This window comes from Photorhabdus sp. RM323S (assembly GCF_042879375.1).
GTDB classification, from domain to species: Bacteria; Pseudomonadota; Gammaproteobacteria; order Enterobacterales; family Enterobacteriaceae; genus Photorhabdus; species Photorhabdus tasmaniensis.
The window spans coordinates 1-46,523 of sequence record NZ_JBHFKZ010000041.1; the positions used below are offsets into that span (position 1 = coordinate 1).

At 43.4% G+C, this 46,523-nt stretch carries 38 protein-coding genes, 1 pseudogene and 1 other annotated feature; of the genes and pseudogenes, 12 read left to right on the top strand and 27 right to left on the bottom strand.

Annotated elements, in window-relative coordinates:
* On the bottom strand, positions 1–972 hold a 972-nt coding region (locus ACGF7G_RS15745; protein ID WP_387466716.1), incomplete at its 3' end, for a reverse transcriptase domain-containing protein.
* A gap of 614 nt (positions 973–1,586) precedes the next feature.
* On the bottom strand, positions 1,587–2,120 hold the full coding sequence (locus ACGF7G_RS15750; protein ID WP_387466718.1) for a single-stranded DNA-binding protein: 534 nt from the start codon (positions 2,118–2,120) through the stop codon (positions 1,587–1,589).
* Between the two features lie 233 nt (positions 2,121–2,353).
* Between ACGF7G_RS15750 and uvrA the strand changes: the two genes are divergently transcribed.
* The gene (gene uvrA, locus ACGF7G_RS15755; protein WP_387466720.1) at positions 2,354–5,188 is read left to right on the top strand and encodes an excinuclease ABC subunit UvrA; all 2,835 of its coding nucleotides are present in this window, start codon (positions 2,354–2,356) and stop codon (positions 5,186–5,188) included.
* Positions 5,189–5,250: 62 nt separating this feature from the next.
* Here uvrA and ACGF7G_RS15760 read toward each other — a convergent pair whose 3' ends face one another.
* Positions 5,251–6,189 (bottom strand): pseudouridine-5'-phosphate glycosidase, encoded by a 939-nt coding sequence (locus ACGF7G_RS15760; RefSeq protein WP_133816375.1) that lies wholly within the window; start codon positions 6,187–6,189, stop codon positions 5,251–5,253.
* A complete protein-coding gene (locus ACGF7G_RS15765) occupies positions 6,186–7,277 on the bottom strand; it encodes a PfkB family carbohydrate kinase (RefSeq protein WP_387466722.1) in 1,092 nt (363 codons plus the stop codon). The genes ACGF7G_RS15760 and ACGF7G_RS15765 overlap by 4 nt, the downstream gene beginning before the upstream one ends.
* 562 nt (positions 7,278–7,839) lie before the next feature.
* Here ACGF7G_RS15765 and ACGF7G_RS15770 point away from each other — a divergent pair.
* Positions 7,840–8,016 (top strand): type II toxin-antitoxin system HicA family toxin, encoded by a 177-nt coding sequence (locus ACGF7G_RS15770; RefSeq protein WP_387466724.1) that lies wholly within the window; start codon positions 7,840–7,842, stop codon positions 8,014–8,016.
* A gap of 51 nt (positions 8,017–8,067) precedes the next feature.
* A complete protein-coding gene (locus ACGF7G_RS15775; protein WP_046974212.1) occupies positions 8,068–8,475 on the top strand; it encodes a type II toxin-antitoxin system HicB family antitoxin in 408 nt (135 codons plus the stop codon).
* A gap of 75 nt (positions 8,476–8,550) precedes the next feature.
* Here ACGF7G_RS15775 and ACGF7G_RS15780 read toward each other — a convergent pair whose 3' ends face one another.
* The 5 genes from ACGF7G_RS15780 to dnaB all read right to left on the bottom strand — a co-directional run bounded on the left by ACGF7G_RS15780 (position 8,551) and on the right by dnaB (position 14,712).
* Positions 8,551–8,805, bottom strand: a complete 255-nt coding sequence (locus tag ACGF7G_RS15780) for a cloacin immunity family protein (protein ID WP_133816372.1) — start codon at positions 8,803–8,805, stop codon at positions 8,551–8,553.
* A gap of 8 nt (positions 8,806–8,813) precedes the next feature.
* Complete coding sequence (locus ACGF7G_RS15785; protein WP_387466727.1) at positions 8,814–10,595, bottom strand: colicin-like bacteriocin tRNase domain-containing protein; 1,782 nt, start codon at positions 10,593–10,595, stop codon at positions 8,814–8,816.
* A 338-nt stretch (positions 10,596–10,933) separates the two neighbouring features.
* Complete coding sequence (locus ACGF7G_RS15790; protein ID WP_387466728.1) at positions 10,934–12,130, bottom strand: aromatic amino acid transaminase; 1,197 nt, start codon at positions 12,128–12,130, stop codon at positions 10,934–10,936.
* A gap of 53 nt (positions 12,131–12,183) precedes the next feature.
* Complete coding sequence (alr, locus tag ACGF7G_RS15795) at positions 12,184–13,263, bottom strand: alanine racemase (protein ID WP_387466729.1); 1,080 nt, start codon at positions 13,261–13,263, stop codon at positions 12,184–12,186.
* Between the two features lie 39 nt (positions 13,264–13,302).
* Positions 13,303–14,712, bottom strand: coding sequence for a replicative DNA helicase (gene dnaB / locus ACGF7G_RS15800; protein ID WP_036838957.1), 1,410 nt, complete (start codon positions 14,710–14,712; stop codon positions 13,303–13,305).
* A 171-nt stretch (positions 14,713–14,883) separates the two neighbouring features.
* Between dnaB and ACGF7G_RS15805 the strand changes: the two genes are divergently transcribed.
* Positions 14,884–15,867 carry a quinone oxidoreductase gene (locus ACGF7G_RS15805; protein WP_133816367.1) on the top strand — a complete coding sequence of 328 codons (984 nt, stop codon included), beginning with the start codon at positions 14,884–14,886 and terminating at the stop codon, positions 15,865–15,867.
* Between the two features lie 18 nt (positions 15,868–15,885).
* Here the strand turns inward: ACGF7G_RS15805 and dusA are convergent, their stop codons facing one another.
* The 3 genes from dusA to ACGF7G_RS15820 all read right to left on the bottom strand — a co-directional run bounded on the left by dusA (position 15,886) and on the right by ACGF7G_RS15820 (position 18,416).
* Positions 15,886–16,923: a tRNA dihydrouridine(20/20a) synthase DusA gene (dusA, locus tag ACGF7G_RS15810; RefSeq protein ID WP_387466731.1), complete on the bottom strand. Its 1,038-nt coding sequence runs from the start codon at positions 16,921–16,923 to the stop codon at positions 15,886–15,888.
* Positions 16,924–17,375: 452 nt separating this feature from the next.
* On the bottom strand, positions 17,376–17,882 hold the full coding sequence (def, locus tag ACGF7G_RS15815; protein ID WP_387466732.1) for a peptide deformylase: 507 nt from the start codon (positions 17,880–17,882) through the stop codon (positions 17,376–17,378).
* 138 nt (positions 17,883–18,020) lie between these two features.
* Positions 18,021–18,416, bottom strand: a complete 396-nt coding sequence (locus ACGF7G_RS15820) for a hypothetical protein (RefSeq protein ID WP_387466733.1) — start codon at positions 18,414–18,416, stop codon at positions 18,021–18,023.
* Positions 18,417–18,737: 321 nt separating this feature from the next.
* Here ACGF7G_RS15820 and ACGF7G_RS15825 point away from each other — a divergent pair.
* Positions 18,738–19,400 (top strand): annotated as a pseudogene (locus ACGF7G_RS15825) (IS630 family transposase); the annotation flags it as partial.
* 373 nt (positions 19,401–19,773) lie between these two features.
* On the opposite strand, the gene ACGF7G_RS15830 reads toward ACGF7G_RS15825, so the two are convergent.
* The 3 genes from ACGF7G_RS15830 to tal all read right to left on the bottom strand — a co-directional run bounded on the left by ACGF7G_RS15830 (position 19,774) and on the right by tal (position 22,095).
* Positions 19,774–20,337: a chorismate mutase gene (locus ACGF7G_RS15830; protein ID WP_387466735.1), complete on the bottom strand. Its 564-nt coding sequence runs from the start codon at positions 20,335–20,337 to the stop codon at positions 19,774–19,776.
* 138 nt (positions 20,338–20,475) lie between these two features.
* Positions 20,476–21,051 carry a molybdopterin adenylyltransferase gene (gene mog / locus ACGF7G_RS15835; protein ID WP_387466737.1) on the bottom strand — a complete coding sequence of 192 codons (576 nt, stop codon included), beginning with the start codon at positions 21,049–21,051 and terminating at the stop codon, positions 20,476–20,478.
* A gap of 90 nt (positions 21,052–21,141) precedes the next feature.
* Positions 21,142–22,095, bottom strand: a complete 954-nt coding sequence (gene tal / locus ACGF7G_RS15840; protein WP_387466739.1) for a transaldolase — start codon at positions 22,093–22,095, stop codon at positions 21,142–21,144.
* A 390-nt stretch (positions 22,096–22,485) separates the two neighbouring features.
* Between tal and yaaA the strand changes: the two genes are divergently transcribed.
* Positions 22,486–23,262 carry a peroxide stress protein YaaA gene (yaaA, locus tag ACGF7G_RS15845; protein WP_387466741.1) on the top strand — a complete coding sequence of 259 codons (777 nt, stop codon included), beginning with the start codon at positions 22,486–22,488 and terminating at the stop codon, positions 23,260–23,262.
* 58 nt (positions 23,263–23,320) lie between these two features.
* On the opposite strand, the gene thrC is transcribed toward yaaA, so the two are convergent.
* The 4 genes from thrC to ACGF7G_RS15865 form a co-directional block, all read right to left on the bottom strand.
* Complete coding sequence (gene thrC / locus ACGF7G_RS15850; RefSeq protein WP_387466743.1) at positions 23,321–24,613, bottom strand: threonine synthase; 1,293 nt, start codon at positions 24,611–24,613, stop codon at positions 23,321–23,323.
* An 8-nt stretch (positions 24,614–24,621) separates the two neighbouring features.
* Positions 24,622–25,572 (bottom strand): homoserine kinase, encoded by a 951-nt coding sequence (thrB, locus tag ACGF7G_RS15855; protein ID WP_387466764.1) that lies wholly within the window; start codon positions 25,570–25,572, stop codon positions 24,622–24,624.
* The gene (gene thrA, locus ACGF7G_RS15860) at positions 25,554–28,013 is read right to left on the bottom strand and encodes a bifunctional aspartate kinase/homoserine dehydrogenase I (protein ID WP_387466745.1); all 2,460 of its coding nucleotides are present in this window, start codon (positions 28,011–28,013) and stop codon (positions 25,554–25,556) included. Before thrA ends, thrB begins: the two co-directional genes overlap by 19 nt.
* 25 nt (positions 28,014–28,038) lie before the next feature.
* Positions 28,039–28,160, bottom strand: a sequence feature (Thr leader region).
* Positions 28,099–28,167: a thr operon leader peptide gene (locus ACGF7G_RS15865; RefSeq protein WP_133816459.1), complete on the bottom strand. Its 69-nt coding sequence runs from the start codon at positions 28,165–28,167 to the stop codon at positions 28,099–28,101. Its footprint overlaps the feature before it by 62 nt.
* A 657-nt stretch (positions 28,168–28,824) precedes the next feature.
* Here ACGF7G_RS15865 and arcA point away from each other — a divergent pair.
* The gene (gene arcA / locus ACGF7G_RS15870) at positions 28,825–29,541 is read left to right on the top strand and encodes a two-component system response regulator ArcA (RefSeq protein WP_133816356.1); all 717 of its coding nucleotides are present in this window, start codon (positions 28,825–28,827) and stop codon (positions 29,539–29,541) included.
* A 68-nt stretch (positions 29,542–29,609) separates the two neighbouring features.
* Here the strand turns inward: arcA and creA are convergent, their stop codons facing one another.
* Positions 29,610–30,095, bottom strand: a complete 486-nt coding sequence (gene creA / locus ACGF7G_RS15875) for a protein CreA (protein ID WP_387466747.1) — start codon at positions 30,093–30,095, stop codon at positions 29,610–29,612.
* 381 nt (positions 30,096–30,476) lie between these two features.
* Between creA and robA the strand changes: the two genes are divergently transcribed.
* Positions 30,477–31,352, top strand: coding sequence for an MDR efflux pump AcrAB transcriptional activator RobA (gene robA, locus ACGF7G_RS15880; protein ID WP_133816354.1), 876 nt, complete (start codon positions 30,477–30,479; stop codon positions 31,350–31,352).
* Here robA and gpmB read toward each other — a convergent pair.
* Entirely contained in the window at positions 31,349–31,996 is a 648-nt protein-coding gene (gene gpmB / locus ACGF7G_RS15885) for a 2,3-diphosphoglycerate-dependent phosphoglycerate mutase GpmB (protein ID WP_387466749.1), read from the bottom strand. The genes robA and gpmB overlap by 4 nt on opposite strands.
* Positions 31,997–32,050: 54 nt before the next feature.
* Between gpmB and yjjX the strand changes: the two genes are divergently transcribed.
* Entirely contained in the window at positions 32,051–32,581 is a 531-nt protein-coding gene (gene yjjX, locus ACGF7G_RS15890; RefSeq protein WP_133816352.1) for an inosine/xanthosine triphosphatase, read from the top strand.
* A gap of 38 nt (positions 32,582–32,619) precedes the next feature.
* Here the strand turns inward: yjjX and trpR are convergent, their stop codons facing one another.
* Both trpR and sltY read right to left on the bottom strand, forming a co-directional pair.
* Positions 32,620–32,940, bottom strand: a complete 321-nt coding sequence (gene trpR, locus ACGF7G_RS15895) for a trp operon repressor (RefSeq protein ID WP_133816351.1) — start codon at positions 32,938–32,940, stop codon at positions 32,620–32,622.
* A 59-nt stretch (positions 32,941–32,999) separates the two neighbouring features.
* On the bottom strand, positions 33,000–34,916 hold the full coding sequence (sltY, locus tag ACGF7G_RS15900) for a murein transglycosylase (protein ID WP_387466751.1): 1,917 nt from the start codon (positions 34,914–34,916) through the stop codon (positions 33,000–33,002).
* Positions 34,917–35,295: 379 nt separating this feature from the next.
* Here sltY and ettA point away from each other — a divergent pair, with 379 nt between their 5' ends.
* Positions 35,296–36,963 (top strand): energy-dependent translational throttle protein EttA, encoded by a 1,668-nt coding sequence (gene ettA / locus ACGF7G_RS15905; RefSeq protein ID WP_387466752.1) that lies wholly within the window; start codon positions 35,296–35,298, stop codon positions 36,961–36,963.
* A gap of 38 nt (positions 36,964–37,001) precedes the next feature.
* Here ettA and ACGF7G_RS15910 read toward each other — a convergent pair whose 3' ends face one another.
* The 4 genes from ACGF7G_RS15910 to serB form a co-directional block, all read right to left on the bottom strand.
* Entirely contained in the window at positions 37,002–37,781 is a 780-nt protein-coding gene (locus ACGF7G_RS15910) for an ABC transporter ATP-binding protein (protein WP_387466754.1), read from the bottom strand.
* Between the two features lie 643 nt (positions 37,782–38,424).
* Positions 38,425–39,672, bottom strand: a complete 1,248-nt coding sequence (gene nadR / locus ACGF7G_RS15915) for a multifunctional transcriptional regulator/nicotinamide-nucleotide adenylyltransferase/ribosylnicotinamide kinase NadR (RefSeq protein ID WP_387466756.1) — start codon at positions 39,670–39,672, stop codon at positions 38,425–38,427.
* A 12-nt stretch (positions 39,673–39,684) separates the two neighbouring features.
* Positions 39,685–41,067, bottom strand: coding sequence for a DNA repair protein RadA (gene radA, locus ACGF7G_RS15920; protein ID WP_387466758.1), 1,383 nt, complete (start codon positions 41,065–41,067; stop codon positions 39,685–39,687).
* 24 nt (positions 41,068–41,091) lie between these two features.
* Complete coding sequence (serB, locus tag ACGF7G_RS15925; protein ID WP_133816346.1) at positions 41,092–42,069, bottom strand: phosphoserine phosphatase; 978 nt, start codon at positions 42,067–42,069, stop codon at positions 41,092–41,094.
* Positions 42,070–42,185: 116 nt separating this feature from the next.
* On the opposite strand from serB, the gene ACGF7G_RS15930 reads away from it, so the two are divergent.
* Both ACGF7G_RS15930 and ACGF7G_RS15935 read left to right on the top strand, forming a co-directional pair.
* Positions 42,186–42,830 carry a YtjB family periplasmic protein gene (locus ACGF7G_RS15930; RefSeq protein ID WP_387466760.1) on the top strand — a complete coding sequence of 215 codons (645 nt, stop codon included), beginning with the start codon at positions 42,186–42,188 and terminating at the stop codon, positions 42,828–42,830.
* A gap of 436 nt (positions 42,831–43,266) precedes the next feature.
* The coding region (locus tag ACGF7G_RS15935; RefSeq protein WP_387466762.1) for a filamentous hemagglutinin N-terminal domain-containing protein at positions 43,267–46,523 on the top strand (3,257 nt) is incomplete at its 3' end.

Sequence of the window (46,523 nt, forward strand, 5' to 3'; positions counted from 1 at the left end):
ATCATCAGCATATCGAACATACCGCATTCTTTTGAATTCAGTATCATCCATAATAACACTGGATAGCGTGCGCAATTTTTTCTCCAGTTCATCCGCTTCATGTTTCCATTTTTGGATTTTCTGCTCATCAGCAGGCATTCCTGAAGCGCCGAAACCTTGCCTGATCCATTTAATACGATTTGCTCGGTTCTGTAGTGCTCTTTTGTATATAGGATTGGGTTTCCTCCGTTCCCCTTTACCGAACTCGCTGATTTTATTTTTCATAAACTCATCAAGTTCATGGAGAAATACATTGGCAAGAATAGGGGAGATAATACCGCCTTGTGGTGTCCCGCTATGGGTGCCAAAGTAACGCCAGTTGTCCAGATAGCCAGCTTTCAGGAACTTCTTGAGAAGCGCCAGAAATTTGTTATCAGCGATCCGCTTACTCAGGAATTTCAGCAGCAGATCGTGGTCAATGTTGTCGAAGTAACCTTTGATATCAACATCACATACCCATTTTGTTCCTTTCCAACCGTTTCTGATTTCTTTTAATGCAAAATGACAGGAACGCTTAGGCCTGAATCCATAGCTCCAGTCGCTAAAAACCGGTTCATAGATTTCTTCCAGTAACATCCTCATTACTTCCTGTATTAATTTATCGTCTCCTGTTGGAATACCTAACGGACGTTTCTTTCCATTCGGCTTTCGCGCATCTTTAGGTATGTGCGTGCGCCTGCAAGGTTTGGGTTTATACGAATCTGAGTTTATAAGCTGAATGAGATTAATAATCCTGTCCACGCTCATTTCATCCATCGTATTATTATTTATTCCTCTCGTCATGGCTCCCTGATTAGAATAAATATTGGCATAGGCCTGCACCCAAAGATCTTTATTGCTACACATTATTTTGTGCAGCTTCTTGATCTTATAACCTTGTGTACTGGCTTTGTTTATACCACTTAGAGCATTGAGTGTTCTTTGTGATAGCACTGACTATCGAACCTCGCTTCTATTAGTATAGATCCAACTGACTCCCTTCCCCCTTACGAATATAGCTTCACCGATAATTGCTTATCGACTTATATATATTTTTCAGATTGGTTAGCCAATTGCAACTCCATTACAGAGCTACGTTGGGTACTACGGAGTCTCCGTTACCATATTGGTTAATTACTTAACCAACTTAGGTAATCCCGTATTTCTTTGTAGTCAAGGTGCGTCCCACTTAGGTTCCACTTACGTTCAATTACCACTCTCACCGAGCAGGTGCCAATATTGTTGGATATAGTAACCTTCTAGTCATAATTACTATAAATATTGGTATGACTCCTGAATAACCGTGAGTCATAGATATCCCGAAACCCACTATGAACTATGATTCAACCAATCAGGCTTAACCCTATGGGACTTGCAATGGCTGGCGCAAAGTAGGTTATTTCCCCGCAACCAGCCTTTTCCTGACATGCTACACTCCCCTCCCTCTTTCAAGGTTCAAACCCATTACTGGGTAAGGATAAGTCAGGCTTGCAATAGGCGCTCCAACAGCCTATGATTAACTCAAAATCATTAGTTAACCACTTGATTTACAAAGCAAAAAGGCGCACCTAAAACGGAATGTCATCATCAAAATCCATCGGTGGCTCATTGTTTTGTGGAGCAAAGGACTGAGCCGGACGGGAAGGAGCACTACCGCCGCTGAACTGCTGAGATTGTTGTGATTGTTGTGATTGTGGCTGCTGTGGTTGTCCCCAGCTACCGCCTTGCGATTGGTTATCTTGGGAGCCGCTCGCACGCCCACCCAGCATTTGCATGGTACCGCCTATGTTTACTACCACTTCAGTGGTGTAACGATCCTGGCCGTTCTGATCCTGCCATTTACGGGTTTGCAGTGCGCCTTCGATATAAACCTGTGAACCTTTACGCAGGTATTCACCCGCGACTTCCGCCAGTTTGCCGAATAAAACAACCCGATGCCATTCAGTCTTCTCTTTCATCTCACCGGTCTGTTTATCGCGCCAGCTTTCAGAAGTCGCCAGAGTAATATTAGTAACTGCGCCACCGTTTGGCATATAGCGGACTTCTGGGTCCTGCCCCAGGTTGCCGATTAAAATAACTTTGTTTATGCCTCTGCTGGCCATTGGGAATACTCCTGATGAAATGAATTTCTACAATTATAAGCAATGCAGTTTAACATGCGATGCTAAAAATGAAACAGAGCCACATTAGAACGGACTTTGCGAAGCTTACCGTACTTTATATGTACTTATTGCATTATTTCACTTAACTACTGTATATCTAATCAGTCAACTCTGTGTAATAATAACGCACTTATTATTAGTTATGCACGTACGAATAATCTGGGAAATGGTTCATGGATAACATCGAAGTTCGGGGCGCACGCACCCATAATCTCAAAAATATCAATCTGATAATTCCCCGAGACAAACTGATAGTTATCACGGGTTTGTCCGGCTCAGGTAAGTCTTCTCTGGCATTTGATACGCTTTATGCAGAAGGGCAGCGTCGTTATGTTGAATCGCTTTCAGCTTATGCGCGCCAGTTTCTGTCACTGATGGAGAAACCCGATGTTGATCATATCGAAGGGCTATCCCCGGCGATTTCCATTGAACAAAAATCTACTTCCCATAACCCACGTTCAACCGTGGGAACAATTACCGAAATTCATGATTATCTGCGTTTGCTGTTTGCCCGTGTAGGTGAACCTCGTTGTCCTGATCACGATGTTCCACTCGCAGCACAGACTGTCAGCCAGATGGTAGATAATGTTCTGGCACTGCCAGAAGGTCATCGCCTGATGTTGCTGGCACCAATCGTCAAAGAACGCAAAGGGGAACACTCTAAGCTGCTGGATAATCTGGCAACACAAGGGTATATCCGCGCACGTATTGATGGTGAAGTCTGTGATCTGTCCGATCCCCCAAAACTGGAATTACAGAAGAAACATACCATTGAGGTGGTCATTGATCGCTTTAAAGTTCGCCCCGATCTGGCTCAACGCTTGGCTGAATCTTTTGAAACAGCGCTGGAGCTTTCAGGTGGCACAGCCATTGTCGCCGATATGGATGACAATAAAGTTGAAGAACTGATTTTCTCCGCTAACTTTGCATGTCCTGCATGTGGCTATAGCATGAGTGAGCTGGAACCTCGCCTGTTTTCTTTTAACAACCCAGCTGGTGCCTGCCCAACTTGCGATGGTTTAGGCATTCAGCAATTTTTTGATCCTGACAGAGTCATCCAGAATGGTGATATCTCTCTGGCAGGGGGGGCAATTCGGGGCTGGGATCGCCGTAATTTCTACTATTTCCAGATGCTGTGTTCATTGGCAAACCATTATAAATTTGATATTGAAGCACCTTTCAATTCCCTGAGCGCCAGTATTCAGAACGTGGTGTTATACGGTTCCGGTAAACAATCCATTGAATTTAAATATACCAATGACCGTGGCGATACCACAGTACGCAACCACCCATTTGAGGGTGTACTGCATAATATGGAACGCCGTTATAAAGAGACAGAATCTACAGCCGTTCGTGAGGAATTGGCGAAATATATCAGCAACCGCTCATGTATTTCCTGTCACGGAACCCGTTTACGCAAAGAAGCCCGTTATGTATTTATTGAGAATACAACTTTACCGGAAATCTCGGATTTCAGTATCGGCCATGCAATGGACTTCTTCCAAAATATCAAGCTCAGTGGTCAGCGTGCACAAATTGCCGAAAAAGTACTGAAAGAGATCCGTGACCGCCTGAAATTTCTGGTTAATGTTGGTCTGAATTATTTAACGCTCTCCCGTTCTGCCGAAACACTCTCTGGTGGCGAAGCTCAACGTATCCGTCTTGCCAGCCAGATTGGTGCAGGTTTGGTGGGAGTAATGTATGTACTTGATGAACCGTCTATTGGCTTACATCAGCGGGATAATGAACGCCTGCTGGAAACGCTGATTCACTTGCGTAATCTGGGGAATACCGTGATTGTGGTTGAGCATGATGAGGATGCAATCCGTGCTGCCGACCATATTATTGATATCGGCCCTGGAGCGGGTGTACATGGTGGCGAAATCGTCGCGGAAGGTACAGTTAAAGATATCATGATTAGCAAAGATTCACTGACAGGTAAATTCCTGAGTGGTGAACGGGAAATTTCAATCCCAGAGCAGCGTATTGCGGCGGATCCCAAAAAGGTACTGAAGCTGATTGGCGCGAAAGGTAATAACCTGAAAAATGTGACGTTCAACCTGCCGGTCGGATTATTCACTTGTATTACTGGGGTCTCTGGCTCCGGTAAATCGACACTAATAAATGATACGCTGTTCCCCATTGCACAACGCCAATTGAATGGCGCAACCAATATTAATCCTGCTCCTTATATTGATATTCAAGGATTGGAGCATTTCGATAAAGTGATTGATATTGACCAGAGTCCGATCGGCCGAACTCCCCGCTCTAACCCTGCAACTTACACCGGTGTATTCACGCCAGTCCGTGAGTTGTTTGCAGGCGTACCTGAATCCCGCACCCGTGGGTATACACCCGGACGATTCAGTTTTAACGTTAAAGGTGGACGCTGTGAAGCTTGTCAGGGTGATGGCGTTATTAAGGTAGAAATGCACTTTTTGCCTGATATTTATGTCCCTTGCGATCAGTGTAAAGGTAAGCGTTATAACCGCGAAACACTGGAAGTAAAATATAAAGGCAAGAATATCAATGAAGTCCTGAATATGACGATCGAAGAAGCCCGTGAATTCTTTGATGCTGTTCCTGCTCTGGCCCGCAAACTGCAAACACTGATAGATGTCGGTCTTTCTTATATCCGTCTGGGGCAATCAGCAACGACGTTGTCAGGTGGTGAAGCACAACGGGTAAAATTGGCGCGTGAGCTATCTAAACGTGGAACTGGACAGACGTTATATATTCTTGATGAACCAACAACCGGTCTGCATTTTGCTGATATTCAGCAATTATTGGCGGTTTTGCATCAGTTACGCGATCAAGGAAATACCATTGTGGTTATTGAGCATAATCTTGATGTGATTAAAACCGCTGACTGGATCGTGGATCTTGGTCCTGAAGGAGGAAGCGGTGGCGGTGAAATTTTGATTTCTGGTACGCCAGAAGAAATCGCTGAATGTGAGAAATCACATACTGCTCGTTTCCTGAAACCGATATTGAAGAAAAAAGCCTAATTCGCAAATAGGGGCTCAGTTGAGCCCCGCTGTTTTCTGCCAGTAAATTTCCGAAACTGACTTCATGTACGATTTGCCCAATAACAACAAGCAATTTTCGCCGCCAGTTCAGCGTTATTGAGTATCAACTGAATATTGGCAGATAGACTATCGCCTCCGGTCAACTCAACCACTCGAGCCAACAAAAACGGCGTACATTCCTTTCCACTCATTCCTTGCTCAATGGATTCGTGCACCGCCTGTTCAATTGCGGCATTGATCTCCGCTTCCGGCATGGCATACTGCTCAGGGATTGGGTTAGCAATCACTAATCCCCCCTGTAATCCGGTATCCCATTTTATCACCATTGCTTGGGCTATTTGTTCTGGAGAATCCAGGCGAATATTGACAGAAAATGGACTGGTACGGCAGAAAAATGCCGGTAAAGAGTGGGTCTGATAGCCAATTAATGGTACACCGTGAGTCTCAAGGTATTCTGTTGTCAGACCAAGGTCCAGAATGGATTTAGCACCCGCACAGACTACCGCAACACTGGTTTTCGCCAACTCCTGCAAATCGGCTGAAATATCAAAAGTATGTTCTGCTCCACGATGCACACCACCAATGCCACCGGTAGCGAAAATTTTAATCCCCACCATTTCTGCAATAATCATGGTAGAGGCAACGGTGGTCGCACCATTTTTTCCGGCAGCGACCACAAAGGGTAAATCACGGCGGCTGACTTTAGTCACCTTATAGCCTTCACTGCCCAAAAGTTCTATTTCTTCATGGGACAAACCGGCTTTCATGTGCCCATTGATAACAGCTATCGTTGCAGGAATAGCGCCATTTTCCCTGATTTTTTGCTCAACCTGTAACGCAATTTCTACATTTTGCGGATAAGGCATCCCTTGAGCAATAATCGTAGATTCCAACGCTACAACGGGTTGGTTATCTGCTAAAGCTTCTGCAACTTCCGGGGAAACATCCAGATATTCATTTCCAATAGCGTGATTTTTCATGATCGTAATTCCAATAGTTTTCGGACGCTGCCATTTGACAGGTTTGGATTATTGGTAAATTCACAAGATAATGTAAGAGCGGAACACCCTTGAGCAAAACGAACACTTTCTGCCAGCGTCATATCTTCCAGCCAACAGTTCACCAGTCCGGCCATCATGGCATCGCCGGCACCTGTTACATTGACAATCTTAATACTGATGGGAAGTGACCACCCCTCCACACCATTATTTTCACTAAAGTAGACCCCTTCTACGCCCATGCTCAGTACCAACCTCTGTACACCTTGATCGTGAAACCACCGCGCCACTGCCGGAACATCGGTAGGTTGGTTGATTTTCATTCCACTCAGTGCTTCCGCCTCCAGACAATTAGGTTTTAAAGTGTGGATATAGGAAAGCCAGTTTTTAATCTTAGGTGCTTTAAATGCGGATACTGTATCCACAAATACCGGTACTGTTCCGGCATTAGTTAACAACCAAACCAAAGCTTCTTCAGATAAATTGCAATCAATAACCAGTACGCTGGCGTGCTGAATAAGATCATAATGACTTGCTAACAACAATGGCGTCAGTTTTTCCAAAATATGCATGTCGTTGATGGCAACCAACATCTCACCACCGTCATCTAATAAAGAGATATATGTCGAGGTATTTTCACCATAAAGCTTATAGCAATAGTCGACATTAACACCTGCGCATCTGGCCTGATCCAATAAAGTACCACCATAGAAATCATCGCCAACAACAGAAATAAGATGACATTCTTTACCCAATAGCGCGATATTTTGGGCAATGTTTCTGCCTACACCACCAGGTGTGCATTTCACTTTTCCTGGGTTAGAATCTTCATAGATTAATTTAGCAGATGCATAACCACAAATGTCCATATTAATAGAGCCAATAGTCACCACATAATTGTGATCAGATAAAATATAACCTTTCCCCTTTATATATCCCTTATTCATTAAATTCATAATATGACCAGCGACACCAGAGCGACTTATACCTAAAATATCGGCAATTTCTTGCTGTGGGATCAATGGATCTCGTCTCAGAAGGTGCAATATTTGTTTTTCCCGATTCGTCATTTTTGGTCACTTGTTTGTTTTTAAACACACGTTTTTTTATGTGCGAAATGTAAAACAGTAAAGAGGAATTTTTTATCTTTATGATGAAGTTGGGAGAACGATCGTAAGAATGGATTGCCGAGTTTTAACCCTGTTTTATGTGATCGCCATCAAGTTAAACGCCACTGAAAAAAATTTATCCCAGTACATTGATAATAAATTAGCCTCTCACTCTGGAAATAGATTTAATAAAACAAAGTAATAAGCAAAATCTTATCTAAACCTAACAAATGTTTGGGTATACCTTAAAATAGTCAGGATCATTTTTTTCCATTTGAAATACGTTTCATGAAAATTTGATTTGTTTCACATTAAAAAATGTATTCCATAGCCGGAATTATCCGCGAACAGGCTATACACTCTGCGACTAGAACAATTCCCACGTTAAACTTCATCCTATTAAAGAAAAAATAAAAATACGTATAACTCTATTACACCTATAAACAAAAATGTTTATAAAACCCTTGCGTCTATAAACAAAAATGTTTATATTTGTTTTCAAGTTAAACAAACGGAGGAGGCAGTGAAGCAAAGCGAGTTTCGCCGGTGGCTTAAAGCTCAAGGAGCAGAATTTAAAGATGGGATTAATCATCTGAAAGTTTTCTTGAATGGTAAGCAAACCACGATGCCAAGGCACCCTAGTAAAGAAATTCCAGAACCACTAAGGAAAGCAATATTAAAACAGCTAGGCATCAAATAACAAACAGGCCCTAAGGGGCTGGTTACTCGCATAACTTCACTGAGTAAAAATATGCGATACCCAGTAAAATTCGAACATGACGAAACAGGTTGGGCTGTGATGTTCCCAGATATCCCTGAAGCCTTAACAGGTGGAGATACCAGAGAAGAAGCGTTAGCTATGGCGCGGGATGCTCTGGTTACTGCATTTGATTTCTACTTTGAAGACCGGCGCAAAATACCAGCACCGTCGCTTGAAGGAGAAGCTTTTGTCGAAGTACCGGCTAGTATAGCGGCTAAAGTTTTGCTGTTGAATACGATGCTTCAAACAAGAACAAGCAATGCGGAGCTTGCACGGTTACTAGGCACCCGACCGCAAGAAATCCAACGTATAGTGTCATTAGGTCATAGTACTAAAATTGACACTATAGCGAATGCGTTAAATGCCTTAGGCAAGCATCTGGAACTTATTGCCATTTAAACATCACGATAGAATAACCTTAAACCTCGCCGCAGCGAGGTTTAAGTGAATAACTAAATTTAAATTACGGCCTCATTACCATTTATCTCGGTAGTCAAAAGATACCTGATACCAATATTTATCTGTTTCAATTTTATTTTTAAAATATGATTCAAGTGTTGGTACCCACTCTTTTTTTACATCGAACCCACCATTATTAATATTATCTTCAATAGGAAGCCCTAATTTTTCTATTACTGAACCATCATCGCCCAGATCTCCAGAATATTCCTCACCAATAAACTCTTCCGTTTTTCTATCAAACCATGCAATGTTTAATTTTAATCCCATAACTTACCTCATAAAAATTTTTTAATACTACGTTCTGGATCAGCCGCTGCTAATTGCTTACCTGTTTCATGATCAAAAACACCTATATGTTGGCCATCACTAGCCCTGTAACCCTCAAGTTCACCATGCCGAGAATCCCACTCATAAATTTTACGGCCTTTTTCACCAATCCATCGTTTACGTTTTCCACCTCCATTCTGTTTTGGTGTTTTTTGGGGACCTCTTTTTAATTCACCTAGCCCCTTAATTTCTTCAGTCTTTGGAGCTGGATAATAATCATGACCGGCCTCTTTAACACCTTTACGTTTTTTCCTGTTTTCTTCTTTTACCTTATCCCGATTCTTTTCTGCTTCAACTTTTGCCTGTTCCGCTTTTTTACGGTTTTCCATTGCAATGTTAAATTCATTTTGCGCTGGATTTATTATCTTATGAGCATTTAACAACCGACGACCAAAACGTTCAAAGTGTACTGCTTTTAAAAGTGCTGCAATTGATTGCAATTGAGCTTCTTTGGGATCTTTTATACCCTGCAATTTCTTAAAATCTGAACGCGTCATAGCAAGCATGTATGCTTTTACGCCTTCTTTTAAAAGAATATCCAAGCCTTTTTTACTATCCGTTTTTATCTCTACTTTAAGTTTCTTCCCATTTAGCTCAATATCCTTTGTAAAAACAAGTGGACTCTTTATAGGATCTGCTAGTGCTTTTCCTTCTGGTGTACTTTTTGCCTGATTTAACGCTTTCTGCTTTTCCTGATAAATTTTATCAAGCGGTTTGAATACTTGGTCTGCTTCATAAAGCTGCCGTTCCGCTGCTTCAACAGGATGTGCTTTCTTCCACGCTTCCTGTTGCCGCTTCGCCTCTGCCGCCTGCTTTTTAGCTTCCTCCGCACTCAATACTGTCGTCACTGAAACATACACCGGCTCGGCATTTGACCCAGCAGGAAAATAGACGATAGCATCCACTGTATTTTTAACCGGTGCTGGTGTATATGGTTTAACCGGCACATCAGCTACTGGTGTTACCTCTTTTTTACTAAATATATTTTTTCTTGGGGGATCACTTATTCTGATATGCACTGGAGGCATACTCGGAACCACTTTTGCGGTGAAGACATTCTGCCGTTTAGTTTTTACCGCTTTAACCACAGGAACACTCACAGTTTTAGCTGGTGTTCTAACAATTGCCAATGTCTGTTTATCTTTCTCAATGACATCCTGTACTTGAATATCAGTAACCACGCTGGACATTGTGGCTAACTGGGACACAGGCGTTTTTGTGACCTGACTGGCTTGTATTGCCTGAATAATCATCCTCTGCCGTTCTGCTTTAAACTTTTCATCTTCAGGTATTCCCAAGTCACGAGGCCACATAGCTCCTACTGCCACACCAGCAAAACGTCCCACATAAGGTGCGGCGTCTAATGCAACACTGCCCAATCGGGTTAATGTCGAACTTACAGCACTGGCTATCTGTTTTCGAAATAATGTAAATCCCCACAGTCCATCAATGACAGAAATGTTCATCGGTTGAGCACCAATAGCTGCTGATGCCTGCGCCTCTGGAAACAAGGATAAATTTACTCCCCCATCTTTTTTTCCTGTGCGGTCAATCCGTTCATGATCTCCTGAGTTTCCACTGCCACCTCCCCATCCTCGATCAGACTTGCGACCTGATGTCACAGTCATTGTGTCATGATTGGCTAGAGCCTCTCCATCTCCTCCTTTACTGCCTACGCTCTCTATCGTCTGCATATCACGATCATGGCCCTTTTTATCTCCCTCATTCATCTCTTTCTCCTCTTTCATCAAATAAAAAGCACACAGAATTACTGTATATGCAGACAGAAAAGTAGAATAAAAACAGATTTATCTCAAGTAATAATGATTATCATTATTTATGTAATAATAAACACCATTTAAGATTGGTGATACTGGTTACTAGTTTGACTAATAATTGCAGGCCGAAAAAACACTATAATAAAAACATTAAAAATCAATAAAATAATTAAAGTCAGAGAAAGGAAAAAGCGCAACATACATAGTGCGCTTCTAAAGAGGGATCTACTGCTATTTTACGAACCTGCCAATTATTATCATCAATAACAGATCATTTACATTAAAATTTATTACTTATTTACCGCCGCAAATGTTTCCGCAATACGTTCAACATTATGATGGTTGACACCCGCCATACAGACTCGGCCATTACCGACCAAATAAACAGCAGATTCTTGGCGCAAGCGATCCACCTGTTTCTGGCTAAAACCGGTATAGCTGAACATCCCTCTTTGTTTCAGAAAATATTCAAAGTTTTTCTCTGGTAATGCAGTTTTCAGAGCATCCACCAGCATCGTGCGCATTTCCAAAATACGCAAGCGCATATGTTCAACTTCTGTCAACCATTGTGTCTTCAAAGCAGGATCAGTCAGTACTTTCGCCACAACCTGTGCACCAAAATTCGGTGGGCTAGAGTAGACGCGACGCACACCCGCTTTTAACTGCCCCAAGACCCGCTCTTTGGTCTGTTCATCATCACAAATGACAGATAAGCCACCTACTCGCTCACCATACATAGAAAATATCTTGGAGAAAGAGTTGCTCACCAAACAAGGCAAACCGGCTGTCGCCATAGCACGAATGGCATAAGCATCTTTTTCTATACCATCTGCAAGCCCCTGATAAGCAAGATCAAGGAATGGCAGTAATTCCCTCTCTTTAACAATCTGAACAACCTGATCCCATTGATCATAAGTCAGATCTGATCCTGTTGGGTTATGGCAGCAAGGGTGCATCACAATAATGCTTTTTGCCGGTAATTTCCTGAATGTTTCCAGCATTTCATTGAATTTTACCCCTTTAGTTTGTGTATCAAAATAAGGGTAATAGTTCACCTTAATACCAGCCCCCGCAAAAATAGCTGCGTGGTTTTCCCAAGTTGGATCACTGCACCACACTTCTGAATCAGGGAAATAGCGATGCAAAAAATCAGCACCAATTTTAAGGGCGCCAGAACCGCCTAATGATTGAATCGTTGCCACTATCCGCTGTTTCAACACCGGATGATCTTTACCAAATAACAGTTCCTGAACTGCAAGACGATAGGATTCCAATCCCTCCATTGGCAGGTAAAGAGAAGCAGTCTGTGACAATGCTCTAAGTTGTTCTTCGGCGGTAGCCACCGCCTGCAATTGCGGAGTCACACCCTGTTCATCGTAATACAGCCCAATGCTCAGATTAATTTTTTCCGCACGAGGATCTTTTTTAAATTCTTCAGCCAGCGAAAGAATAGGATCACCAGCATAAGCATCAACATTCTGGAACATCAGGCTCTACTCCTTATCAGTTAGTTATTTAATAAACAATATAACCTACAACATTATTCGTCCAGGTATTCCATTACCACTCTGGAAGTGAGTTTGGTTACCAGCTCATAAGTAATGATACCAGTGCATTCAGCGATCCGTTCCACTGGTAGCACATCTCCCCAGAGCACCACTTCATCACCCACTTTATCTGTCGCATCCGGCCCCAAATCAATAGATATCATATCCATCGAAACACGACCAACAATCGGCACTTCACGGCCATTAACAAATATTGGCGTTCCTGAGGGAGCGCTGCGCGGATAGCCATCACCATAACCGATAGCCACAACGCCAAGACAAGTATCACGTTCACTGACCCAGGTTCCACCATAACCAACCGATTCGCCAGCTTTATGCTTACGAACGGCAATTAAGCTCGACTTTAAGGTCATCGCTGGGATCAGGTTAAAATCCACGGCCGTTTTATCAGACAATGGCGATACACCATACATTATCAGCCCAGGACGCACCCAATCCTGATGGACTTCCGGCCACAACAGGATGCCTCCCGATGCATCAATAGATTTTTCCCCCGGTTTGTCAGCACAGAAAGCCTGAAAACAGGCTATCTGCTGGCAAGTTGTGTCTACAGTTGGTTCATCAGCTCTGCCAAAATGGCTGACAATATTGACGGGCTGCTGTACGTTTTGGCAACAACTTAACCGTTGATAAAATTCCTCGGCATCTTCCGGCCGTACACCTAAGCGATGCATCCCGCTATCCAGTTTCATCCATACTTTTACCGGATGAGATAACTTAGCCTGTTCCAGTGCTTCCAACTGTTCAATGCTGTGAACCACAGTTTCAATATGGTTAGCAACCAGTATTGGTAGGTCAGCCGCACCAAAGCATCCTTCCAATAACAGAATCGGTTTGACGATACCACCATGACGCAACGTCAATGCTTCACCAATTCGCGCTACACCGAAACAATCGGCGGCGTCCAGCGTATGTGCTGTCTCCAGTAAACCGTGGCCATAAGCGTTTGCTTTCACAACTGCAATCAGATTGCTTTTAGGGGCGAGCGCCCTTACCCGTTGCAGGTTATGTCGCAGAGCGCGGCGGTCAATAACTGCGGTTGCCGCTTTCATTCTATTCCTTAAATTTATTGATTCTTTGGTAGTTAATACTTATTCGTCGTCATAACTTGGCCCGGCATAGTTATCGAACCGCGACCATTGACCATTAAACGTCAAGCGAACTGTACCGATTGGACCGTTACGCTGCTTACCAAGAATGATTTCAGCCACACCTTTCATGTCGCTGCTCTCATGGTAAACCTCGTCACGATAGATAAACATAATCAGGTCGGCATCCTGCTCAATAGAGCCGGATTCACGTAAATCAGAGTTAACCGGGCGCTTATCTGCCCGCTGTTCAAGGCTACGGTTGAGCTGAGAAAGTGCAACTACCGGCACCTGAAGTTCTTTAGCCAACGCTTTGAGTGAACGGGAAATTTCTGCAATTTCCAATGTACGGTTATCGGATAAAGATGGAACCCGCATTAATTGCAGGTAGTCGATCATAATGAGGCTCAATCCGCCATTTTCACGGAAAACCCGCCGGGCACGGGAACGCACTTCGGTTGGCGTCAGGCCGGAAGAGTCATCAATATACATATTGCGTTTTTCCAGTAATATCCCCATCGTACTGGAGATCCGCGCCCAATCCTCATCATCAAGTTGACCTGTACGGATACGGGTTTGATCCACCCGTGAAAGAGATGCCAGCATACGCATCATGATCTGGTTGCCAGGCATCTCAAGACTGAAGATCAGAACAGGTTTGTCCTGCATCATGGCGGCGTTTTCACACAGGTTCATGGCGAAAGTGGTTTTACCCATAGAAGGACGAGCGGCTACGATGATCAGATCTGATTTTTGTAACCCTGCGGTTTTCTTATCCAGATCCTGATAACCGGTAGAAACACCGGTTACGCCATCATGAGGACGCTGATAGAGTTGCTCAATACGCTCGACGGTTTCCTCAAGGATCCGTTCTATTCCTTTCGGCCCTTCATCTTTGCTGGCACGGTTTTCTGCGATCTGGAATACCCGCGATTCAGCAAGATCCAATAATTCTTCGCTGCTCCTTCCCTGAGGATCGTAACCCGCATCCGCAATTTCATTTGCTACGGCGATCATATCGCGGACAACGGCACGTTCGCGGACAATATCCGCATAAGCATTAATGTTAGCCGCACTTGGCGTATTTTTGGATAATTCGGCCAGATAAGCAAAACCGCCTACATTGCTCAGATCTCCACTCTGCTCAAGAGATTCAGATAACGTAATCAGGTCGATGGGATTACCCATCTCCAGCAATCGTTGCATTTCAGAAAAAATACGTCGGTGTGGACGGCTGAAAAAATCATTGCTGGTGACTCGTTCGGAAACATTGTCCCAACGCTCGTTGTCCAGCATTAAACCACCTAACACGGATTGCTCTGCTTCCAAAGAGTGTGGAGGAAGTTTCAGGCCTTCCATTTGGCGATCTTTTGGTTCAGCCATTTTGTTGTGAGTTGATTTTTTTCCCGCCATGAATCCCGCAATAATCTACTGATAAACCTGTAACGACGCACGAGTATACGCTATGAAGTGCCTTGAGTAATTACATATAGTTTGTAATTATTCCTGACACATTAAAGCCCGTTTACAATCAGTTCAACTACTACGTGCAAACATTCATTCCTACATTTACGAGGTTGAGTCATGGCAACGCATATCGAATTCTCCGCAACTGGCGGCCCTGAAGTCCTGAAATATTGTGAATTCATACCCGCAGCACTTGCTAAAGATGAAGTACAAGTAGAAAACAGAGCCATTGGGATCAACTATATTGATACTTATATCCGTAGCGGGCTATATCCACCGGCACACCTGCCAAGCGGCTTGGGTACGGAGGCCGCAGGTGTAGTTAGCAAAGTGGGTTCCGCTGTAACCTCCATAAAAGTGGGTGACCGTGTGGTTTATGCGCAATCAACTTTGGGCGCTTACAGTGAAGTGCATAATGTCCCGGAAAGTAAAATTGCTGTTCTGCCGGATTCCATCTCTTTCGAGCAAGCTGCCGCTTCTTTTTTGAAAGGGTTGACGGTTTACTATCTTCTGCGCCGTACCTACAAGATTCAACCAGGCGAACCCTTTTTGTTTCATGCCGCCGCTGGTGGCGTTGGACTGATTGCTTGCCAATGGGCAAAAGCTTTGGGTGCAAAACTTATCGGAACGGTTGGCTCTGATGAGAAAGCACAACGCGCTAAAGATGCTGGTGCATGGCAAGTTATTAACTATAATCGTGAAAATATTGTTGAGCGAGTTTATGAAATAACCAACGGCGAAAAAGTGGGGGTAGTTTATGACTCCGTAGGTAAATCCACCTGGATAAACTCACTGGATTGCCTGAAACGCCACGGTTTGATGGTTAGTTTTGGTAATGCATCTGGGCCAGTTACGGGTGTTGATTTGGGGATTTTAAATCAGAAAGGCTCACTGTTTGTTACCCGCCCTTCTATCGCCGGCTATATTTCGACCCGCGAAGAGTTAGATCAGGCCAGTAAAGAGCTATTCGATCTGATTACTAGCGGCAAAATTAATGTAGATGTCCCAGAAAGCCAGAAATTCCCACTAAGTGAAGCAATAAGAGCGCACCAAACGTTGGAAAGTCGAGCTACTCAAGGATCAAGTTTACTGATCCCTTAACGGTAAAACGAGCGGGTATTACATCCGCTCAGTAACCATTGCCAACGCCTGTTCCACAACGGAAATATCTGCACCCGGTTTATGAGCATTTTCACTCAGATGACGACGCCACTGACGTGCGCCCGGAATCCCCTGAAAAATGCCTAAAATATGGCGGGTGATGTGCCCCAGATATGTCCCTTTTGAAAGCTCTTGATCTATATAAGGATAGAGCGCTCTGACGACTTCAACGGAATTGACTACCGGAAGCGAAGAATCAAATAATTCATGATCGACATGTGCCAGAATAGACGGATTCTGGTACGCCTCACGCCCGACCATAACCCCATCCACATGTTGCAGATGCTGTTTTGCTTCTTCCAGTGATTTTATACCGCCATTGATAGCAATCGTCAGTTGAGGAAAATCTTTTTTCAGTTGATAAACCCGCAGATAATCCAATGGTGGGATCTCACGGTTTTCTTTTGGGCTTAAACCAGAAAGCCAGGCTTTGCGTGCATGAATGGTAAATATATTGCAGCCACTGCGTTGCACAACAGTATCAATAAAATCGCACAGGAATTCGTAACTATCCTGCTCATCAATACCAATACGAGTTTTAACCGTGACCGGCACACTGACCACATATTGCATTGCTTTAACACAATCTGCTACCAGTTCGGCATCTCCCATCAGACAAGCGCCAAAACGACCATTTTGCACTCGGTCCGAAGGACAACCTACATTCAGGTTAATTTCATTATAGCCACGTTCCTGAGCGATTTGAGCACAATGTGCTAATGCTTGTGGATCACTTCCACCCAGTTGTAATGCTACTGGGTTTTCTTCTTTGTTGTATGCCAGATAATCGCCTTTACCATGAATAATTGCTCCGGTTGTCACCATTTCTGTATACAGCAGCGTTTGCTTAGTCAACAGACGATGAAAATAACGGCAATGACGATCTGTCCAGTCGAGCATCGGGGCAATGGAGAAGCGGCCTTGCCATAATCTATGGGGAGATTCCTGTATTCCTATGTTTTCTATGTATTTTTCAGTTTCTTTATTTTCGTACATTTTAAGACATTTTAGGTTATTTTCGATTTACCGGTACACCATCCAGTACATCTATACAATGGTGCACTGACGCATGAGAGGTGAAGAATGGCCTATTATAACATAATGAAACGTCCTCGCGCCGATGGCGTTATTAGGTATCGTTGCATAGTAGGAATAAAGGAAGGTGGTAAGCATATATATTAAGGGAGACAACCTAATACTACAGCCGTAATTCTCTTTCTCAACAAACGGCATATTCATAGATAAAGATTAAATCATTACGATTTCTCCGTGTTGTAATCATCAGAAAAAATACAGATTTTTTGTTTCTACGGCTGTAGTACTAATCTACGGGGTTGTGTTTGCAATAAGCTAACCATTCAAGGGGCTTTACCACAACTGCTGGAACGTCATCCACATGACATCGGCGTTTCAGTTCTGCCCCTTGACTATTTTGGATTTAAATTCGGTTAAGATGCTCTGTTATTGTGATATTTTTTAATTTTTTTCAATGCCATTTGCCTTTTCAATGGTGACAAGTAATCAATAAAAATCTTGCCATGAAGATGATCAATTTCATGTTGCATCACAATAGCCAGGAAATCTTCACTCTCCACTGTGATTGTCTCACCATGCCGGTTTAACGCTTCGACTTTCACTTTTTCAAATCTTTCTACATCAGCGTAATATCCTGGGACAGACAAACATCCTTCTTGCCCCATGACACTGCGTTCTTTCTCAACGATCTTTGGGTTGACCAGAATCAAAGGCTGATTTCGATTCGTTGAAATGTCAATGATCACCACCGCTTCTTTTCGTCCAACTTGCGGTGCGGCCAAACCGATTCCATTATCCGTGCTATACATGGTATCAAGCATGTCATCGATAAGACCTTGGATCTCTTCAACATTTGCAACTTCAACACACTTTTGCCTCAGTCGTTCATCTGGAATAGTCAATATTTTTAATGTTGCCATGACAAATGATTCTCTCTATTCGGGCAGCCTGTTGTTGCTTTCAATCGGCTTTGAACCGCACTATAGCGCTACTGCTCAAGCTGCGTTGTCCTTAGATTTATATAGTTAGTACACTTTTCATTCTGAATTCAGTGGTAACTATGCCTTAAGCGATATGTTTTCATGATAGAAATTAACCGATATCATATCATCCAGTACACCTTTGAAGTTGTTAAATAGCACTAATGGCATATCACTTGAATAAAGCCGCCGAAATGATGTAAGACCAATAAAGTTATCTAAAATCCCATTATTAATCAAAGTAGTAGTAATAAGCGCTATTGAGATTTTATTTTCAGTTACCGTTTTATAAAACCGGTTTTTATAAAGAAGTGTTTCAGAATCAACGATGCACATTGAAGCACCATACGATAACGCTGCCCACAATTCAAAAACAAATGCATCAAATGAAATAGAAGAAAATTGAGCGATACAGTTCTGTTCCGTCACATCGACAAACGTATTTACAAAACTCACAATATTTACCTGAGACAATAAAATTAATTTTCTTGGAGATATTTAGCAACTAAATCAGACTGAGCATCAAGTTATCTGTAAGTCAATCTTCGTTCGCCATCTTTAATTACAATTAAATCGGGAAATTTATTAACAGAGTCAAAGAACTATTCAATATATCCGTAATAAGATCCATAGAAAAAATAAACGATTAGCTAATAGATCTTAACTATATGAAAATTGTTAACTTATTGTTATAAATAAGATTTCGAAATAGTAGATCACTTGAAGGGAACTCAGTTCGATTTTTGTGATCTGATTAATCGCCAAATCAAAACAAATCTCAAAATGGACTGAGTGATGCCAATCATAGCACCAATACCCCGAAACGAACGACGTCAGATGAAAAAATTTATCCATAAACCCGGGATAAGGACTATGAGCGTCGCCTCACCGCGCTCTTGATGTTATATGAAGGGAGTACTGTTTCTACGTCTCCAGGACTCTTCACTGTTCACGTTCCTCAGTCAATTGCGGGATAAATTGGTTTACATTATCTGGCCTGGAAGGGTTAAAAAGCCTGCCGGCAGGAAGACCCGCTGTCTGGCATTTATCTCCACTTTTTACTTTATTGTCGTTCTTATTACAGTATTCCCCGCAGAATTTTGGCTACCTGCGTTCACGCTGGAGTCTTGAGCTTATTACTTGCATAATCAATGAATTATTAAACTTATCATTCTCAAAAAGCACGTTATATCGTTACTTTTGCCGGAGGGGTATTGTGTGGAGAAGAGTCGCGCCTACCCTAAAAAAATTTGACCCGGAGTATGACGAGAAAATGGCAAAAATTACAAAGGCATTGTCCAATATGTCAGAGCAAAACCCTGTTTTTTACGAAGACGAAGTGGATATTGACCTTACCCCAAAATCGGCACGGACTGGTGCTTTAAGGGACAGCAAAAACGGGTAGTGACACTGGGGAAAAATCAAGAACACTATCTCGCGGGTTGTCTCAATGCACAATGTGGCAATTACTTAAGTGTGTAGAAGCGTTTATGAAGTCGTTTTCATTACAGCGACAACCCGGAATGATAAAAATGGGTGTATCACTATTATGAAAGCTTATTTATACACTTACCTGGTTAACTCCATTTAAGGGAAATATATAATGCATGTTAGATTCAGTGCGCAAATTCTGGCTATCTACTCAGTTATCGCCAGTAATCATTAGACTAATCGGTCTGGCGTTCGGGTATTCCATCTTCGTTGTGGCACTGAAACTAACAGCCTTTAATTATAGCTCTACTTCAATATATGACTATTCCCCACCGTCATATCTCCGCCCACATTGGGTGAAGGTTTACCATGATTTTTACTAAAGAGTAAGGCGCAACTATTATTTCAATTTCACTTTTTCAAGCGCAGCAAAAATTTGCTGTTTATCCGAATCCTTTAAGTTATGTTGCTGAATATTTGCTATAAACATTTCCTTGTCAGAAGGGTCTATCTTTTCTCCGTCTTTTAGCAGAACAGCAATCTGTTGGAGAATTTCAGTACTTAACCCGCTAATTTTAATACGAACATCATCTAACGGTTTTGGCTGCCAGCCATTTTCAGGAATTGACAACCAATCGGCCCGATAACGATATTGAATCGCCTTCGCGGCGTCCATCTGAATTATAATAAATGGCCTGACTGACTCTCCGCTTAATCCAAAAGACTCGGCTTCACTTATTGATTTGGCAAGCACCTTATCTTCCTGAGCCAAGACCTCAACAGGTAAATGGTTTTCAGCCTTATATCCTGCCACATCTTTCATGTAAGAAAGACGCTGATTAATTAACTGGGCTACCGTCGTCTTTGTTTCCGTTGCTAGTGTTATCATTGGAAACATGGCACTCAGAACCAATGCAAAACCAGAAATAAAACCAATTATCTTTGCTTTTTTTGACCGTTTCATCTTTTCACCTCGGAATTTATTCCAAACAACTAATCAACATGTTAAATGAATTATAGACTTATAATGTTGAAGTTGTCTTTCGATAAGTGTCAGATAAAAGCTCGATTTTTTTGATTCCTTCCACAGTTAGTTCATTGTTCAGCGACTAGCTCTTTTCGGTCTAAAAGCAGCAACTACCTTATCATCGGTTTCGACATATGGGCCATCCAGCAATTGGATACAATATGGCACGCTGGCAAAAATGCCGGATACCAGAACATTGCCATTTTCGTCTTTCAAACCTTCCAGCGTTTCTGCTATTGCTTTTGGTTGCCCTGGTAAGTTCAAAATAAGAGCTTGTTTGCGGATAACGCCAACTTGGCGGGATAGGATTGCTGTTGGAACAAATTTCAGGCTGATCTGACGCATCTGTTCGCCATAGCCTGGCATTTCACGATCTGCAACAGCCAATGTTGCATCAGGAGTTACATCACGGCGTGCGGGGCCGGTTCCACCGGTAGTCAAAACCAGATGACAGCCGATTTCATCCACCAGCTCGCACAGGGTTTGTTCAATGATAATTTGCTCATCAGGGATCAGACGCGTTTCTATACTGAAAGGTGTTGTAATAGCACTTTTTAACCACTCTTCCAGTGCCGGAATCCCTTTGTCCTGATAAACACCGCTTGATGCACGATCAGAGATGGATACCAGGCCAATGCGCAATTCATTCATACAAACCTCAATAATACATAATTAGCTAACAGCAAAAAGGCGGCCAATTATGCCGCCTTTAAAACAAAAAGAATAGTTTATAACCTGTAATTACAGCAGATCAGCGATCATCTTCTCAAGTTTGCCCTGATCTACAGCAAATTTACGGATGCCATCCGCCAGTTTTTCTGTAGCCATTGCATCCTGATGATGTTCCCAATAGAACTGAGCTTCATTCAGTGGTGCTGGACGCACTTTAATTTCACCGCTATAACCCAGCTTGCATTCAACCTCACCCTGAGTTTCAGACAGCTCTTTCAGCAGTGCAGGGGCAATAGTTAAACGGTCACAACCCGCTAATTCCAGGATCTCACCGGAATTACGGAAACTTGCGCCCATCACAACAGTGTCATAGCCATGTTCTTTATAATATTGATAGATTTCCGCCACAGAAACTACGCCCGGATCTTCGTGTGGAGCGTACTCTTTTTGATCGCTGTTCGCTTTATACCAGTCAAGGATACGGCCAACGAATGGAGAAATCAGGTAAACCCCCGCTTCTGCGCAAGCCCGGGCCTGAGCGAAAGAGAACAGCAGAGTCAGGTTACAGTTAATACCTTGTTTTTCTAGATGTTCAGCCGCACGGATGCCCTGCCAGGTTGAAGCGAGTTTGATCAGAATACGATCATTGCTGATACCTGCCTCGTTATACAGCTTTATCAAGCGTTTAGCTTTAGCTACACTGGCTTCGGTGTCATAAGACAGACGAGCATCTACTTCTGTCGAGATGCGGCCAGGGATCAGTTTCAAAATTTCCAAACCAATATTTACAGCCAGTTTATCACTGGCATCCACTATCTGCTGCTCGCGGGAATCACTCTGTTCACGCGCCCACGCAATTGCTTCATCAATGAGTTTGCGATATTCAGGGATCTGTGCAGCGTTAAGGATCAGAGATGGGTTAGTTGTAGCATCTTGTGGCTGATAAAGTTTCATCGCCGCAATATCCCCGGTATCTGCTACTACTGTTGTCAGTTTACGCAGGGAAGTTAATTTATCGGTCATTTTGTCATATCTCATCGTTATGCGTGAAATTGTGGCATTATTGCTGCGCCATCCACTGATAATAACATGCTAAGACCTTGCTGCAAGGCGGTAAAAACGATCACTCACAGTCATTAACTCGCAACCGTTTTCGATTCAATATCTAAAGTTAGAAATGAAATGTTGTGAAGATATAGCAAGCAGTAAGGAGGAGTGTAGAGATAAGGAATAAGAAACACGTCAACGTGCTGAATATATGAAGGAATTGAGGGTATATTTTCCTTTCAGGCATCATTTTGTTTACACAAGTCGTGTAAATCAAATGCACGGCAGTTTCCGCTATCGTTGTTATTGTTCTTTTCATCTGAGTTTTTGTTAAAGTAATTCAATCTGAACAACCGGGATGACGTTATGCTTATTACTATTTCACCTGCCAAAACCCTTGATTATGAAAGCCTGCTTGCCACGGAAAAATACAGCCAGCCAGAATTACTCGATCAGTCAAAGCAGTTAATCAGTATCTGTCGAGATCTGATACCTGCTCAAATTGCCAGTCTGATGGATATCAGCGATAAACTTGCCGGTCTGAATGCAGCCCGTTTTGGCGAATGGCATGTTGATTTCACCCCAGAAAATGCACGTCAGGCTATTCTGGCATTTAAAGGTGATGTTTATACCGGTATGCAAGCTGAAGTTTTTTCCGATAGGGATTTTGATTTCGCTCAGGATCATCTGCGGATCCTGTCTGGTCTTTACGGCGTGCTTCGTCCTTTGGATCTGATGCAACCTTACCGGCTAGAAATGGGGATCAAACTGGAAAATAAATGCGGTAAAGATCTCTATGCTTTCTGGGGAGATCTGATCACTGAAAAGATCAATGAAGCCCTGGAGCAGCAAGGCGATAATATATTGGTTAATCTGGCTTCCGATGAATACTTCAAGTCCGTTAATACGAAAAAATTAGCCGGTAAAATCATCAAACCCGTATTCCTTGATGAAAAAAACGGTAAATATAAAATCATCAGCTTTTATGCGAAAAAAGCCCGTGGGCTGATGAGCCGGTTTATTATTCAAAATCAGTTAACCCAAGCTGACCATCTGGTGGAGTTTAATCTGGATGGCTACGCATTCGATGAGTTGTTATCCAAAGGGAACGAGCTGGTATTTAAACGCCCGGAACAACATTAAGACTTTTATTATCAATAATAAACGCCGCATGGTTTATGCGGCGTCCATATCTTCTTGATTATTTAGGCGTCCTTTCCATCAGGAAAGTCCTCAATTCAGCAAAATTTGCGGGTAAATAATGGGACAACAACGCTAAATCAGCCCGTTCTGCCAGCGCTTCAGGCAATGGTAATTCCTCACCCAGAATTTGCTCTACACTCTCTTTAAATTTCGCCGGATGAGCCGTACCGAGAAACAGCCCGTATTCATCCTCTTGCAATTGATCACGCAGAACACGGTAAGCAACTGCTGCATGAGGTTCAGAGATATAACCCAATTTAGCCAATGCCTTGATCGTCTTTTTAGTCACTTCATCACTGACTACACCATAGCTCAATTCACTTAATGGCCAGGATTTACGGCAAAACAGCTCTTCAATACGCGGCCAGTTGTTTGGCTGACTAACATCCATTGCATTGGAAAGCGTGGCAATTGTCTGATGAGGCACCCATTTTCCATCGGTCAAATAACGTGGAACCGTATCGTTAACATTAGTTGCAGCAATAAAGCGTTTTATCGGCAGCCCCATTGATTTCGCTAATAAACCCGCAGTCAAATCACCAAAATTCCCACTGGGCACCGAGATAATCAGTTGTTCACGCTTATCTTCTGGTAATTGAGCAACCGCCTCAAAGTAATAGCAAATTTGCGCCAACAAGCGGCTGATGTTAATTGAGTTAGCTGAATTGAGATACAGAGCCTGTTTTAACTCATTATCATCAAACGCCTGTTTAACCAGTGCCTGGCAATCATCAAAATCACCATCAATTGCCACCGTATGAATATTACCGCCCAATGTACAGAATAGTTTTTCCTGTAGCGGGCTGATTTTTCCCTGCGGATAAAGGATCACCACCTGTACATTGCTCAACCCATAAAAGGCGTGTGCTACTGCTGCACCAGTATCGCCGGAAGTCGCGGTCAGGATAGTCACAGGTTGCTCACCTGCAATCTGTGCCAGTATTTGCGCCATAAAACGACCACCAAAATCTTTAAATGCCAGAGTCGGACCGTGGAACAGTTCCAGTGTTGCAACATCATCTTCTACTTTTGCCACTGGTGCCGGGAAAGTAAAAGCGCTCTTAACCCGTGCCGCCAGTTGTTCTGGCGGAATCTCATCACCAATAAATGCCGAAAGAATATGGCTGCTGCGGGTAACAAAATCCAGTTTCAGTAGTTGATCAATTTCTTCACGGTTAAATTCGGGTAGATCTTGCGGGAAGAAAAGCCCTTGCTGTTTGCCTAACCCCTGCTTTACCGCCTGCGCAAAACTTACCTGCTCGCTGTTGTCTTTTAAGTTATACAGTTTCATCCGTTCCGTTACCCTATCTGTCGTGCGCCTGCGAGATCCAGACGGCAAATGTGTACAAAACCTTCATCATTCTGAATATAATGCTGTTGCAGCCACTGAGCCATTTTCTTCGCGGTAGTCATATCATTACAAATGGAAAATAACGTCGGGCCAGAACCAGAAATACCACAGGTCAACGTACCTATCGCTTTTGCTGCCTCCCGGGCCTTGGCAAAACCCGGGAGCAGTTGTGTTCGATACGGCTCAGCAACCACATCTTTCATCAATCTGGCTGCCAATTCTGACTGTTGTGTATGGCAGGCATGAATAAAACCGGCAAGAAAACGTCCGTGGTCGATAACATCCTGTTTCGAATATTTTTCCGGTAAAATGGCTCTGGCTTCCGCAGTGGAAACTTTGATTCCCGGATAGGCCATTACCCATAGCCACTCATCAAATGTCGGCACCGGCTGACAGATAATGTCCTCCTGTTCCATAATCAATTGCAAACCACCGAGGTAGCATGGAGCGACATTATCATAGTGAATGCTGCCAGAAATGCGCCCTTCCAGTTGCCCCATCATTTCCAGTAATTGGTGTTCACTGAACGGACGACTTGCAAATTCGTTCAATGCCATCAAACCCGCCACCACAGAACACGCACTGGAACCCAGACCAGAACCAATTGGCATGTTCTTTTCCAGCGTCATCTCCACGGGTAATTGTTTACCTAAATGCTGGCAGAACAGCTGCCAGCACTGATAAACGATATTGTACTCCAGCTCCGCAGGTAACTTTCCGACAAACCGCCCTTCATTACGCAGGCTAAAACTCTCCGCAGCCCGGACAGTAACACAGTCACCTAACAAAGTACCATCAACCGGAGAGACCGCAGCTCCCAGCACATCAAACCCAACACTGACGTTCCCGATAGATGCGGGCGCATAGACTTTAACCACAATTAAACTCCCTGTTTCCAGGATAAAGTACGCAGCATATCTGCGAAAACACCTGCGGCAGTGACATCATTACCTGCCCCGTAACCCCGCAGCACCAACGGTATTGGTTGGTAGTAACGCGTGTAGAATGCTAGCGCATTTTCGCCATTTTTGACTTTATAAAGCGGATCATTGCCATCTACTGCGGAGATTTTCACTCTACAATGGCCATGTTCAATCATGCCAACATAGCGCAACACTTTTCCTTGTTCCTTTGCTTCTGCCACACGCTGGCTGAAAACTTGATCAAGAAAGGGCAAATGCTCGAGGAAAGTATCCACACTACCGCTACTATCAAAAGAGGCTGGCAGCACAGGCTCCACATCAATATCCCCCAGTTCAAGTTCATAACCTGATTCACGGGCGAGGATCAACAGCTTACGGGCGACATCCATACCGGAGAGATCATCACGAGGATCCGGTTCGGTATAGCCTTTCTCTTTCGCCAATAAAGTCGCCTGAGATAATGACATCCCTTCATCCAACATACCAAAAATGAAAGAGAGAGAACCGGAAAGAATACCATTGAACTGCACCAGTTCATCACCCGCGTTAAGCAGGTTTTGTAAGTTCTCAATAACCGGCAAACCCGCACCCACATTGGTGTCATACAGAAATTTACGTTTAGATTTCTCTGCTGCCTTACGGATCTGACGATAATAAGCCATCGACGAAGTATTAGCTTTCTTATTTGGCGTTACCACGTTGAAACCATCACTCAGGAAACTGGCATATTGGTCAGCAATTTGCTGACTGGAAGTACAATCTACTATCACCGGATTAAGCAAATGGTACTCTTTCTCCAGGCGGATCAGACGGCTTAGACTAAATGGTTCTTTGGCCTCTGATAAACACTGTTGCCAGTTATCAAGACAAATACCTCTCATATCCGTCAGCATAGCTCGTGAATTGGCGATACCGCATACCCGTAAATCAATGTGCTTTTGCTTCAGCCAAGTTTGCTGACGACGGATCTGCTCAAGTAAAACACTGCCAACACCACCAACACCAACGACAAAGAGCTCGATCACTTGATCGGTATTAAATAACATCTGATGGCACAGACGAACCGCTGTCGTTGCCATTTCATTGTCGATAACTGCGGAGATAGAACGTTCAGAAGATCCCTGTGCGATGGCGACAATATTGATATTACCGCGAGCCAATGCGGAAAAGAAACGGGCAGAGATGCCACGCAAGGTACGCATACCATCACCAACAACAGAGATAATGGACAGATTTTCCATTACATCCAGAGGATCAAGAACGCCATCTTTTAGTTCAAAATAGAATTCCTCACTCAACGCCTGACGAGCACGTTCCAATTCACGTTGAGGGACACAGAAGCTGATGCTGTATTCTGAAGATGACTGAGTAATCAGCACGACAGAGATCCCTTTGCGGGACATGACAGCAAATACCCTTGCGGCCATACCAACCATCCCCTTCATACCAGGGCCTGATACGTTAATCATTGCCATATTACTCAGGTTGGTAATCCCTTTCACCGGCGTACTTTCATCTTTCTGCCCATCACCAATAAGTGTTCCCGGCGTATCTGGATTGGCTGTATTTTTAATCAAACAAGGGATCTGGAATTGAGCAATCGGGGCGATAGTCCGTGGATGAAGTACTTTAGCACCGAAATAAGAGAGTTCCATCGCTTCCTGATAGGACATGCCTTTTAATAGCCGTGCATCCGGTACAATTCTGGGATCACAGGTATAAACGCCATCCACATCCGTCCAAATTTCGCAGCATTCAGCGCGCAAACAAGCAGCCAAAACAGCAGCTGAATAGTCAGAACCATTCCGCCCCAGAACAACCAACTCCCCTTTATCATTGCCGGCAGTGAATCCAGCCATCAGGACAATATGGTCATCAGGAATATTCAGAGAAGAAATACGCTTGGTAGACTCATTAATATCTACCGTAGATTCAAGGTAATGACCTTGTGCCAACAGATTTTTTACCGGATCAATCACTGTGACTTTGTGACCACGTGCCTGCAATACAGACTCCATGATTGCGATAGAGAGTTTTTCACCACGGCAAATCAGGGAAGCGTTAATACTGTCCGGGCATTGACCCAATAATGAAATACCATGCAGAACCTGTTTCAATTGAGCAAATTCTTGCTCCACCACCATCTTTAACCGCTCATAATCAAAACTAGGTTGTGCTTGCGCTAACCCCTGCAATAAATCAGCAAAGATCCGCTCTGCGTCATGCATATGGGTAATAACATCTTGCCTCGCCACAGTTTTTTCGATCATCGCCACTAAATGGTTGGTAATTTTTGCTGGGGCAGAAAGCACTAACGCAACCCCTCCCTGAGAAAGTTTTTTCTCTGCAATATCGGCGACGCTCTGCACACGCTGGCAATTAGCGACCGAAGTTCCTCCAAATTTAAGCACTCGCATTAACATTTTTCTCCTGATTTCGCGCCAAAAAAAAGCCCGCATCTGATTTGGATGCGGGCTTTTCTCTCTATCTTTAATATATGCGTCAGCCCGCACCGTAACCTGTGGTTCCGGTGGTGATAATAATTGTCGTTTTCAGGCTGATAGCTTGCATAGGTTCCTGTCTGTCATTTAATTAGTTCGACCCTATACTGGTTAAATGAATTCTTTCACAAAGTCAAACATTTTATCTAAATGATCTTATTTTTTTGATATTTTTCCCATTGGAATAATTCATTTCATCGTCATCAATACCAACAAATATATCTTACTGAACGTAATATTTTAGTTATTAAATCTATTTTTAACAAAATTAACAATATGTTTTATCTTTTAGTAAAAATCAGTTATTTTTGTTCGCCGACAAGTTTATTGTAGATTGTTTTTTACACAACAACGCTCAGTGCGTTAACAGGAATTTGTCATTTGCCTGACATAGTACAAGGTATAAAATAACAAATATAAATAATATTAACGTGCTACAATCAATTTTGATGTACGTCAATAAAAGGTAGTTTTTTTAGATGGTAAATGCATTGCAAGCTGTTATATTGCTGTTAATAGACTAACATAACACTGTTTAGCTAGTTTTTTCGGGTATATGCCCACAAAGGAAAAACAACTTTTACTTTCAGTGTAAAACATATCAATAAATGTTATTACTGACTTAAGCTATAATTTCAGTGATGACAAACAATAACCAGTAAATATCCTGAGATAAGAGTAGTTTGAGTCATTCTGATTTTATTTTAAGCGATTCTAGGTAGCAACCATGCAAACCCCGCACATTTTGATTGTTGAAGACGAAATTGTCACTCGCAATACCCTGAAAAGCATTTTCGAAGCCGAAGGGTATATCGTTTATGAAGCCACTGATGGTTCAGAAATGCACCATATTCTGTCAGACAATGACATTAACCTGGTGATTATGGATATTAATCTTCCAGGCAAAAATGGCTTGTTACTTGCCCGCGAATTGCGTGAGCAAGCGAATGTTGCTTTGATGTTCCTGACCGGCCGTGATAATGAGGTAGACAAGATCCTTGGGTTGGAAATTGGTGCGGATGATTACATCACCAAACCTTTTAACCCACGAGAATTGACTATTCGGGCACGCAACCTACTTTCCCGTACCATGAATCTGAGTACTGTCACCGAGGAGCGACGCCAGGTTGAGAGCTACAAATTCAATGGCTGGGAATTGGATATCAATAGCCGTTCTCTGATCAGCGCTGCTGGTGAGCAATACAAATTGCCACGCAGTGAGTTCCGCGCCATGCTTCATTTCTGTGAAAATCCGGGTAAGATCCAGACTCGCGCAGAATTACTGAAAAAGATGACAGGCCGTGAGCTGAAACCTCATGACCGTACTGTTGATGTGACTATCCGGCGTATCCGTAAACATTTCGAATCTAATCCAGATGCGATGGAAATTATTGCCACCATTCATGGTGAAGGTTATCGTTTCTGCGGTGATTTAGAAGCGTAATGTGAATCATCGATAAAGCTAAAATAAATAACAGGATGGGATGTCCATGAGGAACCCCATCCTGCCTCTCAGTTTTCCGCAACTTTCCACGGCATAATGGGTACAGCACTGATCGCATTCTTCGGTGAACCATCAATCATTTTGTCAGAATAAGTCAGATAGACTAATGCATTACGGTTTACATCGTAGAAACGAACAACCTGAAGTTTTTTAAACACCAGTGAAGTGCGTTTCTGGAAAACAATCTGACCTTTCTTATCGCCCTTTTTAATCTTATCTGTCAGTTCAATGGATCCGACCTGCTGGCAGGAAATAGCCGCATCAGCGGTATCTTCCGCAAGTCCCAATCCCCCTTTTATTCCGCCTGTTTTTGCTCTGCTCAGGTAGCAAGTCACATTTTTAACATCTGGATCATCAAACGCTTCCACCACAATTTTGTGATCTGGCCCGATAAATTTAAACACGGTGTCTACCGAGCCAATTTCTTCAGCCTGAGTAGTCAAAGGTACGAACAACAATGTAGTTGCTACTAATATCTTTATGATTTTTAACATATATAATCTCATGCCTTAATTAATTAAGCCTAAAATTTCACTACAGTAATACTAAACAGTATGGTGATACCACCAACAATAATAGTTACACATTAATATAATTTCATAAAGTAATGAGTGAAATAATAATACGAACAAGTATCCTATTGTAAATAGAAGACTTGTCTTACACTTAGTGTTTATATCCAGTAGAATTATTGTTGAATGCTACTCTTGTCAATAAATTATGAACACGAACAGCACGCAGAAACCAGAACGTACACAATATATGTGAATGATTCGTTTCACTTAGCCTGAGGGATTGTTCAAATAGCAAACAGAATAGCCTAATGGTATAGGCTCTTATATTATTCTTTCTGGTCTTAATGACTAAGGAGATGTATGGATCAAACCAGCATCATTCGTGATTTATTACGTTGGCTAGATAATCATCTGGATCAACCGTTATCACTCAACAATGTTGCAGCCAAAGCAGGTTATTCTAAATGGCACCTGCAACGTATGTTTAAAGATGTTACCGGCCAGGCTATTGGCTCCTATATCCGTGCGAGAAGGTTATCGCGGGCAGCCGTTGCTTTGCGTTTAACCAGCCGTCCTATTCTGGATATTGCTTTACAGTACCGGTTTGACTCCCAACAAACTTTCACTCGTGCATTTAAAAAACAATTTAATAAAACTCCGGCACTTTATCGGCTCAGTGAGGAATGGTGTGCCGCCGGTATTTGCCCCCCCATATTGCTGGATAAGAGACATATTCCCGAAGCAACATATATCACGCTGGAGGAACAGCCGCTGGTTGGTATAGAACAGACTTGTTCCTATACGCTGGAACAGTGGTCCAGTTCTTGTACTGAAATGCGCCATAATTTCTGGACATACTATCTGCAAAATGCAGAAGTGTTGCCGCCTGTGCTTTATGGCCTTCACCACGCTATTCTCAACCCAGAAAAAGAAGATGAGCAGACGGTGTTCTACACGACAGCAGTAGAACCCAAATATGCGCAGTTTGATGTGGCAGGTAGCCAACCTGTTACATTGCCAGCTGGAGAATATGTTTCATTCAGTTACTATGGCACCAAAGATGGCTTACAGGATTTCCTGTTCACCGTCTATGGTATTTGCTTGCCAATGCTAAACTTGACACGCAGGAAAGGATACGATATCGAACGCTATTATCTCACCAATACCAATGACAGGGAAAAGGAAGCAGCGAATCATATCATCGAATTTCAGTATCTCATTCCTATCCAGCACTAACGCTGTAATTCATCCAGTGCGGGCATATCAAGATGTGTGATATCGCCTGCCGTTTCCACAATCCAGCCTGATGCCAGCCACGGGCTGTGCTGATAATCCACCCTGGACAGAGAGCAATTACGCAAACGAAGACGACGTTCAGCATGTGCGGGTAATCCCAATATCGTGCTAACTAAGCATCCCAAAGCGATTCCATGACTGACCAGTAACGGCCGGCTACCACCAGGCAGATGACGGCAAGTCTCCAACGCGGCTCTCATACGCACAGAGAGCTCCTCCATAGATTCGCCTTCGGGGATGCGCCCGCCGGGTGTACCATCAAGGACTTTCTTACGCCACCGTTCTTCTTCTGAAGTCAGTGAGTCAATATTTCTGCGCTCAAGCACTCCCATGTGCAATTCACGCAAACGTGGCTCCAAAATCACTTCACAACCGCAAACCTTAGCAATGATTTCCGCGGTACGGCGTGTGCGCCCGAGGTCACTGGTAATAATATGGGTAATATTTTCAGATTTTACTCTCTGCGCCACTAATCTGGCCTGATGTTCGCCTGTTTCGGTTAAAGGGCTGTCAGATTGTCCCTGGATACGACGTGCCGCATTCCATTCAGACTCCCCATGACGAACAAGATATACCTGTAACATTTTCATTTTCCGTTATACTGCGTAAATATTAGTTCAAAGGATAACTTATCTATTATGTATCACGTTATTGCTGCAACCACCAACCCCGCCAAAATTAAAGCCATCAGTCTCGCATTTGATGACGTTTTTGGACCAGGTGCTTACCGGATAGAAGATATCAATGTAGACAGCAGTGTCCCACAACAACCTATTGGTAACACAGAAACCCGTACCGGTGCCCGTCAGCGTGTGATGGCCGCTAGGCAGGTCCGCCCTGAAGCAGATTTTTGGGTAGGTGTGGAAGCGGGTATTGAAGATGATATGACATTTGCCTGGATGGTAGTGGAACATCAGCAAATTCGCGGAGAATCCCGCTCTGCCAGCCTGATGCTGCCAGAGAAAATTCTTGATGGTATCCGCGAGGGCCGTGAATTAGGCCACGAAATGGCTTACCTCACCGGTGTTGATAACATCAAACAGAAAGGCGGTGCTATTGGCTTTTTCACTGATGGCATCCTGACTCGTACCAGTGTGTACCATCAAGCCCTGATACTCGCTTTAGTGCCTGTCCATCATGAAATTTATAAAGAACTGAATGCCCGTTAAACAGGCATTCACTCCAGGCCGCAGTCAGCGGCCTGCTGTTATTTCAGCAATTGCTCTTCTAACCATGCTTTCACATCGTTTGGAGCAAACTTTAAGCTATTAGAACCACGAGTGATAGTCGCAATTCCAACCCCAAGTTCATTTTTCAGTTCACGTTGGCTCATTCGTCCACTCATCAATTCTTTGATAATCCGTACTCTTGTAGCCAGTGCTGCCCGCTCATCAGGCGTCAATAATAATTGCAAAACTGGATGTTGCAGATCTTGCGCAAAAGCCTGTTGGAGTAACGTCACGAAGCGTTGCCAGTCTTCATTATCTTGTGGCGAAAGTGCCGGGTCTGTCAGATGATTCGGAGTCATAATTAATCAGTCATCATACTATTTAACTAGTACGTCAGCATAGCATAGTTTGCCATAAATCAGTATCGCCTTTGCCATTCTGCGTTAGTCAACACCTTTGATGACTTACCCGTAAAGTTACTGTAGAAAACATCATAAGCCAAAACATTTTTGACATAACTGCGCGTTTCGGAAAATGGAATGCTTTCAATAAAGGCTATCGCGTCCAACTGCCCACCACTGTCAGATAACCAACGATCCACACGGGCCGGACCTGCATTATAAGCGGCACTGGCAAGTATCCGGTTATGACCAAAACGCTGATAAACCGATTCGAGATAAGCCGTACCAATTTCGATATTCGTCAGCGGATCCATCAACTGGCCACTGTTTACATACCCCTGAATATCATTTTGTTTAACCGTATCTGCCGCCGTTCCCGGCATCACTTGCATCAAACCCATTGCACCGACTGGAGAACTGGCTTGCGGATTCCAGGCGCTTTCCTGACGGGCTATCGCCATCGCATAACTTTGCGAAATCCCCTTATCTGACGTGAAACGACTGAATTCTTGCTGCCATGCCAACGGAAAACGCTCTTCAAGATAGTCCCACATTTTCCCGGTTATTGTCGCCTGTACACTAAGAGCTGCCCATTTTTGGTTAAAAGCATAACGTGCCAACTGCTGTTGTTTTGATTTATTCTGGCTGGCAACTAAATAACTCCACTCTGTACGGGCAAGATTATTCATTTGCCAATATATCAGTTCCCTTACTCTCTGCACTTCGGACATCGAAGCAATAGCCGAATCGGGCTTTTCTGCGATATTAATCATCAGCGGATAACGGATATTCAGTCTTTGCGCAGCAACCATTGGGTAAAAACCGCGACCTTCTGTCAACTTACGCAGTATCGCCTCACCTTCGCTTTTATTACCCTGCGCCAATAAAATATTAGCCTGCCAATAACGCCATTCCTCTCTGTTCTGGTTCGCTAACGGTAGTAATTTGATCCACTGAGCCAAACCAGGCTCATCTGCATGACCCAACGCCAGACGAACACGACGCTCAAGCAGTGAAACAGATTGGCTATCGCGGATAACATCATCGCGCCACTTCTCCTGCTCATCGTTCACATCACCCATTAACTGCCAGGCAACAATATCTTTTAACCGCTGGCGCTCGCTGTCATTCATCTTTTGCGCTCTGGCAATTGATGGAATGATCGCTCTTGCCTGATCCGGATCTTGACGGGCAAGGAGTGAGAAAGCCGTTAAAGTAGCGACACGGGTAAAATCAGTCGGCCTGGTATTATCAGCAAAAACAGATACGGTAGCAGGATCATCTTGCAACTTAATCAGGCCATCACGAATACTTTTGTATCCCAGCGGCAATCGTTTAGCGAGGTAACTGACCAGTGAAGTGTTCCCCGCTTTTAATGCAAGACTAATACGCTGTAATATCAGTTCCGCCGATAAGTAGCCCGCTTGCTGCCAGACATCAAATAATTTATCGCAATTGGCAGGTAAAGAGCGACCATTCAACCAAATGTCTTTCGCTCCCTGCCAGGCAACCTGCTCTTCACCTGTCGCCCATTTGGCAAAATAGTAATTACAACGATTTGTAATCGATTTCGGTGCTGTAGCGCTAAATGCGAGCAGCCCACGCCAGTCTTCACGATGTGCAAGTTCATTGATAAAACGGGATGATAAAGAGCGTGCTGGTGGTAAATTAGGGTAACTATCAATAAAGCCACGGATCTGTTCTGGTGTTACCAACGCCAAATCCTGAGTCAGCTCCCGGTATTTAAGATAAGGATAAAGTGGGTAGTCTTTCAATGTTGGCATCAATCTCGCCACCTCAGCCATATCACTGGCATCCCACGCTTGCTTAATTTGCTGATATCGTTGCCGCTGATCGTCCAGAGAATCAGCGTTTGCTGCGACAGACACAAAAACCAACCCTGTAACCATCACAAAGTGTTGCCATTTAGCCATTACCACACGCTCCTCCCGGAGATCAAATTGAATAGGTTAATATTACAAATGTATACACATCATAATAATATAATCACCGCCACTTACCACATTAATTCACTCCATGATGAAATATTTAACCGTATATACTAAACAGGTAAGTTTTTTATCCAAAAAATTGATCCGTCTTAACAAACTAGCCCCAGAGCCATCCTATTCTGGCAATTAGGTTATGGAGTTTATTAACTTAAATCGGGTAAACTGTGATAAATCGTGTTCAGATGAACATAAATAACCTAACCGGATATAATCAGATACCCACACGCCCTGTTCATGCGATTGACTTCGCAAAACAGGCATTATCATTATAACAATCAGAGATAGCGAGGCTTATAGCAACGTGGCTCAATATGTTTACTCCATGCATCGGGTCGGCAAAATTGTCCCCCCGAAGCGTCATATTCTAAAAAATATCTCCCTGAGTTTCTTTCCGGGAGCCAAAATTGGTGTTCTTGGCCTTAACGGCGCGGGTAAATCAACCTTACTGCGGATTATGGCCGGTATTGATAAAGATATCGAAGGCGAAGCCCGCCCACAGCCGGGAATTAAAATTGGCTATCTATCACAGGAGCCAAAACTAAACCTTGAGCACACTGTCCGCGAAGCAGTGGAGGAAGCGGTTAGCGAAGTGAAACACGCGCTGACCCGTCTGGATGAAGTCTACGCAGCCTATGCTGATCCTGACGCTGATTTTGACAAACTGGCGAAAGAGCAAGGTGAGCTGGAAGCGATTATCCAGTCCCACGATGGTCATAACCTTGATAACCAGCTTGAGCGTGCAGCTGACGCGCTGCGTCTGCCGCCGTGGGATGCAAAAATTGAGCATTTGTCCGGGGGTGAACGCCGCCGTGTAGCAATCTGCCGTTTACTGCTGGAAAAACCAGATATGCTGCTGCTGGATGAACCGACAAACCACCTTGACGCCGAATCCGTCGCCTGGCTGGAGCGCTTCCTGCACAATTACGAAGGTACTGTTGTTGCAATTACGCATGACCGTTACTTCCTTGATAACGTTGCTGGCTGGATTTTGGAACTTGACCGTGGTGAAGGTATTCCATGGGAAGGTAACTACTCTTCATGGCTGGAGCAGAAAGACGCTCGTTTGGCTCAGGAAGCATCAACAGAAGCCGCCCGCCGTAAATCTATTGAGAAAGAGCTAGAATGGGTTCGCCAAAATCCAAAAGGCCGTCAGGCAAAAGGTAAAGCACGTCTGGCCCGTTTTGAAGAATTAAACAACGTTGAATACCAGAAACGCAACGAAACCAGTGAGCTGTTTATCCCACCAGGACCACGCCTGGGCGACAAAGTTCTGGAAGTGGAAAATCTGACCAAGTCTTATGGCGACCGGGTGCTTATCGACAATCTGAATTTCTCTCTGCCAAAAGGGGCAATTGTCGGGATTATCGGGCCTAACGGCGCAGGTAAATCCACCCTGTTCCGTATGCTTTCCAACCAAGAACAGCCCGATTCCGGTACTATTGCGTTAGGTGAAACCGTCAAACTGGCTTCTGTCGATCAGTTCCGTGACAATATGGATGATAAGAAAACCGTCTGGGAAGAGATTTCCGGCGGTCAGGATATCATGCGTATCGGCAACTTCGAGCTGCCAAGCCGCGCTTATGTTGGCCGCTTCAACTTCAAAGGTGTCGATCAGGGTAAACGTGTCGGTGAACTATCTGGTGGTGAAAGAGGCCGGCTACATCTGGCTAAACTGCTGCAAGTTGGCGGTAACATGCTGCTGCTCGACGAACCAACCAACGACCTGGATATTGAAACCTTGCGCGCACTGGAAAACGCCCTATTGGAGTTCCCTGGCTGTGCAATGGTTATTTCCCATGATCGTTGGTTCCTTGACCGTATCGCAACCCACATCATTGATTATCAGGATGAGGGTAAAGTGACTTTCTTTGAAGGTAACTTTAGTGAATACGAAGACTATAAAAAGCGGACTCTTGGGGCCGAAGCGCTAGAACCGCATCGCATTAAATATAAGAGAATCAGCAAATAATCATATTGGAAATGGCCTGATAACAGGCCATTTTTCTCTCAATTATTTTCATATAAGCGCGTAGTTTTATTCATTATGCTATGTGTTAGATAAGTATCATGGATAATCTTTCCTTCTTTCAACGTAATAATACGATCCGCATGCCTAATAAGCCTATTATCCTGTGAAGCCACAACAACCGTTCCTCTTTGGTTATGAGCAATAAAACTTAAGATATCAATAGCTACCTGACAGTCATAATTATCAAGATAACTGGTTGGCTCGTCAGCAAACAAATACAGGGGACTTTTCACAATAGCTCTGGCTATTGCTACCCGTTGTTTTTCATTATCACGTAATTCATTGGGATATATATCTTTCTTGTGTTTCAGACCAACAATATTGAGTGCCTTAGTTGCCCTGGTCATGGCTTCCTGATGAGAAGTTGTAATTCCACAGGACAGAGATAATAGCAAATTATCCAGGACTGTAAGTTCATTAGATAAATTAACTCTTTGAAAGATAAAACCACAATTCATCAAATGGAGTCTATCTAATTCGCTGTTATGCAGTTTTCCCAATTCTTTGTCAGCAATTAATATTTTCCCTCTATCCAGACGCAATAACCCAGAAATCGTTGCCAGTAAAGTACTTTTTCCTGAACTGACATCCCCAGTAACCAACGTAAATTCACCTGGAAAAATAGAAAGAGTGATGTCTAAAATCATTTTCTGGTTAGCTTTACTGTTAGAAAAACCATGTGAAATATCAATGGCTTCAATCGTAGCAATTTGATTCAAATTCATTATCTCAGCATAATAGTGTAAGAAATCTGGCATTATCAGTAACACTTGCAGCCAGAGCAATCCGTAAAAATACAGATATTCATCATTATAAGATTACACAAACGAGGGGAAATCATATAAGAAATATCTCAACTAAAAGTTGATCAATATTTCTACCAGTGACTATTTCAAATGGCTATCTGTATGCTAAAATTAAAATTTTACTAAGCAAGAACAGCCCACTTCTATCAACCACTCATTAACAATAGGCCATTATTTTGTTAGTGCAAATACAAAAATAACATCAGACAAATAATTTTATATATATAAAAACACCTTAACATAATAACAACGTGTTAAAATTGATATTTAATTTCCATATAACAACAACACAACAACACATCAAACGCTTAAATTTTTAATAAAAAAACCAACCTTATCTTATTCGAAAATAAATCACAAATATAAAAACTTTTATTTAAAAATCAACATGGAAGTATTTAATTATTAATTTTACTTTTATTCAAGAAATAAATAATCAATAGAAGTATCAAAAATATTAATAGCTATTATATATTTTATTACTTATAGGTAATAAAAACATCCAACCACAATATGAATTGTGGTTGGATATACATTGAATATATTTATTAATTTATCATATAAAATATTATATATGAATCTAATTATAAACGATTCAACTAACTTGTTGCTTAGGATTAACAGCTAAAAGTTGTTGAATTAGCTCTATACAGTGCAGAAAACGCTGATCATAGTCTGGTGAATTTACATTTACATATCCAATGTTGTTGTCTTTCAGCATATCTTCCAACAATTGCTGGAACGCTTTACGATCTTGCTCGCTGCCAAGACTACGCAAACCGTCAGAAACCCAAGGTGTGTTGTTTTCCAATAAAATGACCAAATCAAATCGGTATTCATCAATCAATGCCTGAACAAACGGGTGTTCACGTCCTTCATACCGCTTACAGAATGCTTGGGTAGTCACGAAATCAGTATCGACAAACGCAACTTTATTCGCATATTTTACTGCGAAATCAATATATTGAGCCTGTCCCAATGCGATTTTGTCATAGTCTGAATATTGCAGCGCCATCTCATCGCCTCCCAAATGAGAAAAAACATAATCACGACCATATTCCCAGGCACTGGTAGTATTAAAAATATTTGCCAATTTGTTAACCAATGTGGATTTACCACTGGATTCCCCACCGAGAATTGCCACAGTACGCACAAAGAAAGGCTTTACCTCCGTAGGGATATATTCCCAATGACGGAATGGATCCTGACGAATATGCCGGCCACTGATCTTCATAAACGAACGCAGTGGATCGATAAGAATAGTCTCAATTCCCAATTGCTCTTTATAACGAGGAGTATCCTGAGCTTCACTGGAATAAATATAACTTGGATTAATCCCTTTTTTTGACATAAAGGCTTTCATGCCTTTACTCCACACGTCCCAACCATGTGGATATGGCTCAATTCCCTGTTCATCAAAAGAGTGAATATGAATATTTTTCTGATACTTAAACGTTTGAAGTAACCAACGCAGGCGATCACTGACCGTCGGTTGCTGTGACATGGAGCTGCTCATAAACAACGCCTTATCTCTGGGCTCATCATGGCAAAGGATGATATGTAACTCATCCACCTGACTACAAGCCCGTTGAATCAGATAGATATGCCCGGTATGCAATGGATAGAACTTACCGAATATCACCCCAACTGTTTTATGCTGCACAGGATATTGCACCCCTAAATAGTTATGGAGAGATGCAAGTTTTTGGGCACTGGGGCTTTTGATTTTGTCATTAATTAACTGGCTGAGATAACCTTTGGTCATAGCGCTTGCATCAGCAACTTGTTGCAATGTACAACCTGTTTGTTTGATCGCTTCTTTAAGGTAGTCAAATTGACCCATATCTCCTCCTGTTTAATCAAGATCTTCCATAACAGATAACGCATCTGCCAACTTTTTCACACCGAAAACTTTCATCCCTGGCAGCTCTTTTTTCGGCATATTGGCATAAGGCACTATTGCCCGTTTGAAACCATGTTTAGCCGCTTCGGATATCCGTTCCTGCCCACTAGGTACAGGACGAATTTCACCGGCCAGCCCCACCTCACCAAATACAACCAAATCACGCGGCAAAGGCCGGTCGCGAAAACTGGAGACTAAAGAGAGAAGTAAAGCGAGATCCGCGCTGGTTTCCGCGACCTTAACCCCACCAACCACATTGACAAACACATCCTGATCGGACATTTGCAAGCCACCGTGACGATGAAGAACCGCCAACAAAATAGCCAACCGGTTTTGCTCCAAACCCACAGCCACCCGCCGTGGATTGGTCATCATCGAATGATCCACCAGCGCTTGAATTTCCACCAATAGAGGACGAGTCCCCTCCCACACCACCATGACGGAACTGCCTGCTGTAATTTCATCACCACGGCTAAGGAAAATTGCTGATGGGTTACTGACTTCGCGCAATCCTTGTTCTGTCATGGCGAACACGCCAAGCTCATTGACAGCACCAAAACGGTTTTTATGACTGCGTAAAGTACGAAAGCGGGAATCAGCTTCACCATCAAGCATCACTGAACAGTCAATACAGTGTTCCAACACTTTCGGGCCCGCCAGAGAGCCATCCTTGGTTACATGGCCTACCATAACAATGGCAACACCGCGGGTTTTGGCAAACCGGGTAAGATAAGCGGCGGTTTCCCTGACCTGAGCAACGCTCCCTGGAGAAGATTGAATATCCGCCATATGCATCACCTGGATGGAGTCAATCACCATCAGTTTTGGCTGCTCCTGTTCCGCAATCAGACAAATCTGCTCAATACTTGTTTCTGACAGCATATTCAGATTATCAACCGGCAGCCCCAACCGGTGCGCACGCATCGCAACCTGCTGTAATGATTCCTCTCCAGTGACATATAAGGTTTTCATCTGTGCGGACAACTGACACATCGTCTGTAACAATAAGGTACTTTTTCCTGCGCCGGGGTTCCCGCCAATCAGAATCGCACTGCCGGGTACAACACCACCGCCAAGAACCCGATCGAACTCTTTAAATCCAGTGGAAAAACGGGGAAGCTCTTCCAGACTAATCTCTGATAATTTCTGAACCCTGCTGACACCAGCATCTCCCGCATAACCACTGAACTTATCATTACGAGAGGAAGATACTGCGGCTAAACGTACCTCAGTAATGGTATTCCAGGCATGACATGCACTACACTGCCCCTGCCAGCGCGGATAATCCGCCCCACACTCATTACAGACAAACGCCCGTTTTGCTGCTTTCGCCACTCTGTACTCCCTAAAACGATTTTATTAACGTTCTTCGTGTTTAAGACCGCCACTTAACACACACAGTACTCCCATTAGATCAGCATGACGAATTGTCACTTTCGACTGTGCATAAACTTTCGGTTTAGCATGATAGGCAATACCCAGCCCCGCTTTGCGAATCATTTTCAGATCATTGGCACCATCACCAATAGCGACAGTTTGTTCCAACGGGATATCCAATTTTTTCGCCAGCTTCATCAATGTGGCAGCCTTATATTTAGCATCAACAATTGGCCCGATAACCTTACCTGTTAACTTGCTGTTTTTGACTTCTAATTGGTTTGCTACCGCAGCAACTAAACGTAAATTCTGGCGCAAATGGTCGGCAAAATAGGTAAAACCCCCCGATGCGATTGCTACATGCCAATCAAAAGATTGTAACTTACGCACCAAACTGGTCAGCCCCGGCATAAGCGGCAAATCTTGCGCAACCTGCCGCAAAATGTCAGCATCAGCCCCAGCAAGTTGAGCAACCCGCTCCCGCAGACTATCAGAAAAATCCAGTTCCCCTTGCATTGCCCGCTCGGTAATTTCGGCTACTTTGTCACCTACGCCGGCCAAACGGGCAATTTCGTCAATACATTCAATTTGAATTGCCGTTGAATCCATATCCATTACCAGCAAACCTGGTGATCGCAACCGTGGGATCTGCCCCAAAGGAACCACGTCTAGCCGACACTCATCAGCCAGTCTCTTAATACGCGAAGTCAAACTTCCGGCAATACGTACCACCTGATAATCATCAATACGCCATGAAGAGACGATGACAATAGCAGCGCCAAGCCGGTGCTGAAAATTACTGATACGTTGTTTATCCAGCCCACGGCCATATATCAACCAGCCACTGTCACCAGCCCGGTAATCCAATGGCATAACCTCCTCCCCACTTAACGAAAGTGGTAATCCTGGCCACTTATGGACCTCTTCCGGCAAATAGCGATAAGCCAGGTTATTAGACATTAATCCCTACTCCTGTAATCCCACATGACTCTGGCAGCAAAAAATTGCATTTCAAACTATCCTCCCTATATTGCATCTGGCAACATTGAGTTGACCAACGCTTGGAAGGAATAACCATGACCAAAGCTAAATTAAAATTTCGACTGCATAAAACAGCTATTATATTGATTTGTATTGCGTTATTAGCATCTCTAATGCAGGGCGTTTCTTATTTTAGCCGTTCTCACCAACAGGCCCAGATGGATCAATTTGAGGAATTGGCGAAAACCCTGGCAAAACAAGTCGCATTCAGCTTATCCGATTATATGGAGAGTGGCAGCAAAGATCTTAATAATGAACAGATACTGGCTAATTTGCACTACCTGACCAAAAACAGCCGCATACTTGACGCCAGTGTCTATCTTAACAATGGGACACAAGTTGCCCATAGCGGAGAAAATGTATCGGTACGGGATCGCTTATCTTTGGATGGTAAAAAAGCCGGCAGCTATTTTAACCACCAGATAGTCGTTCTTATTCCAGGAAAAGAAGAACCAAAAGGTTTTCTGCGCCTGACACTAGACACTCACAAACTGGCGACAGAGTCCAAACAGGTGGACAACACTACTAACCTACTTAGAATCATGATTTTACTGGCTTTAGCAATTGGTTTTATTCTGGCACATAACCTGTTGCAATTAACACCCAGCCGCTGGCAACAATCGCCTTATTTGTTGACGGCCAACAGCAAATCAAACGAGAAAAACGAGCAAGAAGAATAATAAGTTAAAATATCTACTACCATCTCTCAACCAGTAATAGCTTATTTTTTGGCATATTTGCCGAAAAATAAGCACCCTGCAATAATAATAAAAATAAAATTCCTCACGGCTTAATACCCAAAGATATAATTCATTAAGTTATTTTAACTATAATTATATAATAATAATCCTAGTGACATATATCACATATTTATCAATAAATAGGATTGAATTAGAAATGCCTGCATTATTCATTTAACTAATTGATTAATATCATTTTTTATATTATCCATTATTTTTCAATTAAATATAAATCATTGTTTTTATTAAAAATTAAAAGAAAGACATACGTCTTATCCATAGCGATAAAGTAAGTCTTACATATTGATTATTAAGTAAAATTAATGACTAATAGCGCCCCAAAAATTACATGACGTGTGCAGGGTGCTAAAGAATAATGCAAAAAAAGGTTATTGTTTTTACTGGCTTTCTTATTGTTACTACCAGTGCTAAAGCCATCGAAATATCAGATCAACAACTTATTCATCAACAGGAACGTCAGAAAGCCCTAGAGGCCCAATTAGCACCACCCCCAGCGGATATCCGTCTGTCTATACCTGAAAAAACAGTACCTTCTGAATTTCCGGTCGATACGCCCTGTTTTCCCATTACGCGTGTTGTTCTTGAAGGAACAGAAAATTTTCCTCACTGGTTACCTCTGAAGCGTCTAGCCCAGAAGGGCGAAAACCAATGCCTGGGCACTCAGGGGATTAATGTGTTGATGACCCGGATACAAAACAAAGCAGAAGCCAAAATTATTCTGAATGAAGTGAACAGCATCGACCCAAGCAAACTCAATGGCTGGATTGAAGTCGCCGGGCGCAAAGCCGAAGTGATCATTGCCAACCCGGCAGGTATCACCTGTAACGGTTGCGGATTTATCAACGCCCACCGCACAACACTCACCACCGGGCAAGCGATGATGGAACAAGGCCGAATAAAAGGCTTTGATATCAGCCGGGGGGAAGTACGCATTGAAGATCTGGGCATGGACAGCTCACAACAAAATTACACGGAAATTATTGCCCGTTCGGTGGTAATCAACGGCAAGCTACATGCTCAGGATCTGAAAGTCACTACCGGGCGTAATATCGTTGATGCAGCACACAAGAACATTGAGAAAAAATCTGCTGACGACAGTAAGCTCCCGAAATTTACGCTGGATGTAGCCGCACTCGGTGGCATGTATGCCAATAAAATCACGCTGGTAGGAACAGAGGCTGGCGTGGGCGTACGTAACGCCGGTAGCATCGGAACAACAGCTGGCGAAGTACGCCTTACGATTGATGGACGAATTGAGAACAGCGGCACATTCAACAGCAATAGCGCTCTGAAATTAACCAATACCTCAGATTTAGAAAACCAGGGCAAACTCCTGTCACAATCCACTGTCACCTTAAAATCTGGGGGACAACTGCAAAACAGCGGCACGATTGAAGCACGAGGCAATACCACAATAACAGCGAATACAATACAAAGTGGCAATGGCAGTATTCTGGCTGCTGGTATTGATGATAAAGGGAAAGCCACGCAGCCCGGTTCGCTAACACTGAGCGCTAAACAGCAAATTCAAGCCAATGGACAAAATCTGGCAACCAATACCCTAGAAGTACAGAGTAAAAAGATTGATCTCAGCGGCAGCCAAACCTCTGCCAATGACATTCAACTCATTGCCAGTCAAAACGAGATTAGCACCTCCAATTCCACAGTCACTGCTGACCGCTTTACGGCTAAAACACCAGGTCAGTTTAACAATGATGGCGGTAAATTGGTGGCACGGGAAATCAGCTTAACCACACCAGATTTATCTAACAATCAGGGGGAAATTAATCAGACTGGCAAAGGCGACCTGGTACTCAACACCCAAAAATTAAGCAACAGTGGCGGCACCCTTTTGAATGAAGGGAAAAAGCTGACGATCACAACAGAAAATCTGAATAACCATCAAGGACAATTACACGCCCAACAGATAGACATCCAGACAAAAGGACATAAATTCATCAATACCGCAGGGAAGGTTATTGCCCAAGAAAAACTGACCCTAAACAGCGGTGAACTGGACAACACTGCGGGTCTGTTACAATCCGGCAGTGACATGATAGTAAATACGCACGGACAAAAGCTGACTAACACTAACAGTGATGACCAAAAAGGCACATTATTAAGTAACGGCGGACTAGAACTCCATACAGGTGATATCAACAACACTGCCGGCATCATTTCTGCCAAAGGAAAAACCTCTCTTAACGCCGGTAACGTTGACAATACAGACGGCAAACTGTTATCGCAGCAGATGGCAGAGCTGACCACACAGGCATTGGATAATACCCGTGGACAAATACAATCAGAGTCCACTCTGTTACTGGATACCCAAAACCAAGCCCTGACGAGTACCGACAGCGGCAAAACCGGCGGTATCATTGCCAAAGATTCATTACGGATTTTCAGCGGTACACTGAATAATGATGCTGGTCTTATTCAAGGTCATGGCATCAACGTTGACACCCACCAGCAAGCACTGAGTAACCAAAGCGGCACCATAGCCAGTAAGAAAAACCTGCAACTCTACAGTGGAGAATTTAACAGTACCGGAGGGAAGATAAAATCTGATGGCAATATGACGCTGAACACTCACGGGAAAAAGCTGACCACAGCCCAAAGTAGTAACGTGGGTGGCGTGGCCAGTGAAGGAACGCTGACCTTAACCATCGGTGAAATTGACAACCAAGATGGCTCAATTATTGGTACAGGAACAACAATCGTCACCGGTGGTGAATTGCACAACCAGCGCGGGAAACTTGCTAGCAAAACCGGTTCCCTAACCTTAACCGTAGACAAAACTGACAACACCAGCGGATTAATGCAATCCGCTGGTGACCTGACATTGGATACACAAGGTGGACTGCTGACCAACACCAACAGCGGTAAAGGCCAGGGTATAATCAGTACAGGCAACATGACGCTGACCACCCAAGGCGTCAACAATGATGCAGGCCTGATCCATGCGGGCAAAAACCTGATCCTTGATGGGCAGAAAGGCATTATAACCAACCGTAACAGTCAGCCCGAACAGGGCATACTAAGCTCAGAGAACTTAACTCTAACCGCAGATGCCATCGATAATCATCAAGGAACTGTGGCAGCCGATCAGCAACTCAGCGTGACATCTGGAACCGTTGATAACACTGGTGGCTTGTTGAAATCCGGTACCACCCTTTCACTCAACACCCAAGGCCAAAAGCTGACTAACGCCCAGAGCGGAGAAGAACGCGGCATCCGCAGCGGCAGTGACCTAACACTGGAAGCTGGTGAAATCGATAACACCACTGGTGTGATAGATTCACAAGGCGAAACCACACTGACCAGCCAGAACCTCGACAATACCAAAGGAAAAATCCTTTCAAAGGGAAAAGCAGACCTGACAACACAAGCGGTCAACAACCAACGTGGACGGATACAATCCGCAGCCAGTCTGGATCTGGATACCCAACAGCAGGAACTGGTCAACACTGACAGCGGTGAAAACGGCGGGATAATAGCTGAGGATTCCTTAGAACTGACCACCGGTAAACTGATCAATGACCACGGATCTATCCGTGGCGACCAAACCCACATTAACACCCATCAGCAAGCGTTAAACAACTTAGTCGGCAC

Coding starts and splice junctions, on each gene's coding strand:
- ACGF7G_RS15750 (WP_387466718.1), bottom strand. CDS start 2,120: ATGGCCAGCAGAGGCATAAACAAAGTTATTTTAATCGGCAACCTGGGG.
- uvrA (WP_387466720.1), top strand. CDS start 2,354: ATGGATAACATCGAAGTTCGGGGCGCACGCACCCATAATCTCAAAAAT.
- ACGF7G_RS15760 (WP_133816375.1), bottom strand. CDS start 6,189: ATGAAAAATCACGCTATTGGAAATGAATATCTGGATGTTTCCCCGGAA.
- ACGF7G_RS15765 (WP_387466722.1), bottom strand. CDS start 7,277: ATGACGAATCGGGAAAAACAAATATTGCACCTTCTGAGACGAGATCCA.
- ACGF7G_RS15775 (WP_046974212.1), top strand. CDS start 8,068: ATGCGATACCCAGTAAAATTCGAACATGACGAAACAGGTTGGGCTGTG.
- ACGF7G_RS15780 (WP_133816372.1), bottom strand. CDS start 8,805: ATGGGATTAAAATTAAACATTGCATGGTTTGATAGAAAAACGGAAGAG.
- ACGF7G_RS15785 (WP_387466727.1), bottom strand. CDS start 10,595: ATGAATGAGGGAGATAAAAAGGGCCATGATCGTGATATGCAGACGATA.
- ACGF7G_RS15790 (WP_387466728.1), bottom strand. CDS start 12,130: ATGTTCCAGAATGTTGATGCTTATGCTGGTGATCCTATTCTTTCGCTG.
- alr (WP_387466729.1), bottom strand. CDS start 13,263: ATGAAAGCGGCAACCGCAGTTATTGACCGCCGCGCTCTGCGACATAAC.
- dnaB (WP_036838957.1), bottom strand. CDS start 14,712: ATGGCGGGAAAAAAATCAACTCACAACAAAATGGCTGAACCAAAAGAT.
- ACGF7G_RS15805 (WP_133816367.1), top strand. CDS start 14,884: ATGGCAACGCATATCGAATTCTCCGCAACTGGCGGCCCTGAAGTCCTG.
- dusA (WP_387466731.1), bottom strand. CDS start 16,923: ATGTACGAAAATAAAGAAACTGAAAAATACATAGAAAACATAGGAATA.
- def (WP_387466732.1), bottom strand. CDS start 17,882: ATGGCAACATTAAAAATATTGACTATTCCAGATGAACGACTGAGGCAA.
- ACGF7G_RS15830 (WP_387466735.1), bottom strand. CDS start 20,337: ATGAAACGGTCAAAAAAAGCAAAGATAATTGGTTTTATTTCTGGTTTT.
- mog (WP_387466737.1), bottom strand. CDS start 21,051: ATGAATGAATTGCGCATTGGCCTGGTATCCATCTCTGATCGTGCATCA.
- tal (WP_387466739.1), bottom strand. CDS start 22,095: ATGACCGATAAATTAACTTCCCTGCGTAAACTGACAACAGTAGTAGCA.
- yaaA (WP_387466741.1), top strand. CDS start 22,486: ATGCTTATTACTATTTCACCTGCCAAAACCCTTGATTATGAAAGCCTG.
- thrC (WP_387466743.1), bottom strand. CDS start 24,613: ATGAAACTGTATAACTTAAAAGACAACAGCGAGCAGGTAAGTTTTGCG.
- thrA (WP_387466745.1), bottom strand. CDS start 28,013: ATGCGAGTGCTTAAATTTGGAGGAACTTCGGTCGCTAATTGCCAGCGT.
- arcA (WP_133816356.1), top strand. CDS start 28,825: ATGCAAACCCCGCACATTTTGATTGTTGAAGACGAAATTGTCACTCGC.
- creA (WP_387466747.1), bottom strand. CDS start 30,095: ATGTTAAAAATCATAAAGATATTAGTAGCAACTACATTGTTGTTCGTA.
- robA (WP_133816354.1), top strand. CDS start 30,477: ATGGATCAAACCAGCATCATTCGTGATTTATTACGTTGGCTAGATAAT.
- gpmB (WP_387466749.1), bottom strand. CDS start 31,996: ATGTTACAGGTATATCTTGTTCGTCATGGGGAGTCTGAATGGAATGCG.
- yjjX (WP_133816352.1), top strand. CDS start 32,051: ATGTATCACGTTATTGCTGCAACCACCAACCCCGCCAAAATTAAAGCC.
- trpR (WP_133816351.1), bottom strand. CDS start 32,940: ATGACTCCGAATCATCTGACAGACCCGGCACTTTCGCCACAAGATAAT.
- sltY (WP_387466751.1), bottom strand. CDS start 34,916: ATGGCTAAATGGCAACACTTTGTGATGGTTACAGGGTTGGTTTTTGTG.
- ACGF7G_RS15910 (WP_387466754.1), bottom strand. CDS start 37,781: ATGCCAGATTTCTTACACTATTATGCTGAGATAATGAATTTGAATCAA.
- nadR (WP_387466756.1), bottom strand. CDS start 39,672: ATGGGTCAATTTGACTACCTTAAAGAAGCGATCAAACAAACAGGTTGT.
- serB (WP_133816346.1), bottom strand. CDS start 42,069: ATGTCTAATAACCTGGCTTATCGCTATTTGCCGGAAGAGGTCCATAAG.
- ACGF7G_RS15930 (WP_387466760.1), top strand. CDS start 42,186: ATGACCAAAGCTAAATTAAAATTTCGACTGCATAAAACAGCTATTATA.